This window comes from Nocardioides imazamoxiresistens (genome assembly GCF_032378595.1).
Classification (GTDB): domain Bacteria; phylum Actinomycetota; class Actinomycetes; order Propionibacteriales; family Nocardioidaceae; genus Nocardioides; species Nocardioides imazamoxiresistens.
Map to the genome: position 1 here is coordinate 110618 of NZ_JAVYII010000011.1, position 57115 is coordinate 167732.

General features: G+C 74.1%; 50 protein-coding genes and 6 tRNA genes. 32 read left to right on the forward strand and 24 right to left on the reverse strand.

What is annotated here, in order from left to right:
* Positions 1-634: DedA family protein (locus tag RDV89_RS19850; RefSeq protein ID WP_315735996.1), on the forward strand; the 634-nt coding region annotated here is incomplete at its 5' end.
* Positions 635-660: 26 nt separating this feature from the next.
* Positions 661-1308, forward strand: coding sequence for a TrmH family RNA methyltransferase (locus RDV89_RS19855; RefSeq protein WP_315736111.1), 648 nt, complete (start codon positions 661-663; stop codon positions 1306-1308).
* Between the two features lie 3 nt (positions 1309-1311).
* On the opposite strand, the gene RDV89_RS19860 is transcribed toward RDV89_RS19855, so the two are convergent.
* Positions 1312-1599 carry a heat shock protein transcriptional repressor HspR gene (locus tag RDV89_RS19860; protein WP_315735998.1) on the reverse strand — a complete coding sequence of 96 codons (288 nt, stop codon included), beginning with the start codon at positions 1597-1599 and terminating at the stop codon, positions 1312-1314.
* Between the two features lie 132 nt (positions 1600-1731).
* Between RDV89_RS19860 and RDV89_RS19865 the strand changes: the two genes are divergently transcribed.
* Entirely contained in the window at positions 1732-2169 is a 438-nt protein-coding gene (locus RDV89_RS19865; RefSeq protein ID WP_315736000.1) for an Hsp20/alpha crystallin family protein, read from the forward strand.
* A 54-nt stretch (positions 2170-2223) separates the two neighbouring features.
* Here the strand turns inward: RDV89_RS19865 and RDV89_RS19870 are convergent, their stop codons facing one another.
* Positions 2224-3042 carry a nitrilase-related carbon-nitrogen hydrolase gene (locus tag RDV89_RS19870; protein WP_315736002.1) on the reverse strand — a complete coding sequence of 273 codons (819 nt, stop codon included), beginning with the start codon at positions 3040-3042 and terminating at the stop codon, positions 2224-2226.
* 4 nt (positions 3043-3046) lie between these two features.
* Positions 3047-4690, reverse strand: a complete 1644-nt coding sequence (locus RDV89_RS19875; RefSeq protein WP_315736004.1) for a flavin monoamine oxidase family protein — start codon at positions 4688-4690, stop codon at positions 3047-3049.
* 202 nt (positions 4691-4892) lie between these two features.
* Here RDV89_RS19875 and fbaA point away from each other — a divergent pair, with 202 nt between their 5' ends.
* Positions 4893-5927, forward strand: coding sequence for a class II fructose-bisphosphate aldolase (gene fbaA, locus RDV89_RS19880; RefSeq protein WP_315736007.1), 1035 nt, complete (start codon positions 4893-4895; stop codon positions 5925-5927).
* An 82-nt stretch (positions 5928-6009) separates the two neighbouring features.
* Here the strand turns inward: fbaA and RDV89_RS19885 are convergent, their stop codons facing one another.
* The 3 genes from RDV89_RS19885 to RDV89_RS19895 form a co-directional block, all read right to left on the reverse strand.
* Entirely contained in the window at positions 6010-7137 is a 1128-nt protein-coding gene (locus tag RDV89_RS19885; protein ID WP_315736009.1) for a hypothetical protein, read from the reverse strand.
* A 162-nt stretch (positions 7138-7299) separates the two neighbouring features.
* Positions 7300-7373, reverse strand: a tRNA-Pro gene (locus RDV89_RS19890).
* Between the two features lie 77 nt (positions 7374-7450).
* Positions 7451-8431, reverse strand: a complete 981-nt coding sequence (locus RDV89_RS19895; protein WP_315736011.1) for a metallophosphoesterase — start codon at positions 8429-8431, stop codon at positions 7451-7453.
* Positions 8432-8457: 26 nt separating this feature from the next.
* Between RDV89_RS19895 and RDV89_RS19900 the strand changes: the two genes are divergently transcribed.
* Both RDV89_RS19900 and RDV89_RS19905 read left to right on the forward strand, forming a co-directional pair.
* On the forward strand, positions 8458-8916 hold the full coding sequence (locus RDV89_RS19900) for a GatB/YqeY domain-containing protein (RefSeq protein WP_315736013.1): 459 nt from the start codon (positions 8458-8460) through the stop codon (positions 8914-8916).
* 172 nt (positions 8917-9088) lie between these two features.
* Positions 9089-9271, forward strand: a complete 183-nt coding sequence (locus RDV89_RS19905; RefSeq protein WP_315736014.1) for a DUF3073 domain-containing protein — start codon at positions 9089-9091, stop codon at positions 9269-9271.
* A 62-nt stretch (positions 9272-9333) separates the two neighbouring features.
* On the opposite strand, the gene RDV89_RS19910 is transcribed toward RDV89_RS19905, so the two are convergent.
* Positions 9334-10428, reverse strand: coding sequence for a Glu/Leu/Phe/Val family dehydrogenase (locus tag RDV89_RS19910; RefSeq protein ID WP_315736016.1), 1095 nt, complete (start codon positions 10426-10428; stop codon positions 9334-9336).
* A 149-nt stretch (positions 10429-10577) separates the two neighbouring features.
* Positions 10578-13076: an SCO7613 C-terminal domain-containing membrane protein gene (locus RDV89_RS19915; RefSeq protein ID WP_315736018.1), complete on the reverse strand. Its 2499-nt coding sequence runs from the start codon at positions 13074-13076 to the stop codon at positions 10578-10580.
* Positions 13077-13234: 158 nt separating this feature from the next.
* Here RDV89_RS19915 and RDV89_RS19920 point away from each other — a divergent pair, with 158 nt between their 5' ends.
* The 3 genes from RDV89_RS19920 (at position 13235) to RDV89_RS19930 (ending at position 16572) form a co-directional block, all read left to right on the forward strand.
* Positions 13235-13960: a dihydrofolate reductase family protein gene (locus tag RDV89_RS19920; protein ID WP_315736020.1), complete on the forward strand. Its 726-nt coding sequence runs from the start codon at positions 13235-13237 to the stop codon at positions 13958-13960.
* A 79-nt stretch (positions 13961-14039) separates the two neighbouring features.
* Entirely contained in the window at positions 14040-14879 is an 840-nt protein-coding gene (locus tag RDV89_RS19925) for a prephenate dehydratase (RefSeq protein ID WP_315736022.1), read from the forward strand.
* 82 nt (positions 14880-14961) lie between these two features.
* A complete protein-coding gene (locus tag RDV89_RS19930; protein ID WP_315736024.1) occupies positions 14962-16572 on the forward strand; it encodes an SLC13 family permease in 1611 nt (536 codons plus the stop codon).
* A gap of 5 nt (positions 16573-16577) precedes the next feature.
* On the opposite strand, the gene RDV89_RS19935 is transcribed toward RDV89_RS19930, so the two are convergent.
* The 5 genes from RDV89_RS19935 to RDV89_RS19955 all read right to left on the reverse strand — a co-directional run bounded on the left by RDV89_RS19935 (position 16578) and on the right by RDV89_RS19955 (position 21904).
* A complete protein-coding gene (locus RDV89_RS19935) occupies positions 16578-17036 on the reverse strand; it encodes an MOSC domain-containing protein (protein WP_315736026.1) in 459 nt (152 codons plus the stop codon).
* Between the two features lie 50 nt (positions 17037-17086).
* Positions 17087-17923 (reverse strand): Fpg/Nei family DNA glycosylase, encoded by an 837-nt coding sequence (locus RDV89_RS19940; RefSeq protein ID WP_315736028.1) that lies wholly within the window; start codon positions 17921-17923, stop codon positions 17087-17089.
* Positions 17924-17926: 3 nt separating this feature from the next.
* Positions 17927-18430, reverse strand: a complete 504-nt coding sequence (locus tag RDV89_RS19945; protein ID WP_315736030.1) for a mycothiol transferase — start codon at positions 18428-18430, stop codon at positions 17927-17929.
* A 110-nt stretch (positions 18431-18540) separates the two neighbouring features.
* Positions 18541-21612, reverse strand: a complete 3072-nt coding sequence (locus RDV89_RS19950) for an efflux RND transporter permease subunit (RefSeq protein WP_315736032.1) — start codon at positions 21610-21612, stop codon at positions 18541-18543.
* A gap of 218 nt (positions 21613-21830) precedes the next feature.
* Positions 21831-21904: transfer RNA gene (locus RDV89_RS19955), tRNA-Phe, on the reverse strand.
* A gap of 106 nt (positions 21905-22010) precedes the next feature.
* Here RDV89_RS19955 and RDV89_RS19960 point away from each other — a divergent pair.
* From RDV89_RS19960 to RDV89_RS19970, 3 genes are all read left to right on the forward strand, one after another.
* Positions 22011-22083: transfer RNA gene (locus RDV89_RS19960), tRNA-Glu, on the forward strand.
* Positions 22084-22180: 97 nt separating this feature from the next.
* A tRNA-Asp gene (locus RDV89_RS19965) sits at positions 22181-22254 on the forward strand.
* Positions 22255-22328: 74 nt separating this feature from the next.
* Positions 22329-22685 (forward strand): metallopeptidase family protein, encoded by a 357-nt coding sequence (locus RDV89_RS19970; protein ID WP_315736034.1) that lies wholly within the window; start codon positions 22329-22331, stop codon positions 22683-22685.
* Between the two features lie 10 nt (positions 22686-22695).
* On the opposite strand, the gene RDV89_RS19975 is transcribed toward RDV89_RS19970, so the two are convergent.
* Positions 22696-23595, reverse strand: coding sequence for an ATP-binding protein (locus tag RDV89_RS19975; protein WP_315736035.1), 900 nt, complete (start codon positions 23593-23595; stop codon positions 22696-22698).
* Positions 23596-23825: 230 nt separating this feature from the next.
* Between RDV89_RS19975 and RDV89_RS19980 the strand changes: the two genes are divergently transcribed.
* Together RDV89_RS19980 and RDV89_RS19985 are read left to right on the forward strand one after the other, a co-directional pair.
* Positions 23826-25283, forward strand: a complete 1458-nt coding sequence (locus RDV89_RS19980) for an NAD(P)/FAD-dependent oxidoreductase (protein ID WP_315736037.1) — start codon at positions 23826-23828, stop codon at positions 25281-25283.
* Positions 25280-26545, forward strand: coding sequence for a YibE/F family protein (locus RDV89_RS19985; protein WP_315736039.1), 1266 nt, complete (start codon positions 25280-25282; stop codon positions 26543-26545). Before RDV89_RS19980 ends, RDV89_RS19985 begins: the two co-directional genes overlap by 4 nt.
* Before the next feature lie 5 nt (positions 26546-26550).
* Here RDV89_RS19985 and RDV89_RS19990 read toward each other — a convergent pair whose 3' ends face one another.
* A complete protein-coding gene (locus RDV89_RS19990; RefSeq protein WP_315736041.1) occupies positions 26551-27633 on the reverse strand; it encodes a hypothetical protein in 1083 nt (360 codons plus the stop codon).
* A gap of 289 nt (positions 27634-27922) precedes the next feature.
* On the opposite strand from RDV89_RS19990, the gene RDV89_RS19995 reads away from it, so the two are divergent.
* Positions 27923-27995: transfer RNA gene (locus tag RDV89_RS19995), tRNA-Lys, on the forward strand.
* A gap of 55 nt (positions 27996-28050) precedes the next feature.
* Here RDV89_RS19995 and RDV89_RS20000 read toward each other — a convergent pair.
* Entirely contained in the window at positions 28051-29031 is a 981-nt protein-coding gene (locus RDV89_RS20000) for an endonuclease/exonuclease/phosphatase family protein (RefSeq protein WP_315736043.1), read from the reverse strand.
* A 528-nt stretch (positions 29032-29559) separates the two neighbouring features.
* Here RDV89_RS20000 and RDV89_RS20005 point away from each other — a divergent pair.
* Positions 29560-29826 (forward strand): hypothetical protein, encoded by a 267-nt coding sequence (locus tag RDV89_RS20005; protein WP_315736045.1) that lies wholly within the window; start codon positions 29560-29562, stop codon positions 29824-29826.
* Between the two features lie 38 nt (positions 29827-29864).
* Here the strand turns inward: RDV89_RS20005 and RDV89_RS20010 are convergent, their stop codons facing one another.
* Positions 29865-30560 carry a DUF4262 domain-containing protein gene (locus tag RDV89_RS20010; RefSeq protein ID WP_315736047.1) on the reverse strand — a complete coding sequence of 232 codons (696 nt, stop codon included), beginning with the start codon at positions 30558-30560 and terminating at the stop codon, positions 29865-29867.
* Positions 30557-31291 (reverse strand): DUF4262 domain-containing protein, encoded by a 735-nt coding sequence (locus RDV89_RS20015; protein ID WP_315736049.1) that lies wholly within the window; start codon positions 31289-31291, stop codon positions 30557-30559. Before RDV89_RS20015 ends, RDV89_RS20010 begins: the two co-directional genes overlap by 4 nt.
* 104 nt (positions 31292-31395) lie before the next feature.
* On the opposite strand from RDV89_RS20015, the gene RDV89_RS20020 reads away from it, so the two are divergent.
* From RDV89_RS20020 to RDV89_RS20030, 3 genes are all read left to right on the forward strand, one after another.
* A complete protein-coding gene (locus tag RDV89_RS20020; protein WP_315736050.1) occupies positions 31396-32466 on the forward strand; it encodes an adenosine deaminase in 1071 nt (356 codons plus the stop codon).
* 100 nt (positions 32467-32566) lie between these two features.
* Positions 32567-33565, forward strand: a complete 999-nt coding sequence (locus RDV89_RS20025; protein ID WP_315736052.1) for a hypothetical protein — start codon at positions 32567-32569, stop codon at positions 33563-33565.
* A 61-nt stretch (positions 33566-33626) separates the two neighbouring features.
* Positions 33627-34859, forward strand: a complete 1233-nt coding sequence (locus RDV89_RS20030) for an MFS transporter (RefSeq protein WP_315736054.1) — start codon at positions 33627-33629, stop codon at positions 34857-34859.
* Here RDV89_RS20030 and RDV89_RS20035 read toward each other — a convergent pair.
* Positions 34819-36378, reverse strand: a complete 1560-nt coding sequence (locus tag RDV89_RS20035; protein WP_315736056.1) for an MFS transporter — start codon at positions 36376-36378, stop codon at positions 34819-34821. The genes RDV89_RS20030 and RDV89_RS20035 overlap by 41 nt on opposite strands.
* On the reverse strand, positions 36375-36932 hold the full coding sequence (locus RDV89_RS20040) for a TetR/AcrR family transcriptional regulator (RefSeq protein WP_315736058.1): 558 nt from the start codon (positions 36930-36932) through the stop codon (positions 36375-36377). Before RDV89_RS20040 ends, RDV89_RS20035 begins: the two co-directional genes overlap by 4 nt.
* Before the next feature lie 380 nt (positions 36933-37312).
* Here RDV89_RS20040 and RDV89_RS20045 point away from each other — a divergent pair, with 380 nt between their 5' ends.
* Positions 37313-37516 (forward strand): cold-shock protein, encoded by a 204-nt coding sequence (locus tag RDV89_RS20045; protein ID WP_163770910.1) that lies wholly within the window; start codon positions 37313-37315, stop codon positions 37514-37516.
* Between the two features lie 113 nt (positions 37517-37629).
* Positions 37630-39144 (forward strand): DUF7059 domain-containing protein, encoded by a 1515-nt coding sequence (locus tag RDV89_RS20050; RefSeq protein ID WP_315736063.1) that lies wholly within the window; start codon positions 37630-37632, stop codon positions 39142-39144.
* 24 nt (positions 39145-39168) lie between these two features.
* On the opposite strand, the gene RDV89_RS20055 is transcribed toward RDV89_RS20050, so the two are convergent.
* On the reverse strand, positions 39169-41742 hold the full coding sequence (locus RDV89_RS20055; protein ID WP_315736065.1) for an Ig-like domain repeat protein: 2574 nt from the start codon (positions 41740-41742) through the stop codon (positions 39169-39171).
* Positions 41743-41974: 232 nt separating this feature from the next.
* Here RDV89_RS20055 and topA point away from each other — a divergent pair, with 232 nt between their 5' ends.
* The 4 genes from topA to RDV89_RS20075 are packed head-to-tail and all read left to right on the forward strand — an operon-like array spanning position 41975 to position 48190.
* Positions 41975-44722, forward strand: coding sequence for a type I DNA topoisomerase (gene topA, locus RDV89_RS20060; protein WP_315736067.1), 2748 nt, complete (start codon positions 41975-41977; stop codon positions 44720-44722).
* 43 nt (positions 44723-44765) lie between these two features.
* Positions 44766-45449: a dTMP kinase gene (gene tmk / locus RDV89_RS20065; RefSeq protein ID WP_315736069.1), complete on the forward strand. Its 684-nt coding sequence runs from the start codon at positions 44766-44768 to the stop codon at positions 45447-45449.
* On the forward strand, positions 45446-46615 hold the full coding sequence (locus RDV89_RS20070) for a DNA polymerase III subunit delta' (protein ID WP_315736071.1): 1170 nt from the start codon (positions 45446-45448) through the stop codon (positions 46613-46615). Before tmk ends, RDV89_RS20070 begins: the two co-directional genes overlap by 4 nt.
* 12 nt (positions 46616-46627) lie before the next feature.
* On the forward strand, positions 46628-48190 hold the full coding sequence (locus RDV89_RS20075) for an alpha/beta hydrolase (RefSeq protein WP_315736072.1): 1563 nt from the start codon (positions 46628-46630) through the stop codon (positions 48188-48190).
* Between the two features lie 25 nt (positions 48191-48215).
* Here RDV89_RS20075 and RDV89_RS20080 read toward each other — a convergent pair whose 3' ends face one another.
* Complete coding sequence (locus tag RDV89_RS20080) at positions 48216-49142, reverse strand: LysR family transcriptional regulator (protein ID WP_315736074.1); 927 nt, start codon at positions 49140-49142, stop codon at positions 48216-48218.
* Between the two features lie 124 nt (positions 49143-49266).
* Here RDV89_RS20080 and RDV89_RS20085 point away from each other — a divergent pair, with 124 nt between their 5' ends.
* From RDV89_RS20085 to RDV89_RS20110, 6 genes are all read left to right on the forward strand, one after another.
* A complete protein-coding gene (locus RDV89_RS20085) occupies positions 49267-49443 on the forward strand; it encodes a hypothetical protein (RefSeq protein ID WP_315736076.1) in 177 nt (58 codons plus the stop codon).
* 79 nt (positions 49444-49522) lie between these two features.
* Positions 49523-49595 (forward strand) — tRNA-Thr (locus RDV89_RS20090).
* A 140-nt stretch (positions 49596-49735) separates the two neighbouring features.
* Entirely contained in the window at positions 49736-51130 is a 1395-nt protein-coding gene (locus tag RDV89_RS20095) for a serine/threonine-protein kinase (protein WP_315736078.1), read from the forward strand.
* A 28-nt stretch (positions 51131-51158) separates the two neighbouring features.
* Positions 51159-51677, forward strand: coding sequence for an ASCH domain-containing protein (locus tag RDV89_RS20100; RefSeq protein ID WP_315736080.1), 519 nt, complete (start codon positions 51159-51161; stop codon positions 51675-51677).
* Between the two features lie 166 nt (positions 51678-51843).
* Entirely contained in the window at positions 51844-52347 is a 504-nt protein-coding gene (locus RDV89_RS20105) for a pyridoxamine 5'-phosphate oxidase family protein (protein ID WP_315736082.1), read from the forward strand.
* Between the two features lie 86 nt (positions 52348-52433).
* Complete coding sequence (locus RDV89_RS20110; RefSeq protein WP_315736085.1) at positions 52434-53036, forward strand: dihydrofolate reductase family protein; 603 nt, start codon at positions 52434-52436, stop codon at positions 53034-53036.
* Positions 53037-53145: 109 nt separating this feature from the next.
* Here RDV89_RS20110 and RDV89_RS20115 read toward each other — a convergent pair whose 3' ends face one another.
* Positions 53146-55128 carry a heavy metal translocating P-type ATPase gene (locus RDV89_RS20115; RefSeq protein WP_315736087.1) on the reverse strand — a complete coding sequence of 661 codons (1983 nt, stop codon included), beginning with the start codon at positions 55126-55128 and terminating at the stop codon, positions 53146-53148.
* Between the two features lie 55 nt (positions 55129-55183).
* Here RDV89_RS20115 and RDV89_RS20120 point away from each other — a divergent pair, with 55 nt between their 5' ends.
* Positions 55184-55528 carry an ArsR/SmtB family transcription factor gene (locus RDV89_RS20120; protein WP_315736089.1) on the forward strand — a complete coding sequence of 115 codons (345 nt, stop codon included), beginning with the start codon at positions 55184-55186 and terminating at the stop codon, positions 55526-55528.
* A 21-nt stretch (positions 55529-55549) separates the two neighbouring features.
* Here the strand turns inward: RDV89_RS20120 and RDV89_RS20125 are convergent, their stop codons facing one another.
* The gene (locus RDV89_RS20125; protein ID WP_315736091.1) at positions 55550-57049 is read right to left on the reverse strand and encodes a phytoene desaturase family protein; all 1500 of its coding nucleotides are present in this window, start codon (positions 57047-57049) and stop codon (positions 55550-55552) included.
* Between the last annotated feature and the right edge of the window lie 66 nt (positions 57050-57115).

Sequence of the window (57115 nt, forward strand, 5' to 3'; positions counted from 1 at the left end):
GTGGGCGGTCGACCTGATGGAGAAGATCGGCCCGATCGGTGCCGGCATCGCCATCGCGGTGGAGAACCTGTTCCCGCCGCTGCCGAGCGAGGTCATCCTGCCGCTGGCGGGGTTCACGGCCGCGCACGGGGAGTTCACGCTCGCCGAGGCGATCGGCTGGACGACGGCGGGCTCCGTGATCGGTGCGCTCGCGCTGTACTACCTCGGCGTCGTGTTCGGCCGCGACCGGATGTACTGGATCTGGGAGCGCATGCCGCTCGTCAAGACCGAGGACCTCGAGCGCACGGAGGCGTGGTTCGCCCAGCACGGTCGCAAGGCGGTCTTCTTCGGCCGGATGGTGCCGATCTTCCGGAGCCTGATCTCCGTGCCCGCCGGCATCGAACGGATGCCCGTCGGGATCTTCCTGCTGCTGACCACCCTGGGCAGCCTGATCTGGAACTCGATCTGGGTGATGGCCGGCTACTTCGCCGGTGACCAGTGGTACCGCGTCGAGCCCTACATGGGCGTCGTGCAGAAGGTCGTGATCGCGGTCGTCGTGGTCGCCGTGGCCTGGTTCGTGCTGGCGCGCGTGCGCTCCATCCGACGCGCCCGGCACCTGCGCAACCCGAGCGACCAGGAGCCCGGCGAGGCGTGAGCGAGGAGCGCGCGCCCTACGACCCGATGCCGCACGGGCCGGCGGAGGTCGGCGTCGGACCGTGGGAGGGTCCGTGGCCGAGCGGACCGGCCAGCGAGCGCTACGACCCGGAGCTGCTCGCCGACGGTGACCGCCGCAACGTGGTCGATCGCTACCGCTACTGGAGCCTCGAGGCGATCGTCGCCGACCTCGACACGCGGCGGCACGCCTTCCACGTCGCGATCGAGAACTGGCAGCACGACTTCAACATCGGCACGATCGTGCGCAGCGCCAACGCGTTCCTGGCCGCCGAGGTGCACATCGTGGGCAACCGGCGCTGGAACCGGCGCGGGGCCATGGTCACCGACCGCTACCAGCACGTGCGCCACCACGCCGACGTCCCGGAGCTGGCGGCGTACCTCCACGAGCGCGGTGTGACGCTGCTCGGCATCGACAACCTGCCCGGCTCCGCGCAGCTGGAGACGATGGCCGTCCCGCGCGAGGTCTGCTTCCTGTTCGGCCAGGAGGGCCCGGGGCTCTCGGAGCAGGCCCGCGCCTCCTGCGACGGCACCTTCTCCATCGCGCAGTTCGGCTCCACGCGCTCCATCAACGCCAGCGCCGCCGCGGCGATCGCCATGCACGCCTGGGTGCGCGACCACGCCGACCTCTCCGCCGCCCAGGTCTGGCGCGGCTGAGCCTCAGCCGTCCGCCGCGCGCAGCCGGGCGTTCTCGGCCCGCAGCCGCGCGACCTCGTCCTCGAGCTGCAGCACGCGGGCCACGCCCGCCAGGTTGAGGCCCTCGTCGAGCAGGCCACGGACCCGCTCGAGCCGTTCGATGTCCGCGGGGCTGTAGCGGCGCGTGCCGCCCTCCGTCCGGCCAGGCGTCACCAGGCCGTGTCGCTCGTAGACCCGCAGGCTCTGCGCCTGCATCTCCACCATCTCCGCCGCGACGGAGATCGCGAACACGCCCACCGTGTGCCGACCCATGCGCGTCATCATCGCATCCCCGACGCAGGACTTGAATTGTCGGATGCCATGGAATATGAATTGCTGATGTCAGGTTCTCTGATGCGTCAGACATCAGATCCGTGAGGATCGATCATCGAAGGAGGAAGCACGATGCTGCTGCGCACCACCGACCCGTTCCGTGAGTTCGACCGCCTCGCCGCCCAGGTCCTCGGTGGCGTCGGCACGACGAACCGGCCCGCCGCCATGCCGATGGACGCCTGGCGCGAGGGCGACCGGTTCGTCATCGAGTTCGACCTGCCCGGCGTGAGCCCGGACAGCATCGACCTCGACGTCGAGCGCAACGTCCTGACGGTCAAGGCCGAGCGGGTCGCCCGCAACGGCGACTGGGAGATGCTCGCGACCGAGCGCACCCGGGGCTCGTTCACCCGCCAGCTGGTCCTCGGCGACAACCTCGACCTCGACCGGATCGAGGCGGGCTACACCGACGGCGTGCTGCGGCTCGTCGTGCCCGTGGCCGAGCGGGCCAAGCCGCGTCGCATCGCGGTGACCCACGCCGGCTCCGAGAGCGAGCGCGCGATCGAGGCCTGAGGTCGAGCGCTCGCGGAGGCCGGGGTCCCTCGTCGGGACCCCGGCCTCCGTGCGTCAGTCGCGGTACAGGTCCTCGCGCCGGTCGCGCAGGTACGCCTCCCCGACCGCCGCGCGCAGCGGGACGTCGGCGACGAGGAGCTCCTCGTCGTGCGTCGTCGCCTCCGCGAGCACGGCGCCGTCGGGCCCGACGACCATCGACCGGCCGTCGTAGACAAGGTGCTCGTCGCGCCCGCAGTAGTTGGCGTAGACGATCGCGCACCCGCTCTCCAGGGCCCGTGCGCGCAGCAGCACGTCCTGCACGTCCTCGCAGCCGACGGGGTTGGCGGTCGGCACGAGCAGCAGCCGGGCGCCGTGTGCGGCGAGCCGCCGCGTCGCCTCCGGGAACTCGACGTCGTAGCAGACGAGCATCCCGACGCCGACGCCGTCGAGCGCCTCACCCGCCGCTGCGTCGAGCCGGTACGCCCGCGGCGCGGCGTCCCCGGCCGCGAACTGGGCCCGGTCCACCTCCCCCCACAGGTGCACCTTGCGGTGGACCGCGAGGAGCCGTCCGTCGGGTCCGACGAGACCGGCGGCGTTGTGCACGACACCGCCCGCTCCCCGCTCGGCGAAGCCCCGGACGACGGCGATCCGGTGCGCGGCGGCGATCTCGGCGACCGCGCCCGCCGTGGGTCCGTCGGCGGGCTCGGCGAGGTCGGCCACGGCGGCCGCGCCGATCGCGTACCCCGTCGTGAAGAGCTCGGGGACCACCAGCACGGCGGCGCCCTCGGCGGCCGCGCGCCGGGCGACGTCGTCGAGGCGCGCGAGGTTGCCGGCGACGTCGAGGGGGCGCGGCACGCACTGCCAGGCGGCGACGCGGACGCTCGAGGGACCCACGGCGTCAGTCTCCCAGGTCGACGGGCCCGAGCTCGGCGAACGCGTCGCCGGGGCCCGGGTTGGCCGCCGAGGTGGTGCCGCCGAGGTGCCGCAGCACGCCCCACACCGCGTTGAGCGCGGTCTGCACGGCGCCCTCGGCCCAGGCCGGCGTGAACGAGACGTCGTCGCCGGCGAGGAAGATCCCGCGCTCGGCGGGCGGGAGGTCGTCCTGCACGAAGTGCCGGTACATCCGGTGGTTGTAGCGGTAGTGCCCCGGCAGCGCGCCCTTGAAGGCGCCGAGGAAGTCGGGCTCGTCCTCCCAGGACACGGTCACGGGCTCGCCGATCACGTGGCGACGCACGTCGACGTCGGGGTAGATCTTCGCCAGCGCGCCGAGGCACAGCTCGACGCGGCGGTCGACGTCGTAGGGCAGCATCTTCAGCGCGTCCGACATCCAGCTGTAGCTGAGGCAGATCACGCCGGGGGCGTCGGGCCCGTTGTCGAAGAGGTACGTCCCCCGCGTCAGGCGGTCGGTGAGCGTCATGGACAGCACGTCGCGGCCCGTGGTCGGGTCGACGTCCTTCCAGAACGGGCGGTCAACCATGACGAAGGTCTTGGACGACTGCATGTAGCGGGTGCGGTCGAGCGCCATCCACAGGTCCTGGGAGAACAGGGCCTCCTCGGTGTCGATCTTGGTGCTGAGCAGCCACGTCTGGCAGGTCGCGACGACCGCGTCGTGGTGGCGCACCGTGCCCCAGCGGTCCGTGACCGCGAAGCGTCGACCGTCCTCGGCGCGCGCCAGCGCCGAGACCCCCGGCCGGGGCGCGCCGGCGTGCAGCGTCGCCAGCGTGGTGCCGGTCGGCCAGGGGCTGTGCGGTGAGACGGGCAGGGTCCACAGCCGCCGGGGCACCTGGTCCACGCCGCCGACGACGAGACGCTGGTCGGTGTCGCAGTCGGTGAGGACCACCCGCAGGATCTCGAGCATCGAGTTGGGGAAGTCGCTGTCCCAGCCGCCGGTGCCGAAGCCCACCAGCCCGAAGATCTCCCGCGAGCGGAAGGGCAGGCGGCGGAAGGCCTCGGAGGAGGCGAGGAAGTCGTAGAAGGTGCGCCCGTCCCAGACCGGCACCAGCTCGTCCCACAGCTTCTTGAGCCGCGACGCGTCCCGTTCACGGATGGCGTCCTGCAGCTCGGTGAACCCGATCTCCTCCAGTGCCGCGTCCCAGGCGCGGGAGATCTCGGCGAACTCCGGGGGCAGGTCCGCGAGCGTGCGGCCGTAGAACGTCTCGCCGCCGATGTCGACGACCGTGCTGCCGGCGGCGGGCGTCAGCGGGTTGGGGAACGGGCGGTTGGCCAGGCCGAGACGCTCGGCGTAGTGGAAGAACGTGGTGCTCGAGCTGGGGAACCGCATGCCGCCCATCTCGGCCACCGGCCCGTCGCCACCGAACCGGTGGGTCCGCAGGCGACCGCCGATCTGGCCGGGCTCGTAGACCACCGGACGCAGCCCGAGGTCCATCAGCTCGTACGCCGCGACCATGCCCGCCAGGCCGGCCCCCACGACGCCCACCTCGAGGCCGTGGGCCTCCTCGGGCAGCGTGCCGAGGCCGTCGGGGTGGCGGACCCAGTCGTCGAAGGCGAACGGGAAGTCGGGGCCGAACATGGAGACACTCACGAGACGAACCATGCGTGAAAGAGTCGCTCGGCCGCAAGATCTTCTGACACGGCGGCCATCGACGATGGCATCGTCCCGTGTCGATCATGCCCGGTGAGCGCGCCCGCAGCCTTCGCGGACCCGCTGCCCGACCGGGCACTAGGGTGAGCGCGGAGTGCTCCGCCACCGGACCCGTCGACCCGCTCAACGAGGAGAACCGCGCATGCCCATCGCCACCCCCGAGGTGTACGCACAGATGCTGGACGCGGCGAAGGAGAAGTCCTTCGCCTACCCGGCGATCAACGTCTCGTCGTCGCAGACGCTGAACGCCGCCCTCAAGGGCTTCGCCGACGCGGGCTCCGACGGCATCATCCAGATCTCCACGGGCGGTGCGGAGTACCTCTCCGGCCCGTCGGTGAAGAACATGGTCACCGGGTCGGCCGCCTTCGCGGCGTACGCGGCGGAGGTCGCGAAGTCGTACCCCGTCAACATCGCGCTGCACACCGACCACTGCCCCAAGGACAAGCTCGACGGCTTCGTCCGACCGCTGATCGCCCTGTCGGCCGAGCGCGTCGCCCGCGGCGAGAACCCGCTGTTCCAGTCGCACATGTGGGACGGCTCGGCCGTGCCGCTCGACGAGAACCTGGTCATCGCCGAGGAGCTGCTGGCGGCCTCCGCCGCCGCGAAGATCGTGCTCGAGGTCGAGATCGGCATCGTCGGCGGCGAGGAGGACGGCGTCGAGGGCGGCATGGGCGAGCACCTCTACACGACCCCCGAGGACGCGCTCGCGACCGTCGCCGCGCTCGGCACGGGCGAGAAGGGCCGCTACCTGACGGCCCTGACCTTCGGCAACGTGCACGGCGTCTACAAGCCCGGCAACGTCAAGCTGCGCCCGGAGATCCTCAAGGCCGCGCAGGAGGCCGTCGTCGAGAAGCTCGGCCTGCCGGCCGGCTCGAAGCCGTTCGACCTCGTCTTCCACGGCGGCTCGGGCTCGACCGAGGCGGAGATCGCCGCTGCGGTCGAGTACGGCGTCATCAAGATGAACGTCGACACCGACACGCAGTACGCCTACAGCCGCCCGGTCGCCGACCACTTCTTCCGCAACTACGACGGCGTCCTCAAGATCGACGGCGAGGTCGGCAACAAGAAGGCGTACGACCCCCGCGCCTGGGGCAAGGCCGCCGAGGCGGGCATGGCCGAGCGCATCGTCGAGGCCTGCCGCAACCTCAGCTCGGCGGGCACCTCGCTCGGCGCCTGACGCCCTCCCGCACCGCACCCGGCCGTGGTGCCTCCGCTCGTCGGAGGCGCCGCGGCCGGTGTGGTTCCGGTCGCCGGGCGTCTCAGCGCTTGTCGGGCTCCGCGCCCTCGACACCCTCGGAGAGCACGTTCGTCAGGTAGTGCGAGAGCCAGAAGCCCGCGACCGAGAGCGCCGGCACGACGAGCGCCATCGGCCAGGTGAACAGGCTGTCGAGCAGGAACGCGAGCAGGACCAGGGCGACGAGTCCGACCGCCAGGAAGCTGGTCGTCGTCGGGTCTGGCACGGCCCAGGCGCGCAGGAGCCGCGTGCCCGCCACGAAGGCGACGGCCGTGACCGCGATCAGCATGAGCAGGGTGGCGCCGCCCGGTGCGCTGCCGCTGCCGAACAGGCCGAGCACGCCGCGACCCACGAGGCCCAGCACAGCCGCGAGCAGGCCCGTCGCCGCGCCGGACGCCAGTACGGCCGGCGTCTCGGCGAGTCGGGGGAGCGGCGGCAGCTCGAGGCCGCGGGCGCGCGCGATCAGGGCGGCGACGGGCGCCGGGAGGGTACGCCGCTTCTCCCGCGCCGCCGCCGGCTCGGCGTCGGGCTCGGGCTCGGGGATGACGGTGGGTTCCGGCTCCGGCTCCGGCTCGGGCTCGGGCTCGAGGATGACGGTGGGCTCGGGCTCGGGCTCGGGCTCCGGCTCCACGACGGGCTGGACGACGGGCTCCGGCGCGGGCTCCGGCTCCGGTTCGATGACCGGCTCCGGCTCCGGCTCCGGCTCCGGCTCCGGCGCTGCGGCCGCGGGCTCGGGGCGCCGGGTCGGTCGACGGCGGGCCGCCAGCCGCTCGGACAGCGTGCCGCCGATGCGCTCGCGCGCGGCAGCGAGGCCGGGACGGGGGCGGGCGGGTGCAGGCTCCGCCGGTGTCTCGACCGGTGTCTCGACCGGCGTCTCGACCGGCGTCTCGACCGTTGGCTCTGCGATCGGCTCCGGCTCGGGCTCCGGCTCCGGCTCCGGCTCCGGCTCGGGCTTCGGCGCCGGCTCCGGTTCGGCGGCCGCCTCGACGACGGGCTCCGGCTCCGGTTCGGCGGCCGGCTCGACGACGGGCTCCGGCTCCGGCTTCGCCGCCACCTCGTCCCCGCGCCGCTTGCGCCGTCGGCGCAGGGACGGCAGCTGCAGCGACAGCTCGAGATCCTCCTCGGACCGCGCCGCGTCGTCCTTCTTCGCCATGGGCGCGAGTCTGCCACGCCGGCGGGGCGTGCACGGGGGAACGAGCCCGGCTCGTGTGACACCGCGTTACACGGGCAGGCGTCTCGCCCGGACCACCGACGGACGTGAGCGAAATGAGAAGCGGTCCGGATCCACCGAAGTGGATCCGGACCGCCGGAGGTGTCGGGCTGACAGGATTTGAACCTGCGGCCTCCTCGTCCCGAACGAGGCGCGCTACCAAGCTGCGCCACAGCCCGATCGTGGCCTTGCGGCGCACGAGCGTCCGCGAGCATACCCGAGCGGACGGTGGCGCCCCAATCGGGCCCGACGGCGGTCAGTCGGCGCGCGGGACGAGCGTCAGCAGGGTCGCCTCGGGGCGGCAGAACGTGCGCAGCCGCACCGACGGCGCGGTGCCCAGACCGGCCGAGACGTGCAACCACGAGGACCCCTCGTCGCCGGGCCGCGAGTCGGCCGGGTGGCGGTGCAGTCCCTTGGCCCGGGCGGGCTCGAGGTCGCAGTTGGTGGTGATCGCGCCGAGGAACGGCAGGCACACCTGGCCGCCGTGGGTGTGGCCGGCGATGACGGCGTCGTACCCGTCGGAGGCGAACTGGTCGAGCACCCGCAGGTAGGGCGCGTGGGCCACCGCGAGCGCGAGGTCCGCCCCGTCGCCCGCGCCGGACCGGGCGGGACCGGCGACGGCGTCGAGGTCGTCGTAGCCCAGGTGCGGGTCGTCCACCCCCGTGAACGCGACGTCGAGGTCGCCGACGCGCAGGGAGGCACGCCGGTTGGTGAGGTCGACCCACCCGGCGTCGTCGAAGGCGGCCGTCATGTCGCGCCACGGCAGCTGGGGGGTGTGGGTGTGGCGGCGACCGTCGTCCGGCAGGAGGTAGCGCAGGGGGTTGCGGCGCGAGGGCGCGAAGTAGTCGTTCGAGCCGCGCACGTGGACCCCCGGCCGATCCAGCAGCCCGCCGAGCGCGTCGAGCAGCGCGGGCACGGCGTCGGGGTGCGCCAGGTTGTCGCCGGTGTCGACGACCAGGTCGGGCTCGAGCTCGGCCAGCGACCGCAGCCACGCCAGCTTCCTGGCCTGCGTGGGCACGAGGTGGATGTCGGACAGGTGGAGCGCCGTGAGGGGCCGGCTCCCCGCGGGCAGGACGGGCAGCGCGACGCGCCGCAGGGTGTACTGCCGCGCCTCCCACAGGCCGTACGCGGTCGCGGCCGCGCCGCAGGCGACCCCCAGGCCCACGGTGGTCGCGGCGACGCGCAGCGCCCCCGCGGGGGACGGGGTGCGCGCGGCGCGGATCTCGGTGGGCGGCACCCGCCCAGGCTGCCACAATGGGCCGCATGAGCGCCCTCAAGGACCGTCTGCGTGCCGACCTCACCACCGCCATGAAGGCGCGCGACAGCCTGCGCTCCTCGACGCTGCGGATGGTGCTGACCGCGGTGACGACCGCGGAGGTCTCCGGCAAGGAGGCCCGCGAGCTGAGCGACGAGGACGTGCTCGCCATCCTCGGCAAGGAGGCGAAGAAGCGCCGCGAGGCCGCCGACGCCTTCGCCGAGGGCGGGCGCACGGAGAGCGCGGAGAAGGAGCGGGCCGAGGCCGACGTGATCTCCGACTACCTCCCGGCGCAGCTCGACGGCGCCGAGCTGGAGCGGATCGTGGCGGACGCGGTCGCGTCCACCGGCTCCGCGGGCGAGGGCATGAAGGCGATGGGCAAGGTCATGGGTGTCGTCCAGCCGCAGGTCAAGGGGCGTGCGGACGGTGGAGCGGTGGCGGCGGAGGTGCGGCGCCAGCTCGCCTGAGCGCCCGGTCCCGGCCCCGCGAGCGCGGAAACGGTGGTTTCGCCCAGGGCGTACGCGGGATTCTGCACCGAGTGTGCGGGAACGACCACCGAACAGGTAGCGTTGCCCCCACGACACACACAGGACAGCCCGGGAGCCATGTGCCCCGGCCAAGCGCGAGGGGGTCGACCCTATGGGGCGCGGCCGAGCTAAGGCCAAGCAGGCGAAGGTCGCACGCGACCTGAAGTACCGGACCCACGACACCGATCTCGGTGCGCTGGCGAAGGAGCTGCATGGCGACTCGAACAATGACTCGTCGGACTCGTTCGAGGAGTACGACAAGTGGTCCGACTACTCGGAGCCACAGCGCGACTGACCCGGTGAGCGGCGCCTGAGAGCTCCGGGTGTCCCGCAGCTCCCAGGCGTCGTCCACCTCGGTCAGGCGCCGAGCCAGATCCCTCGCAGACGTCCCACGTCCCGCATCCGTCGCTCGGCCATCCGGTCGGCGGCCACCGCGGGCGTCACGCCCTCCGCCTCGGCGACGGCGAAGACCTGTCGGATCGTGTCGAAGATCTTGTCCGCGCGCTGCTGCGCGCGCTCGAAGGAGAATCCCTCGAGCTCGTCGGCGACCTGGATGAGCCCGCCCGCGTTCACGCAGTAGTCGGGGGCGTACAGGATGCCGGCGTCCGCGACGCGGTCCGCCGACCCCTCGTGGGGCAGCTGGTTGTTGGCCGCGCCGCACACGATCTTCGCCTTCAGCGTCGTGACGGTCTCGTCGTCCAGCGCGCCACCGAGGGCGCACGGTGCGTAGACGTCGATGTCCTCGCGCACGAGGGCGTCGGTCGACTCGACCGCCCGCACCCCGCTCGGGTGCGCGGCGAGCACCGCGGCGACCGCCGGGGCGTACACGTCGGTGACCACCACGGCGGCGCCGTCGGTGCGCAGCAGGTCGACGAGGTGCTTGCCGACCTTGCCCACGCCGGCGATGCCGACCGTGCGGCCGGCGAGGGTGGGCTCGCCCCAGACCCGTTCGGCGGCGGCCTGCATGCCGCGGAAGACGCCGAACGCGGTGAGCACGGAGCTGTCGCCGGCGCCGCCGTGCGCGACCGTGCGGCCGGTGACGTAGTCGCACTCGCGGGCGACGTGGTCCATGTCCTCGGAGTAGGTGCCCACGTCGCAGGCCGTGCGGTAGCGGCCGCCGAGCGACTGGACGAAGCGTCCGTACGCCCGCAGCAGCGCCTCCGACTTGTCGGCCCGCGGGTCGCCGATGATCACGGCCTTGCCGCCGCCGAGGTCGAGCCCGGCCAGCGCCGCCTTGTAGGACATCCCGCGCGAGAGGTCGAGCACGTCGCGCAGTGCGTCGGCGGTGGAGGCGTACGGGTGGAAGCGGGTGCCGCCCAGGCCGGGGCCCAGCGCGGTGGAGTGCACGGCGACGATGGCGCGCAGGCCGGTCGCGGGATCGTTCGCGAAGACGACCTGCTCGTGCTCGGCGGCGAGCTCGAAGACGTCGGTCTCGCCCGTGGGGACGGTCATGGTTCTCCTGGGGTCGGGCGTCGCGCGGGTGGGCGACGCGGTCGGTGCGCGGCAGCAGGGGTGGCGCGGCCGCTCCGACCAGCGTAGGCCCGCGCGTGGCCCACGTCACCACGCAGGGTGTGGGGCCGGGACGTCACGGGTCGTCGCGCTCAGCGCAGGCGGGCGAGGTACGCCCGACCGCGCGTCAGCGAGCGCAGCCGGCTCTCCCAGGTGACGCCCACCGCGACGAGGAGGGCGCCGGCGCCGAGGATGACGACGTAGGGCGGCAGCAGCGCGCTGTAGGGCGCGAGCGTCCGCACCAGCAGCAGCGCGCCGACCACGGCGCCCGCCACCAGCGGTGCGTTCCAGCGCAGTCCGGCGCCGGCGAGGACCAGCAGCAGGGCGTCGAGGGCGACGAGCAGCCCGCGCAGCGTGGCGGGGTCGTCCAGGGCGAGCAGGGTCGTCGGGGCCAGGGCGAGCAGGAGACCGCCGGCGAGGGCCGGGGCCGTCGCCCGCGCCGGGTCGCGCAGCAGTGCCGTCACGCCGACCGCGAGCAGGACCAGCGCCGCGGGCAGGGTGTACGCCTCGGGCGTGCTGACGCCGACGTCGGCCAGGCGCACCCAGGAGGCGGCCAGCAGCAGTCCGGCGCTCGCAGCGCCGTGGGGGCGTCGGTCCTCGGCCCGCAGCAGCGCCGTGACGCCGGCCGCGACGCCGACGACCGTGAGGTGCACCGCGAGCCAGGTTGCGGCGTCCGGGGAGTCGACGACGAGGCCGGTGAGCAGCGCGGCGGCCGCGACGGCGGCGACCCGCAGCGCCGGGCGGGCCAGCGCGACGTACAGGCCGCCGAGCACGACGAGCGCCACCAGGCGCGCGGGCTCCGCGGGCACGTCGAGGAGGACGCCCAGGCGCAGCACGAGCACGGTCACGCCCAGCGGCGCCAGCGCCTCGGCGACGCCCCCCGCCACCCGGTCGCCGAGGACCGCGACGACCACGAGCGCGAGCAGGGAGGGCGCCAGCACGAGGACGAGGAGGAGGTCGCTCGACCAGGAGACGGCGGTGCCGACGAGCAGGAGCGCGGTGCCGACCAGCCAGGCGCTCCCGGCGCCCGCACCGCGGCGCGACCGGACGACGGCGAGGCCCAGCGCGGCCGCGCCGGCCACGACCAGCTCGGCGGCCACGAGCGCCAGCGGGACCGGGTAGCAGGCGGTGACCGCGACGACCGTCACGGCGAGGAGAAGCACGCCCCCGCGGTCCCCGCGTGCGGCGGGGACGTGCTTCCCGAGGGCCACCGCACCGGCGGTGGCCACGCCGAGGGCGGCGAGGAGCGCCACCCACGGCAGGTCGAGGAGGCCGGAGCCCGCATCGAGGCGGACGTCGGCGCCGGCCGGGTGGCGCACCGACGCGACCTGCGACAGCGCGAGACCGGCCGTCGCCAGGAGGGCCGTCAGGGGCACCGCCAGCGCCACGACCGCGGGCCCCACCAGCGCGCCGCGCCAGGCGGTGGGCGCCACGTGGGCGGCGGCCGCCACGGCGACGAGGAGCAGGGTCCAGCCGACGGTGGCGACGTCCGTGCCGATGCCGTGCAGGCCGCCGAGGACGGCGACCGCGAGGGCACCGCCGGCGAGGGCGGCCGCCGTGAGCCGCAGCGCTGCGGACCGGCCCGCGAGCAGGGCGGTGGCGACGGCCAGGCCGGTGGCCGCCAGCAGCGGCCACACGTCGCCGCGGGCCCACAGCGCGGCGTACGTCGGGTCCGCGAGGACCCGCACCAGGCCCACGACGGCGAGCAGCGCCCAGGCGCCGGCGCCGAGCGCCCCCGCGGCGGCGAGGAGGGCCGGCCGGGCCGCGAGGTGGCCGTGGAGGGCGAGCAGGCCGAGCAGCGCCGACGCGACGGTGAGGGAGAGCGCGACGGAGTCGGTCGCGACGACGACCCCGACGCCCACCAGGACCGCGCCGAGGACGGCGGCGAGCTGGGCGGCGACGAGGCGGCCGAGGGCGGTGGCGCGGGCCGCGGCGTCCGTACCGACGCCCGCCGCGAGGAGCAGCGTGCCCATCACGAGGGGGGTGATGCCGTCCGCGTCGGCCAGCCAGCCCGCGGCGGAGGCGCCCCCGACCACGAGCAGCAGCAGACCGGCCGTCAGCGCGGCGAACGACTCGGCCGCGGCCGGCAGCGGACGCCGGGCGCCGGCGTACGTCGCCGCGGCGGAGGCCGCCGTCATGCCGACGAGCACGAGCGTGCGCCCGCCCACGCCCAGCAGCACCCACGCGATCGCGAGGAAGACCAGCGAGCCGACGAGCAGGCAGGCGGCACCGAGGGTGAGCAGGACGGCCGGGACCCCGGAGACCAGCATCCCGCGGCGCGGGGGCGAGGCGGGCGGGGCGCTCGGCGCCGGGCCGGCCGGCCGCGGGTACGCCCCGACCGTGGCCGCCGTGACCGGGCCCCGCGCAGCCGTGGTCCCGCCTGCGGCGACACCCGCCGCGACGGCCGCGGCGGCGACCGCGGGCCGGGTGGCCCGCAGCCGTGCGAGCAGCTCGTCGGCGGTCTGCAGCGTGCGGAACAGCTCCCAGGCGGCCGGCCCGGTCAGCGGGAGGCGGCACGACGAGCAGGAGGTGGACCCGGAGGTCACGAGTCCGCGGCAGTCGGGGCAGCGGGCGGGGTCGGCGAAGCGCATGCCCCGATTCAGCCACGGGCGAGGGCCCGCGGGACCGTCGGCGCTGCTCAGGTGGCCTGAGTGCCCGTACTCAACCGTGCGCCGACCAGCCGCACCCGGTCGGGTGACACCCCCGCGCCTACCCTGGGCGGCCCGACCCCCGAACGAGAGGCACCGACGTGCGCGTGCTCCTGGACCGCCACCACCCCGACGGCCCGGGCGGCCGTGGCGTCCCGGGCGGCCCGGGCGCCGACGGGCTGTCCGACGACGAGCTCCTGGCCGCCTACGCGGCGCCCGAGGCGGGCCCGTGGCTGCGGGTGAACATGGTCAGCACGCTTGACGGCGCCGCGACCGGGGACTCCGAGCGCTCCGACTCCATCCACGACGAGGCCGACGGCCGGGTCTTCGCGGCGCTGCGCTCGCTCGCGGACGTCATCGTGGTCGGGGCCGGGACGGCGGAGGCGGAGGGCTACGGACCCGCCCAGGTGCCGATCGTCCTGGTCAGCCGCCGCGGCCAGGTGCCGGCCCGCCTGCGGGGCGCGGCCCCGGGAGCGGTCGTGCTCGCCACCTGCGGCGCAGCCGAGGGGCTCGACGAGGCCCGTGAGCTGCTCGGGGAGGACAACGTGTGGGTGCTGGGCTCCCACAGCGTCGACCTCGTCGCGCTGCGCGAGCAGCTGGTGGCGCAGGGGTTCGTGCGGCTGCACGCCGAGGGCGGCCCGCACCTGCTGCGCGACCTGCTCGCGAGCGGCGTGGCCGACGAGCTCTGCGCGACCCTGGTGCCGCGGGTGGTGGCCGGCGACCGGCCGCGGATCACCGCGGGCCCGCCGGTCGACGTGCCCCTCGACCTGCACCTGCTGCTCGAGGAGGACGGCACCCTGCTGGGCCGCTGGCTCGTGCGGCGGTGAGGCGCCGCGGCGGGCGAGCGGCGGCGTACGCGGAAACCCGCGCGCGCCGCGGCGGGCGACGGTGCGAGGATGACGCCTCGTGACTGCTCGACGGATCGCGTACCAGGGTGAGCCCGGCGCCAACTCGCACATCGTCTGCGAGCGGCACTACCCCGACCTCGACAGCGTGCCGTGCGCGTCGTTCGAGGAGGTCTTCGCCGTCGTCGAGCGCGGCGACGCCGACCTCGCGATGATCCCGATCGACAACACGCTGGCCGGGCGGGTGGCGGACATCCACCACTTCCTGCCGGGCACGAGCCTGCACATCGTCGCCGAGCACTTCCTGCGCATCCAGTTCCACCTCATGGCGGTGCCGGGCGCGAGCGTGGAGACGATCCGCACGGTGCACAGCCACGTCCACGCCCTCGGCCAGTGCCGCCGGATCATCACCGGGAACGGGTGGACGCCGATGATCTCCGGCGACACCGCCGGCGCGGCCCGCGAGGTGGCCGAGGCGGCCGACCCGTCCCAGGCCGCGATCGCGCCGCCGCTGGCCGCCGACATCTACGGCCTCGAGGTGCTGGCCGCCGACGTCGAGGACGAGGACCACAACACGACCCGGTTCGTGGTGCTCTCGCGCGAGCCCCGGCCGGCGCCCGCCGGGAACGGCCCGGTCGTCACCACGTTCATCTTCAGCGTGCGCAACATCCCCGCCGCGCTCTACAAGGCCCTCGGCGGGTTCGCGACCAACGGCGTGAACATGACCAAGCTGGAGTCCTACATGGTCGGCGGCGAGTTCATCGCCACCCAGTTCCTCGCCGAGGTCGACGCGCACCCGGACGAGCCGGCGCTGGCCCGCGCGCTCGAGGAGCTGCGCTTCTTCACCACCGACGTGCGCGTGCTCGGTGTCTACCCGGCGGACCCCCACCGCGCCGGCTGAGGTTGGACCCTGCCCCTAGTGTGATCTGCACCACATCCGGGGGTCTGCGAGGGACCTGCGGACCGACGGGGGAGCGCGGCGGATGACCTCGACGCAGGACCGACCGGCAGGGCGTACGGACGTCGACAAGGCGTTCCGGGACACCTCGACCTACCGCAGCCTCGGGGAGCAGCAGCTCTCCCCGGGCGAGGAGCGCTTCGAGCGGCGACGACGCACCGCCGGCCTCGTGCTGGCCCCGCTCCTCGCGATCGGCTACTGGCTGCTGCCGACCGGCCTGGACGGCGACCAGCACACGCTCTCGGCGATCCTGCTGGGCGTCATCGTGCTGTGGGTGACCGAACCCGTCCCGATCCCCGTGGGCGGCTTCATCGGGATCGCGGCGATCGTGGTGCTGGGCGTGGCGCCGGCCGACGAGGCGCTCGCACCCTTCGGGTCCTCGACGGTCTTCACGTTCATCGGGGCCTTCATCCTGGCGCAGGCGATGCTCAAGCACGGGGTCGCGCGCCGCTTCGCCATCTTCGTGCTCAGCCTGCCGGGCGTCGGGCGGTCCACCCTGCGGGTGATCGTGGCGTTCGGCGCGATCACCGCCCTGCTCTCGGCGTTCGTGTCCAACACCGCGACCGTCGCCATGCTGCTGCCGACCGCCATCGGCATCCTGACCGTCATCGCCAAGCTGCTGCAGGAGCGCGGCGAGGTGGCCGCGGACTTCGACCCGCTGCGCCTGCGGGTCGGGGCCGCCCTGATGCTGATGCTGGCGTACGGCGCGAGCGTCGGCGGCCTGCTGACCCCCGTGGGTTCGCCGCCCAACCTGATCGGTCGCGGGCTGATCGAGGAGGCGACCGGGGAGCGGATCTCGTTCCTCGACTGGATGATCATGGCCGCGCCGATCTGCGCAGCCATGTTCGTCGCGCTGGCGGTCGTCATCCTGCTGCTCAACCGTCCGGAGACGAAGCGGCTGGAGGGCGTGGAGGAGTACGTCCGCGAGGAGCGGGCCCGCCTCGGACGCTTCTCGGTCGCGGAGCGGAACACGCTGGTCGCCTTCGGCGTCACCGTGACCCTGTGGATCACCCCCGGCGTCGTCGCCCTCGTCGCCGGCACCGAGTCGTCGACCTACGAGACCGTGAGCGGGCGCCTCGACGAGGGCGTCGTCGCCATCCTCGGCGCCTCGCTGCTGTTCCTCCTGCCGACCCGGTGGTCCGAGCGCGAGTTCACCCTGCGGTGGAGCGACGCGGCGAAGATCGACTGGGGCACGGTCGTGCTCTTCGGCACCGGCATCATCTTCGGCAGCCTCCTGGAGTCGTCCGGGCTCGCGGAGACCCTGGGCAACGGGGCGTCGGACGCGATGGGGCTGAGCAGCGTCTTCGCGATCACGGTGTTCGCCGTCGTGCTGGCGATCGTCGTCTCGGAGACGACGAGCAACACCGCAGCGGCGGCGGTCGTGGTGCCCATCGTCATCCCGATCGCGGTGGCGGCGGGCGTCAACCCGTTCGTGCCCGCGCTGGCGGCCACGTTCGGAGCGTCCTTCGGCTTCATGCTGCCGGTCTCCACGCCGCAGAACGCGGTGGTCTACGGCTCCGGCGTCGTGCCGATCACCCGGATGATCCGCACCGGGGTGTCCTTCGACGTCCTCGGTGCCGTCCTCATCGTCGCGATCCTCCCGGCGATGGTGGCGCTCCTCGGACTGGGCGGCTGAGGCCGTCAGAACAGACGGTCGTCGCGGGGCGGGTCGAGGTCGCAGACGTCGCCCAGGCGGATCGTGCCGCCGCCGAGCAGGCGGCACACGACCCCGCCACGGCGGCGGAGCGCAGCCTGGGCGCCCTCGCCCAGCTCGTGCTCCATGATCCGGCAGGGGGCCGCGACCCGCACCACCTCGAGCTCGACCTCGCCCACCCGCAGCAGCGAGCCCGGCGTGGTCGGCAGCGGCCCGGCGCTGAGGGTGACGTTGCGGCGCGTGCGGGTCGGGGTCACCGTGCGCCCCAGCGTCAGCGTCGCGCGGTCCAGGTCGTCCGCGGCCTGCACGGTCACGTGGCGGTGCCGGGTGCCGAAGAACCGGTCGCCGACGAGACCGCGACCGGCGACCGCCTCGACCTCGTCGAGACGCCGCATCGGCGCGCGGTGCGCCGGCGCGACGTGGAGGGCGACGACGGTGACGGGCACCGGGCGAGCGTAGCCAGCCACGCCGTGGCGACGGGCGTACGCGCCGGGGCTCAGCGCTGCTCGCGCGGGCACCACCACGTCGTGCGGCCGCCGACCTCGCCGCGCACCATCGCCTCGCCGCAGCGGGGGCAGTGCTCGCCCGCCCGGCGGTGGGCGATCACCTCGCCGGTGTGCACTCCGCCCTTGGCGATCGCCGAGCGGATCGCGGCGCGCAGCGTGCGGCGCAGGTGGTCGAGGTCGTCGTCGTCGAGCTCGCCGGCCGGGCGCTGCGGGCTGATCCGGGCCTGCCAGAGCGTCTCGTCGACCAGGAGGTTGCCGATGCCGGCGACCACGGACTGGTCGAGCAGCCGGGCCTTCAGCGGGGCGGTGCCCCGACCGACCCGGTGGCGGAACTCCTCGCGGCCCACCTCGCCGGCGTCCGGGCCGACGCCGCTCAGGTCGGGGTCGAGACGCACGCGCCCGAGCCGGCGCGGGTCGAGCAGGCGCAGGCTCCCGCCGTCGGCGAAGCGCAGCGTGAAGCGGAACCACTTCTCGTCGCGGCGCCGACCGCCGCGGCCGGCGTAGTCGCCGCCCTCGTCCTCGTCAGTGTCGTCGGGACCGGTCACGAGGATCCGGCCGCTCATCCCGAGGTGCAGGCCGAGGACGGGCCCCTCGGCCCCCCCGGAGTCCCCGGTCTCGCCGGCGTCGCCCGACGTCGTGCACCACATCGACTTCCCGCGCCGGTGCGCCCCGGTCAGGGTGCGGCCCAGGAGCGCGTCACGGATCTCGCCCGGCGCGTGCGGGCGGCACTCCCAGGTGTCGGTGTCGTCGACCTCCGCGATCGTGCGTCCCAGCGCGGCGCGCTCGACGACCGCGCGGGCGGTCTCGACCTCGGGCAGCTCCGGCACGCGTCAGCGCCCGAGCAAGCCGCGGACGTACGCCGCCTGGCCGGCGTGCTGCGCACCGTCGTCGGCGACGCTCACCAGGCGCACGCCGAGGGTCACCGGGGGGTCCCAGCGGGTGTCGACCACGTGGTCGAGGTCGTCGGGCCCGAGCGTCGCGAGGTAGCGCGCGCTCGCGGCGTGCACCGCCTCGAGGTATGCGGCGAGGTCCTCCGCGCTCGCGCGCACCTGGCCGACCTGCTCGGGGTTGTGGCCGTAGCCGGTGTCCTCGTCGTCGAGCGGCAGCCGCAGACGGCGGGCGTACCCCTCCTCGGTCCAGACCTGCGGGGTGCCGGCGACGTCGGCCACGTGGTCGTCCTGCACGCGGCTCAGGTGCCACACGAGCCAGGCGATCGAGTTCGCCTCGGGCGTGGGCCGGTAGGCGAGGTCGTCGGCGGTGAGGCCGTCGACGGCGGCCAGGGCGTTCTCGCGGACGCGTCCGTACGCGTCGTCCAGCAGCTGTGCGGGGGTCATCTCGCTCCTCCTGGGCCGGTCGGGGGCCGGTCGGGCGGCCCCGACCATCGTGGCGCGACGGCCAAGGACCGTCGCGCCACGATGCCGGTACCCCGGCGAGGTCCCGGGGATCAGGCCGTGGGCGCCACGTGCGCGCGGGCCTCCCGCTTGTGCGCCCGCTTCTCGGCCCGCCGCTCCTTGCGACGCTCGACCAGCAGGTAGAGCGCCGGCACGAGCAGGAGCGTGAGGAACGTCGAGGACAGGAGCCCGCCGATCACCACGATCGCCAGCGGCTGCGAGATGAAGGCGCTGCCGCCAGTGATCCCGAAGGCCATCGGTGTCAGGGCGAGGATCGTCGCGAGCGCGGTCATCACGATGGGGCGCACGCGCTTGCCGCCGCCGTCCGCGAGCGCCTCGACGATCCCCGCCCCGCCCTCGCGGCGCTGGTTGACGAGGTCGATGAGGACGATCGCGTTCGTGACCACGATGCCGATCAGCATCAGCGCGCCGATGAGCGACGGGACGCCGAGCGGGATGCCCGTCACGGCCAGCAGCAGCATCGCGCCCGTGGCCGCGAAGGGCACCGAGACGAGCAGGATCAACGGCTGCACCAGCGAGCGGAACGTGCCGACCATGACCACGTAGACGATGGCGATCGCCACCAGCAGCGCGAGGCCCAGCTGCGCGAACGCCTCCTCCTGGTCCTCCGAGACGCCGCCGAGCGAGACGTCGGTGCCCTCGGGAAGGTCGAGACCGTCGAGCAGCGACTGCACGTCGCCCGTCACGGACCCGAGGTCGTCGGCGGCCGGCTCGGCCGTGATGGTGATGGTGCGCTCGCCGTCGGCGCGCGTGATCGCGGTCGCGACCTGCTCCTCGGTGATCTCGGCGACCTGGCCCAGCGTGGTGCCGGGGGCGACCGGCAGCTGCTCGAGCTCGGCCACGGAGGCGGGCTTCTCGCCCGTCACCAGAGCCACGTCGAGCTGCTGGCCGTCGATGCTGACCTGGCCCACCGGCGGCTGCGCGAGCGCCTGGCCGAGCGCCTGGCCGAGCGCGGACGCGGTCAGCCCGGCGGCCTCGGCCTCCGGGCGCGGTTGCACCGAGAGCACGGGCTGGGCGGCCGCGGCGTCGGAGGTGACCTGGCCGATCCCGTCCACGCCCTCGAGCTCGGCGGTGACCTGCTCGGCCGCCTCCTCGAGGCGCGACGGGTCGGTGGCGGTGACGACGACCTCGAGCGCGGAGGCGAAGCCGGCGTCGCCGGCCGTCACGCTCACGTCGCCCTCGACGTCCTCGAGGTCGGCGGTCAGCCGGTCGACGACCACGTCGGCGTCGGCGTCCTCGTCGAGGGTGAGCGCGAACGTGTTGCCGCCCCCGCCGCCGAACGCGGCCGCCGCCGGGTCGGTGGAGCCGACCGAGGTCTGCACGGTCTCGACGGCGTCGGCGCCGACGAGCACGTCCTCCACCTGGCGGGCGGCCTCGTCGCGACGGGCCAGCGAGGCGCCCGGCTCCAGGTCCTGGGTGACGGTCAGCGTGTTCTGCCCGCTGCTGCCGAGGAAGTTCGTCTTGATGAAGGGGGAGAGGCCCAGGGTCGCGACGAGCACGACCACCGCGGCCAGCACGGTCGTCCAGGGGCGCCGCACGACCCAGCGGACCGCGGGGTCGTACGCCCGGCGCAGCCAGGTCCGCTCTTCCGCGCGCTCGGCCTCGGCCTGCACGGCGGCGACGTCGACCGGGCCGACGGGCGTGCGCAGGAACCAGTACGCGAGCACCGGGATGATCGTCAGCGACACCAGCAGCGAGGCCAGCAGCGCCAGGGCCACCGTGACGGCGAACGGGCGGAACAGCTCGCCCACCTGCCCGCCGACGATGCCGATCGGCAGGAACACCGCGGCCGTCGCGATGGTGGACGAGGTGATGGCCCCGCCGACCTCGCGCACGGACGTCGTGATCGCGGCGACCTTCTCCTCGCCGTAGGACAGGTGCCGCTTGATGTTCTCGATGACGACGATGGAGTCGTCCACGACGCGGCCGATCGCGACGGTCAGCGCGCCGAGCGTGAGGATGTTGAGGGTGTAGTCGCCGAGGCGCAGACCGATGAGCGTGACCAGCAGGGACAGCGGGATCGAGATCGCGGTGACGAGCGTCGAGCGCAGCGAGAACAGGAAGAACAGGATCACGACGACCGCGAAGAGCAGGCCGAGTCCGCCCTCGGTGGTGAGGTCCTCCACCGACTTCTCGATGAACGGCGCCTGGTCGAAGGACACGGTGAAGCTCGCGTCGTCGCCGAGGTCCTCCTCGAGCTCGGGGATCAGGTCGGCGACCGCGTGCGAGATGTCGACGGTGTTGCCGTCGGGCGTCTTGGTGATCGCGACGGCGAGGCTCGGCTCGCCGTCGGTGCGGGCGTACGCCGTGGGCTCGGCCTGGGCGACCGCGACCGTCGCGACCTGGCCCAGCGGGGCCGTGCCGCCGGCCGGCAGCGTGACGGGGACGGCCTGCAGCTCCTCGAGCGTCGTGGGCGTGCGGCCCACCTGCACCGACAGGCTGGTGTCGCCCTCGTCGACCGTGCCGGCGGGCACCAGCGAGGCGTCGGACTGCAGGGCCGTCGCCACCTGCGCGCCCGTCACGCCCTGGGCGGCGCCCTCGGGGGTGACGGTGACCTCGACGCGGTCGGTCGGGGCGCCGCTGACCTGCACCTGTCGAACGCCCTCGACGTCCTCGAGGGCCGGCTGGGCGATCCGCTCCAGGCGCTCGGCGAGCACGGCGGGGTCGGCGTCGGAGGTGACCGCGAGCTGCACGACGGGGAACTGGTCGAAGTCGCCGGCGAAGACGACCGGGTCGACCGTCCCCGGCAGCTGGTCCAGCCCGGCGACCGCGCTCTCCACCTGCTGCTGGGCGCGGTCGAGGTCGGTGCCGTACTCCAGCAGGACCAGCACGAGCGAGGAGCCGCTCGAGGAGGTGGAGTCGACGCTCTCGAGGCCGTCCACGCCCGACAGCGCCTGCTCGACCGGGATCGTCACCTCCTGCTCGACCGCCTCGGGCGAGGCGCCGGTGTAGGGCACCACGACGCCCACGGCCGGGAACTGCAGGTTGGGGATGAGCTCCTGCTTGAGGGAGCCCATCGAGATGACGCCGAAGATGGCCACCATGACGGTGGTCAGCGCCACGAGGGCGCGGTTGCGCAGGGAGAACGAGGCAAGACGGCCCACGGGGCTGCTCCTGGAGTCGGTCGCTGGTCCGGGCGGCCCGCGGGTCGCGATGCCGGCCGCAGCAGGCTAGCCACGGCGAGGGTCGCGGCGGACGAGACTTCGGTCTCGAGGCGCCTGACCAAAGGCGACGGACCGCGAGCGACGGTCGCGCCGGGAGGAGCCCGGTCCCCGGGAACGGCGAAGGCCCCGACCGGTGCCGGTCGGGGCCTTCGTGCTCGTGGGCAGGGGCGGGGTCGAACCGCCGACCTATCACTTTTCAGGCGATCGCTCGTACCAACTGAGCTACCTGCCCGAGCGCGGTTCACCATACAGGAGCCCGAGCGGGCGTCACCAATCGGTTGTCACGGACGGCCGTTGGTCGGCGCGCACCCCGCGCCCTATGCTGTGCACGCGTCAAGGCCCCCATCGTCTAGCGGCCCAGGACCCCGCCCTTTCACGGCGGTAGCGCCGGTTCGAATCCGGTTGGGGGTGCGGTCCGGACACGTCGCCGGCGCCCGATTGGGAATCGGGTCGCGGTGTGCGTTATGGTTCACCGGCTCCTGCAGAGGGAGCGCAGCAGCACCATCCAGGCCCCGTAGCGCAGTTGGTTAGCGCGCCGCCCTGTCACGGCGGAGGCCGCGGGTTCGAGTCCCGTCGGGGTCGCAGACGAACGCCCCGGACCACACAGGTCCGGGGCGTTCTGCATTTCCCTTGTCGTGCCCGCCAGAATGGCGGCCATGCCCGTCGACCTGGACCGTGAGGCGTTCGAGCGCCTCGTCGACCACGCCATCGACACGATCCCCGACGAGATCGCCGCGATCGCCGACAACGTGGTGGTGCTCGTCGAGGACGACCCGCCCGAGGGGGAGCCGCAGGACCTCCTGGGTCTCTACGACGGCGTGGCGCTGACGGACCGTGGCACGGAGTACGGCGGCGTGCTGCCCGACCGGATCTTCGTCTTCCGGCGGCCGCTGCTGGCCATGTGCGACGACCTCGACGAGCTGGCCGACGAGGTGCGGATCACCGTGGTGCACGAGGTCGCGCACCACTTCGGGATCGACGACGCCGCCCTGCACGACCTCGGGTACGCCTGACCCCGCCCGTTCAGGACGCGTGGGCCCCGTTGCTGTCGCCGCCCGGCTCGCGCCACGGCGCGGCGGTCGACCCGGACGCCTGCGAGGAGATCTCGCCCAGCAGCCAGCGCTGGAACTCGCGCTGCTCGTCGGAGCGGGCCAGCGAGAGCAGACGCTGGCTGCGGCAGAACGCGTCCGCGAGGTCGAGCAGGTCCTGCATCTGGTGCGAGAGGTCGGCCGCCGGCTTGCCGACGGTGACCTGGTGGTCGCCGAACTGCCGGCCGGCCGCCAGCTGGCTGGCGACCGTGTCGACGAGGGAGGCGTTGTCGACGTGCTCGTCGAACAGGTCGAAGCGCCGCGAGAGGTCGCGGGCCAGCGGGTAGTGGTCCTCGTGCGCCAGCGACAGCAGGCGTACCTCGCGGCGCAGGTCGCTGTAGTGGCGGCGGAAGTCGCGGTACTGCGCCAGGGGCATGTGGTGCAGGCGCACCTGGAAGGTGGGGACCCGCTCGATCTCCCCGGTGGTCATGGTGACGTCGAAGACCTGGCCCTCGAGGTCCCCGTCGAGACGCGGCTCGGGCACGGGCTCGAACCACACGACCTTGCCCTCGGCGGTGATGTCGGCGCCCCAGCTCGACGAGTTCATCGCGACGAGGCCGAGCCCGCGGCCGACCGTCATCAGGAAGCCGAGCTCGTCGTCCTCGTCCGGCTCCGGCGCGTCGGGCATCGTCAGCACCGGCGGGGTGCGGGACCCGTCGAACACCTCGATGCGAGGGTGGGCGCGCGTGCCCCGCACGGCCAGGGCGATCGGCGGCTCCGCGTGCAGCAACGCGTTCGTCACCAGCTCGGAGACCCCCAGCTCGCAGGCGTCGACGAGGTCCTCCCGGTCGAGCTCACGGCACACGCTGGCGGCCCAGCGGCGCGCCTGCTGCACGCAGGTGGGCCCTGGCTCGATTCGGACTGCGTCACGGCTCTGCGGCATCGATCGTGTTCCTGGGTCGTTCACGGGCGTGCGTCGGCCGAGTTCGACGCGGGAGGGGCGGACATCTCGCGCTTGCTTCCCCACCGGGATGTGGTCGAAACCACCAGCGGGGATGTGCTTTGTGTCGCAGGGAGGAGAATGATGGGTACCGCCCCGTCATGGTCGGTCAGGAAGGGTGGCACATGAGTGAGCTGGAGGGCGCGGAGGCGCGCCACAAGGTCGTCGTCGTCGGATCGGGCTTCGGCGGCCTGTTCGGCACCAAGGCGCTCCGGAAGTCGCCGGTCGACGTCACGATGGTGGCCAAGACCACCCACCACCTGTTCCAGCCCCTGCTCTACCAGGTCGCGACGGGCATCCTGTCGCAGGGCGAGATCGCCGCACCGACGCGCGAGGTGCTGGCCAAGCAGAAGAACGCCTCGGTCCTCCTGGGCGAGGTCGTCGACATCGACCTCGAGGCCCGCACGGTCACCTCGCAGGTCCTGGGCGTCGAGAAGGTCGTCCCCTACGACTCGCTGATCGTGGCGGCCGGCGCCAGCCAGAGCTACTTCGGCAACGACCACTTCGCCGAGTTCGCGCCCGGCATGAAGAGCATCGACGACGCCCTCGAGCTGCGTGGTCGCATCTTCGGCGCGTTCGAGCTCGCCGAGCTCGCGGCCTCGCGCGGCGAGAAGGTGCAGGACCTCCTGACGTTCGTCGTCGTGGGTGCCGGGCCGACCGGGGTCGAGATGGCCGGCCAGATCGCCGAGCTGGCGCACCGCACCCTCAACACCGACTTCCGCCACATCAACACCGAGAAGGCCCGGGTCGTCCTCGTCGACGCCGCCCCCCAGGTGCTGCCGCCCTTCGGCGAGTCGCTGGGCATGAAGGCGCAGCGCAGCCTGGAGAAGATCGGCGTCGAGGTCATGCTCGGCGCGATGGTCACCGACGTGGACGAGTACGGCCTCGAGGTGAAGTTCAAGGACGGCCGCACCGAGCGGATCAACTCCTCAGCGAAGATCTGGGCCGCGGGCGTGCAGGCCAACCCGCTCGGCAAGCTCCTCGCGGAGCAGAGCGGCGCGCCGCTCGACCGCGCCGGCCGGATCGGCGTGAACGCCGACCTGACGCTGCCGGGCTACCCCGAGGTCTTCGTGGTCGGCGACATGATCAGCCTCGACAACCTCCCCGGCGTCGCGCAGGTCGCGATCCAGGGCGCGAAGTACGCGGCGAAGGAGATCGACGGCCGGCTCAAGGGCCAGGCGCCGCAGAAGCCGTTCAAGTACTTCGACAAGGGCTCGATGGCCGTGATCGGCCGATTCCGTGCCGTGATGATGGTCGGCCGGTTCCGCGTCAGCGGCGTCATCGCCTGGCTGTCGTGGCTCGCGGTGCACCTGATGTACCTGACGGGCTTCAAGAACCGCGTGACGGCCCTGTTGCGCTGGTTCGTCTCCTTCGTGGGGCGCGACCGCTCCGAGCGCACCATGACGGAGCAGCAGGTCTTCGCCCGGCGCGCGCTCGGCCGGCTCGAGGGCGGCGCCAAGGACCTCGTCTCGCTGCGTCGGCCCGAGGACGCGGTCGAGGACCGCCGGCACGAGCTGGAGGCCCAGGCGGCCGAGGAGGCCCGCCTCACCGACGCCCACGAGCGGGGCGTCCGGGTCGGGTGAGCCACGGCCACGGGCACGGCTCCCACGCCGCGCACTCCGCCGCGCCCTCCGACCGGCGGGCTCGTGCGGTGCTCATGCTGTTCCTCGCGCTCGTCGCGGTCGGCACCCTGTCGGGCCTCGCGGCCCTGTGGCCGTCGGCCGACGACCTGCCCGACCGGGTGGCGTACGCGGCGGAGGGCGTGACCTTCGTCGACGCCGAGGTGACGGTCGTCGAGGAGGCGTGCCCGGTCATCGTGGTCGGTCCCGACATGCCGCAGACCGGTGAGGCCGACCAGGAGTTCCCCGAGAACTGCAACTCGCTCGTCGCGGCCGTCGCCAGCGGCCCCGAGGAGGGCCAGGAGCTGCGGGTCCAGGCCGAGGCGGGCGTCGTGCGCTCCGGTCTCGAGCCGGGCGACGACATCTCGCTGATGCGCTTCCCGCCCGCCGCGGAGGCCGAGGCGCCGGTGTACGCGTTCTCGCACGTCCACCGGGGCACGCCGCTGGTCGCGATGACGGTGCTGTTCGTGGTCGTCGTCGCGGTCGTCGCGCGCCTGCGGGGCATCCTCGCCCTCGTCGGCCTGGGCTTCGCCGCGGCGATCGTGTGGTGGTTCGTGCTGCCCGGCCTGCTGGCGGGGGAGAACGGCATCGCGGTGGCGGTGGTCGGGTCGGTGCTGATCATGTACGTGGTGCTCTACCTGGCCCACGGGCCGTCGGTACGCACGTCCACCGCGCTCGCGGGCACCCTGCTCGCCCTGGCGGTCACGGCCGCGCTGGGCGCGTGGGCGGTCGGTGCCGTGCGCCTGTCGGGGCTGAGCAACGAGGACGGGGAGTTCCTGCAGCTCTACGCCGACAACCTTGACTTCCGCGCCCTGCTGACGGCCGGCATCATCATCGCCGGCCTCGGCGTGCTCAACGACGTCACGATCACGCAGGCCTCGGCCGTCTTCGAGCTGCGGGCCGCGGCGCCCACCATGACCCGCCGCGAGCTCTTCGGCAGCGGCATGCGGATCGGTCGCGACCACATCGCCTCGACGATCTACACGATCGTGTTCGCCTACGCCGGCACGGCGCTGGGCCTGCTCCTGCTGCTCTCGCTGTACGACCGCCCGCTCGGCGACGTGCTGTCCTCGGACATCCTCAGCGAGGAGATCGTGCGTACGCTCGCCTCCGCCATCGGCCTCGTGGCCAGCGTCCCGATCACCACCGCGATCGCCGCAGCCACCGTGACGGCGCCCGAGCCCGTCGTGCGCGAGCCCGCCGCCGCGGGCGAGCCCTCGGCGTAGGTCCCTCAGACGTCGCGGCGGTAGCGGCGCACGGTCTCCATGAACCGCTCGGGCTCCACCATCGAGCGGTCGACGGCGACCGGGCCCAGGCTGCGGCGGTGCACGACGAAGCTCCAGTCGCGGCGACCGGGCGTGCCGTTCTCCTCGACGTCGAGCTGCAGGTTGGTGAGGTCGAAGCGCGACTGGCTCTGCCCGCGGCTGATCACCAGCGTGCCGCGGTCGATCACGACGCGCGTGGGCGGCGAGCTGGCGCGTACCGCCCAGACCACCAGGGTCACGGCGGCCGCCACGCCCGCGAAGGCGAGGTCCGCGGTGTCGCGGGAGCGGTACGCCAGGTAGCCGAGACCGACGGTCAGCCCCAGGCCAAGCAGGATGAGCATGGTGGTGGTCACCTGGCCCACCCGCGAGGTCCCGAACTCGACCCGCAGCTCGACGGGGGCCGTCGACGTCGGCGTCTGCGTCCGTACGGGCGCGGGCGCCGGGCCGGGCCCGTCGACCTCCGCGGCGGAGACGTCCTCGGCCGCAGGGTCGTCGTCGACGAGCACGTCGGTGTCCGGGTCGTCGACGGCCGGCCCGGCCGGCTCGTCGGCCACCGGCGTCGCGCCGAGGGCGGCGAGGACCTCCAGCTCCGCGCGGCGGCCGTCGCCCACGACCGTCGTCCGGCGCTCCTCCTCGGCCTGGCGCTCCTCCTCGATGCGCTGGGCCGCGGCGAGCAGCGGGGAGGCGGGCGCGTCCGAGGGCTCGGGGTCCGGCTCGGTGTCGAGGTCGGTCTCGGGTTCGGTCTCGGGTTCGGGCTCGGGTTCGGGCTCGGGGGTGGGCTCGGGGTCGTCGGCGCGCAGCGCGGCGAAGACGGAGTGCGCCACCGCGTGCTGCCCCGTGGGCCCCGGCCGCTCGGGCGCCGGGGCGGGCGCCGTCGCTTCGGGCTCCGGCGCGCGCAGCCCGGAGTCGGTCGCGGTGGGCGCCGGGCGCGCCTCGGGCGCGGCGTCGTCGCGGTGGGAGGGGTCGCTGTCGTTCGTGGTCGTCCGGTTGTCGAGCCACCGCCCGAGGAGGTCGGTGGGCGTACCCCCGTCGCCCTGCCTGCTGCTCATGGGCACAAGTTACGTCGCACGCGTCCCCCATATGAGGTATCTCGGAGAGTCACCGGCCGCCGGGGCCGCCGCGTTCTGCTGGACTTGCGCCCCACTTGTGTCGATCTGGGGGCGGTCCACGGGTGGCGGTGGCAGACTCCGGCGTACGCCTGGTGGGGCGACCCGAGACGCACCACCAGGTCAGGCCCCGCGTCGTTGTCCCCCGTCGGCGCGGGGCCGCCCCCATTCCGCGCCACCGGCGCGCGAGCGCGCCGGCGCCGCTCCGATACGCTGCCGTCAGCCCCATCCCGGGCCACTAGCTCAATGGGCAGAGCAACGGACTTTTAATCCGCTGGTTCAGGGTTCGAGTCCCTGGTGGCCTACTGAGAGTGCCCCTGGCCTGGATCGACGGGTCGGGGGCCAGGTCAGCGCAAGGGATCAGGGCAGGACCACCTCGGCGAGCACGGCGCGGTGGTCGGTGCCGGGGACGCCGAGGGACTCGACGTACGACGCCTGCGCACCGCGCACCAGCACGTGGTCGATCCCGATCAGCGGGACGTACCGGTCCTGCGGCCACGTCCGCACCCAGCCCGAGCCGGACTGCTCGGCCGCGTCGCGGTATCCCTCGTCGAGCAGCTGGCGGAGCTCCGGGTGGTCCCAGGTCGCGTTGAAGTCGCCGCCGACCACGACGGGCAGGTCGTCGGGGACCGCGTGCAGCGCCTCTCGGACCTGCCCGAGCTCGGCCTCCCAGGCGCGGCGCTGCACGGGCCAGGGCGCGACCGGGTGGGCGGAGCCGACGCGTACGGCGCCGTGCCCGGGCACCTGCGCCGTCGCCAGCACCGTCGTGAGGAAGGTGTCGGGCAGCGCCTCGGCGTCCTCGAGCGGGAAGCGCGCGTAGATACCGCTGCCGACCGCGGTCTCCGCCGGCACGAGCTGGTGGTGGGGGAGGACGTCGGCGAGGAGCGGGGTGAGCGCGTCCTCCGCGGCCGGGGTCAGCTCCTGCACGAACAGGACGTCGACGTCGCGCGCCTCGACGAGCTCGACGAGCGCATCGGGGTCGGCGCCGCCGTACTCGAGGTTGCTGGTCAGGACGACCAGTCGCGGACCGTCGTTGGTGACGTCGTCCCCGAACAGCAGCGGCCCCTGCGTCCACACCGCCGGCGCGAGCAGTACGACGGCCACCCCGGCCGTCGCGAGCGCCGTGCGGCGACGTCGCGTCAGCAGCAGGCCCGCGACCCCGACGGGCAGGGCGAGGACGGCCGCGGCGAGCAGCCACGGCACCCCGCTCGTCGCGGCGGCCCAGCGGGTCGAGGTGAGGGAGACGTGGTGCAGCAGCACGACCGCGAGCGCAGCGACGACACCGCCGCCGACGGCCCCGACGACGACCATGGTGCCGACGACGCGCAGGGCTCGGTCCACGTCCGTGGAGTCTAGGGTCGCCGCCACGGGCGAAGGGGCATTGGCTATGGAGGTCGTCAGGCATTCAGGGCGCGACGGTTAGCGTGACGTCGTCAAGATGGCGGCAGCTCGAGGGGGCGGATGATGAGCGTGGGGGAGTTCCTGTTCTACGCGGCCTTCGGTGGGGTAGTCGCAGTTGTGGTCGGGCAGCTCAGGCGTCGTGGGTGGTCGATGCCTCGGGTGCTGGCGGCTGTCGTGGCTCTCGGTCTCGTTCTTGGAGTCGTCACGGGCGTTACCTCGGGGCTGCTCGACCGAGCCTCCTAACGTCCGGGCGCGTCGACCTCCCCTGCGACTTCCTTGCGACCTCCCGCGGGATGCGTTGGCAACCGGATCGAGGTCGCGCGTCGGTGCGTTGCCGCTGCGCCAGCGGAGCATCCGGTGTCGCCGCTGACAGTCAGGGAGACGGCTGCGATGCAGGACGGCCGCGAAGTCGGCTGGGACCACGCGAAGGCCGGACGCAGCCAGCGCCCGCGTCGTAGCGTCACGCGCATGTCGCACCTCGAGACCGACGCAGCCGGACGACGTGGGCTGCCGCCCGAGCAACGACCGGCGTCGGCGGCGGACCTCGCGCGACTTGCCCAGTGGCAGGTCAACGTGTGGGGCCGTGCGCTGGCTCTCGGCCTGCTCCTCGGAGCTATCGGTTCGATCGGGCTGTTCCTCGTCGACCAGCCCGGCCGTCTCCTGCCGTTCGTCGCCGCGCTGCCGGTGCTGACGACGGTGGCGGTGCTCGCGTTCGCGCGCGCCCCACGGCTCTAGACGACGGCGTACGCACCGCGGCCTTCCCAGGGCGGTCGTCAGCGGAGCGTGAGCACCGGGAGGCCCCCGAGGTCCGGCGCGGCGTGGTCGCCGACCGCCACGACCCGGTACGCGCGGACGGGCGCGGCGCCCACGCCGCTGCCGTGCAGCCGCTCGGCGACGGGCACCCACCGCTGGGCGTCGTCCAGCTCGAGCAGGGCGAGGCGTCGGCCGGACGCGGCGTGCTCGGCCACCACGCTCCTCCGCACGGCCAGCGCGCCGCGCGCCACGCGGTCCACCAGGTCGGCCAGCACGTCCGCAGCCGCCCGCGGGTCAGGGCCGGTGACGACGAGCTCCGGGTGCGGGCGCGCGGCCAGGCCGACGGTGTGGGTGTACGCCTCCCGCTCGCCGTCGGCGGGCACGTGCGTCAGGTGGATCCCCTCTCGCTCGAGGAGACGCCACGCGCGGCGGGAGACGTCGCCCCGGCCCACGTTGCCCGCGGGGGAGCGACGGTACGCGACGCGGCGCCGCCGCCGCGCGCGGAGATCGATCGAGGCGGCGGCCAGGGAGAGTGCGAGGAGGCACGTCAGGAGCAGGAGCATCCCCACGTCGATCCACACGGCGGCGGGAGAGGGGGAGCCCGACAGCCGGACGACCGCAAGCACGATCTGGAGCGCGCAGAAGGGTGCCGCCACGGCGTACTGGCACGGTTGCCCGACAGTCTGCTGCACCAGGCGCCGCCAGGAGGAGGTCATCGCAGCGTCAGCACCGGAAGACCCGTGAGGTCCGGCGCGGCATGGGCGCCGGGCGTACCGGGGTGGACGTCCCACGGCCACCGACCCTGCTCGTCGACCGGCACGAGCTGGAAGGCGCGGACCGGAGGCCCGCCGACGCCGCGGCCGTGCAGGCGGTCCGCCACGGGCACCCACCGCTCGGGCTCCGCCAGCTCGAGCACGGCGAGCGGTCGCCCGGTCCACGCCTTGACGGCCACGGCGCTCTGCCGCACGGCGAGCTTCCGGCGGGCCACACGGTCCACCATGTCGCCGAGCATCGCACCGGCCGTGCGGAGGTCCGCCCCGGTGACGACGAGCTCGGGGTGGTGGCGGGCCGACAGGCCGACGGTGTAGGTGTACGGCGGCCTGCTCGCGTCCCCGGGGACGTGGGTGAGGTGGACGTCGCGGTGCACCAGCACGTGCCGGTCCCGCCACGGGACGGCCCTGAGGTCGACGTTGCCGGCCGGGGAACGGCGGTAGGCGACCTGCCAGCGGATGCTGAGCCACAGGCCCAGCAGGCAGCACACCAGGATCGCGGGCGAGAGCGTGGCGACGCTCCGTCCGATCCACGGGGCCCAGTCGGGCATGTCGGTGCCGCCGTTCGCCCGCGCGGCGAGCGCGAACTGAGCCAGGAGGCCGAGGAAGGCCATTGGGAACCACGGGCCGGCCTGGGCCACGCGTTGCAGCGCGCGGGGCAGGGACCGGTCCGTCACCGCTCGAACCTATCGGGCCGCGGACCCACGGGTCCGTGGTTCCGGCGAACGCGGCCCGCCGACCTACGATGCGCGACGCCCCGTTCCGCGTCCCGGAGGACCCCATGCCCGACCGCACCGACCTCACCGACTTCATCGCCGGCCTGCCGAAGGCCGAGCTGCACGTCCACCACGTCGGCTCGGCGTCGCCGCGGATCGTCGCCGAGCTCGCCGCGCGCCACCCCGGCACCGTGCCCAGCGACGTCGACGCGCTCGCGGAGTTCTTCGAGTTCCGGGACTTCGCCCACTTCATCGAGGTCTACCTGGCGGTCGTCGAGCTGGTGCGCACGCCCGAGGACATCCGCTACCTGACCTACGAGGTGGCGCGCGAGATGGCCGCCGGCCAGAACCTGCGCTACGCCGAGCTGACCTGCACGCCCTACACCTCGGTACGCCCGCACGACGAGGGCGTCGGGATGGCGATCGAGGCGTACACCGAAGCGCTCGAGGACGCCCGCGTCGCCGCCGAGCGCGACTTCGGGCTGGTCATGCGCTGGATCTACGACATCCCCGGCGAGTCCGGCCTGCCCGCCGCCGACGCGACCCTCGGCTTCGCGCTCGACCACGCCCCCGACGGGCTCGTCGGGTTCGGCCTGGGCGGGCCGGAGATCGGCGTGCCGCGCCCGCAGTTCGCGCCGCACTTCGACGCTGCGCGCGCCGCGGGGCTGCGCAGCGTGCCGCACGCGGGCGAGACCACCGGCCCCGAGACGGTCTGGGACGCGCTGCGGCTGCTCGGCGCCGAGCGGATCGGGCACGGCACCTCCTCCGCACAGGACCCCGAGCTGCTCGCCCACCTGGCGGCCACGGGCGTACCCCTCGAGGTCTGCCCCTCCTCCAACATCGCCACCCGCGCCGTCGCCACGCTCGCCGAGCACCCGCTGCGGGCTTTCCGCGACGCCGGCGTCACGGTCACGATCAACTCCGACGACCCGCCGATGTTCGGCACGACGCTGAACCGGGAGTACGCCGTCGCGGCCGACCTGCTCGACCTCGACCGGGCCGGCGTCGCCGACCTGGCGCGCACCGCGGTGCGGTCGTCGTTCGCGGGCGACGACGTCAAGGCGCGGGTGCTGGGAGAGATCGAGGCCTACGTCGCCGACGCGTCCGACGCCGAGGACGATTCGCGAGGCGCCTGACCAGGCGATCTGCGGCGTTCCGCACCCGCAGGCGTCCCCACGCTGCTACGTTCCGGTCGCCGAGGCGGCAGAGGGCCGTTCGCGACGAGAGACGAGACCCGTGCGCCGACTGCTCCTCCTGCCCGTGCTGGCCCTCGCCGCGCCGTTGCTGACGGCCGCGCCCGCGAGCGCCGCGACCGTCGACTCCTTCACCCTGGAAGGATTCGCGGACGACCTGGCCGCCTACGCGGGCACCACGATCGAGGTCGCGTGGGACGTCGTCCCGCTCGACGCGACCGCCACCGTCGCCGTCGCCCCGGCCGGCACGGCGGTCGACGTTCTCGCCGGCTGGGACGCGGCCACCGTCGCGGGCGCCGTCGACTCGGTCGTCGACGTGACGATCCCGGAGGACGCGGAGCCCGGCGCGGAGTACACCTTCCAGCTGCTGGTCTCCGAGGACGGGGCTGCCGCTGTCTCCGACGTCCTCACCGTGCTCGTGCTCGAGACCCCGGTGAGCGTCACGCCCCCGCCGGTGGTGTTCGACGGCTGCGACGTCGTGATCCCCGACGTCGAGGGCGTGGGCTGGACGGTGGAGGAGCGCTACTTCGACGAGGGGTACAGCTCGACGCTCGAGATCGAGCCGGGGCGCTACCCGCTCGCGGCGTTCGGCGACGGCAACGACACGACCTTCTTCGCCTTCCCGAGGTACGGCTTCGAGCTCGACCCCGGCGCTCCCGACAGCTTCCCGGTCGCAGAGGAGGACCAGGCCTGCTTCGACGCCGACGTCGTCGAGATCAAGCCGGGATGCGGCACGGTGATCGTCTCGAACCCCTCCGAGGTGACGGTGGACCTCTACGTCGAGCCGTCGGACAACGACAACGTCGGCACCGGGATCGAAGCCCAGATCTTCTCCCTCGAGCCCGGGATGGCCGTGACCGTGGAGGTGGACGCCGGCAGCGTCTACGTCGACGCCGGCGTGACGATCCCGACCGGTTGGGGAGAGGCCGAGTACGTCTCGGTCCAGTCCGTGACGGACCTCGAGCTCGACCCGGCGTGTGCGGGGACGGCCCCGGTCGCCCGCCCCACGCACCCGACCGCCGCCCCGGCCGCCGGCGCCTGAGCCGGTCTCAGCGCCGCGACCCCGCGGCGTACCGCCCGTCGGCCGGGCGTAGCGTGCGCAGGTGACCTCGGCCGACTCTCGAGGACGGGCCGCGGTGCCGTGGCTGTTCGTGCTCGCCCTCCTGCTCGCTGCCCTCAACTTCCGGGCCCCGTTCGTCGGGGTGTCGGTCGTGGCCGACGAGGTGCGCAGCGCGCTCGACGTCACCAGCGGCGAGGTCGGCCTGCTGACCAGCCTGCCGGCCCTGTGCTTCGGCGTGGCCGCTCCGCTCGCCCTGCTGGTGATGCGTCGCTGCGGCGCCGAGATGGCGCTCGCCATCGGCCTGGGAGGGGTGATCGCGGGCGTCCTGCTGCGCTCCGCGGGCGGTTTCCCGGCCGCGCTGGCCGGCACGCTGCTGATCGGCGTCGCGATCACGGTGGGCAACATCGTGGTGCCGGTGCTCATCCGGCGCCGTACCCCGACCAGCGAGGTCGGGATGGTGACGGGGGCGTACACCGTCTCGCTCAACGTCGGCTCCATGGGCGTGCTGGTCAGCACGGGTCCCCTGGTCGCGGCGACCGGCTGGCAGGTCGGTCTGCTCGCGCCGGCGCTCGTGTGCGTCGTGGCGTTCGCGGTGTGGTGGCGCGTCGGCGTACGCCCGCTGGCCGCGGCCGCCGTGGTGCCGACCGCGGAGCCGGCGCCGGAGACCGGCCCCGTCGAGCCGCCGAAGCCGCTGTGGCGCGAGCCCGTGGTCGTGCTGCTGACGCTCGCGTTCGCGGGCCAGGCGGCGTCGTACTACTCCCTGACCGCCTGGCTGCCCTCCGTCCTCGCCGACGACGCGGGCACGGGCGCCGGCGCGACCGCCGTGCTGTCCGGGTTCTTCCAGATCTCCGCCGTGCTCGGCGCGATCGGGGTGCCCCTGCTGAGCCGGTGGGCTCCGGAGTGGATCGCGATCGCCCTCGTCGGCGCGCTGTGGATGACCTTCCCGATCATCCTGCTCGTCGCCCCCGAGGCGCACCTGGTCGGCATCGTGCTCGGCGGCGCCGCGCAGGGCGGTGGCTTCGCGGCCATCTTCACGATCGTCGCGCGCGTCGCCCGCTCCGACCGCGAGAGCGCGGGCATGTCGACGATCGTGCAGGGCGGCGGCTACACCGTGGCGGCGATCGGGCCGGCGCTGATGGGCGCGATCCACGACGTCACCGGGACGTGGACCGCGCCCCTGCTCGTCACCGTCGCCTCGACGGCGACGATGGCCGTCGCCGGCACCGCGGCGGCGGTCAGTGCTCGGCGTCGGACAGATCGAGGTCCTTCGGCGTGAGCCGGGCGACGACGCAGGCCGTGACCAGCAGCAGCACGCCGCCCGCCAGGCCCGTCCAGGCCAGCGAGTCGGTGAACGCCGCCGCCGCGTCCGCGGCCAGCGTCGCGCCCGGGCCGCCGAGGCCGTCGGCGACCTCGAGCGCGCCGCCGAGCGACTCCCGGGCGGCGTCCACGTCGCCCGCCCCGACGCCGGCTGCGGTCAGGTCCGACGCCGGCAGGTCGCTGCGGTAGATCGCGGACGCGACGCTGCCCAGCACCGCGACGCCGAGGACGGCGCCGATCTCGTAGCTGCTCTCCTCGATCGCGGCCGCGCTGCCGGCCTTGTCGGTCGGGGCGCCCGCCATGATCACGGCGGAGGCGACCGCCAGCGACGCCATCCCGATCCCGACCAGCAGCAGCGCCACCGCCAGGGCGGCGTACGACAGCGGGTGCGGCGCGACGAACAGCACGAGGAAGCCGAGCCCGCCGACCGCCAGCCCGCCCGCCAGCACCGCGCGCGCGCCGATGCGCTGCGCGACGCCGGGCGCCAGCGGCGAGCCGATCAGCCCGCCGACCGCGAGCGGCAGCAGGGCCAGGCCGGTCTGCAGCGGCGACCAGCCGTGCACCAGCTGCAGCCACTGCGCGCCGAGCAGCAGCAGCGCGGCCATCGCGATGCTCGTGGCCAGCGCCGTCAGGACGCCGGCGCGGAAGGCGCGGCCGACGAACAGGCGTACCTCCAGCATCGGCGCCTCGACCCGCAGGCACCGGCGCACGAACAGCGTGAGCAGCACGACCGCGGTGATCGCGGCGGCGACGCCCTCGAGGTCGACCCCGGACTTGGCGAGGTGCTTGACGGCGTAGACGAACGCGGTCATGCCGACCACCGACAGCGCCACCCCGGGCAGGTCGATGCGCGGCGGGGTCGCCGAGCGGCTCTCGGGCAGCAGGACGAGCGCCGCGACGGAGGCCACGACCATGATCGGCACGTTGACCAGGAACGCGGCGTGCCAGTCGAACCGCTCGAGCAGCAGCCCGCCGACGACCGGACCCAGGGCCCCGCCGAGCGCGGCCATCGCGGCCCACACGCCGAGGGCCTTCGCCCGCTCGACGGGATCGGTGAACAGCGACCGGATCAGCGACAACGTGGTCGGCATGATCAGCGCGCCGCCCACGCCGAGCAGGGCGCGCACGGCGATCACGTGCTCGGAGGTGTCGGCGACCAGGATCGTCAGCGACGCGATCGCGAAAAGCGCGAATCCGGTCAGCAGCGCGCGGCGGCGGCCGAACCGCTCCGCGAGCGCGCTGGCGGGCACGAGCAGGCCCGCGAGCACGAGGGAGTAGACGTCGACGATCCACAGCTGCTGCGTCGACGACGGCTGGAGGTCGGCGGTCAGCGAGGGCAGCGCGACGTTGAGGATCGTCATGTCCATGACGACGACGAGCAGGCTCGCGGACAGGACGGCCAGGCCGGCCCAGCGGCGGGGGTGGCCGCCGGGGTGGCCGGCGGCGGTGGTGTCGGTGCGGGGGTGGTGCGTGGTCATGCGGAGGCTCCGTCGAGGAAGGTCGAGAGGACGAGGGGGGCGAGGTCGCGCGGGGCGACGTCGCCGGATCTGATGGCGTCGCGGGAGGCGACCAGCAGGCCGTACGCCGCGTGGCCGATCCAGCGGGCGGGCACGTCGCGGCGCAGCACGCCGGCGTCCTGGGCCGCGGCCCAGAAGGCCACCTCGCGGTCGAAGAGCCGGTCGGTGCGCTCGAGCAGCGCCGGCTCGGTGCACAGGAACTCGTCGACGAGCGTGAAGCCGAACTCGTCGGCGTCGGCGACCAGCTGGGTGAGCATCGCGGTCGCGCAGTCGCGGATGCGCTCGGCGTCGCCGGAGGCGCCGGCCGCGTCGATCCCGGCCTCGTCCTGGGTGCGCTCCCACCGGTCGAGCGACCGCTCGCCGAGCTCGCGCACCAGCGCCTCGCGCTTGGCGAAGTGGCGGTGCAGCGTGGCGCGGCTGATGCCGGCGGCCTCGGCGATCGCCGCCATCGACGCGGTGGCGTCGGTGTTGAGGTGACGCAGGGCGGCGCCGAGGACGTCGTCGCGCGTGGCCATGCGGTGCCTCCGGGGTGGTGGGGGGATGCCGAGTGAGACATCAATGTCTCATATGGGACACCAGAGTTGCACGCCGAGGCAAGTCGAGGGGTCCGCCGCGACCCTTCGTTGCGCCCCCGTCATCGGGGCGTTGCAGAGACTTCATCGCCGAAGTTCGAAATCACCTGCCCGGAGAATGTCGACGGCGCCCATCTGGTTGGTACTGTCCTTCTCGCAGCAGGTGCAGGTTCCAGCAGGTAAAGCCGGCGGAGTTCGTGATCCAACGGCGCTTTTTTCTCGTGGGCAACCACTCACGTGAGTCGGAGCGACGTGTCACCGCATCTGGTGTAGGGCCGTCGAGGTGACGGCTCTCGCCCCGACACAAGGAGAAGTGAGTCGACATGACTCTGGGCACCGTGAAGTGGTTCAACGCTGAGAAGGGCTTCGGCTTCATCGCGCAGGAGGACGGCGGCGACGACGTCTTCGTGCACTACTCGGCCATCCAGACGCAGGGCTACAAGTCCCTGGACGAGAACCAGAAGGTCGAGTTCGACGTCACGCAGGGCCCCAAGGGCCCGCAGGCGGAGAACGTCCGCCCCGTCTGAGGTCGGACCCGGGCGCACCTGCCCGAGACCAACGCGAAGGCCCTTCCCGCTCCGGCGGGAGGGGCCTTCGTCGTTCCCGGCGGTGGTCGCCCGGCGCGCTAGGGTCGGGCCCCGTGACCGTCCCCTCCGCCGACCTGCCGCACCGGCTGCGCGACGCGCTCGTCGCCGCCGACTTCACCGTCGACACCGTGGCCGGGTTGCTCGGCCCCGTCGCGCACGGGGCGCTCGCCCGCAACCAGACGGCGCCGGGGCTTGCGCGCACCACCGACGGCTCGCCGCTCGCGACCCTCACCCGGCTGTTCCTGCTGCAGGCCGCCGTGCCGCGCTCGGCCGCGGACGCAGCGCTGCCGGACCTGGTCGACCGGCTCGCAGTCGAGGGGGTCCTGGAGGCCGGCGTGGGCGAGGTGCGCGCCCGGCTGGACTGCCGGCCGTACTCGGCCCCCGACGCGCTCGGCGACCACGACTTCTGGGTGGTCAGCGACCTCACGCCCGGTCTCGACGGCGCCCCCAACCACGTCACCTCCGACCACGTGCTCGGGATCAGCTCGGCCTCGACGTCGCTGGCCCAGCTGACGATCCGCGAGGACGTCGCCTCCGCCCTCGATCTCGGCACCGGCTGCGGCGTGCAGGCGCTGCACCTGGCCACCCACGCGGGCCGCGTGGTCGCGACCGACGTCAACCCCCGAGCGCTGCGGGTCGCGCGCCTCAACGCCGCCCTCAACGGCCTCGACCAGGTCGAGGTGCGCGACGGCTCGTACTTCGAGCCGGTCCGCGGCGAGCAGTTCGACCTGATCGCCACCAACCCGCCGTTCGTCATCTCGCCCGGCAACCGGGAGCGGCTCGTCTACCGCGACTCCGGCCTGCCCGGCGACCGCGTCGTGGAGGACATCGTCCGCACGGCGCCGCGCCACCTCGTGGAGGGCGGCTGGTGCCAGGTGCTCGCCAACTGGGTGATCGCGAAGGGCCAGCCGTGGGACGAGCGTCTCGCCGGCTGGCTCGGGGCCGGGCCCGACGGCCCGGAGTGCGACGCGCTCGTGGTGCAGCGCGAGGTGCTGGACCCCGCGGCGTACGTCGAGCTGTGGCTCGCCGACGAGGGCGCGGTCGGTACGCCCGACTACCTGCGGCGCTACGACACCTGGCTCTCGTGGTTCGAGGAGCAGGGCATCGAGGGCGTCGGGTTCGGCTGGATCAACCTGCGACGCCGCGTCGCGGGCGAGGCGGGCCCCGTGCGGCACCGGCTCGAGGAGTGGCCCTACGACATCGAGCAGCCGATCGCCTCGGCGATCGCCGCCTGGGGCGACGCGGTCGACGAGCTGCGCCGCACCGACGACGACGCCCTGCTGGGCCGTCGCCTGCTGCTCGCCGAGGGCGTGGTGCAGGAGACCGTCGGAGCGCCGGGGGCCGAGGACCCGGAGGCCATCGTGCTGCGCCAGCAGCGGGGCTTCCGGCGCGGCCACGCCGCCGACACGGTCACGGCCGCGATCGTCGGCGCCTGCGACGGCGAGCTCGCGCTGGGGGTCATCGTCGACGCGGTCGCGCAGCTGCTCGAACAGGACGCCGCCGACCTGCGCGCGACCTACCTCCCGGTCGTGCGCCAGCTCGTCGAGGACGGGTTCCTCACGCTCTGAGGTCCCCGCCCCGTCGGGCCTCGGTCAGCGGTCCACCCGCAGGGTGACGCGGCTCGAGGTGGAGCTCTCGATGTTCCCCGAGGTCGGCAGGTAGGTCGCGGTCAGCGTGTACGTCCCCGCCGCCAGCCGCGGCAGCGTGACCGAGCCGAGCCACCCCCGGTGCGCGGCCGTCAGGTCCACCGTCGCGAGCACGCGAGTGCCGTGCTTGATCTGCACGCGACCCGTCGGGCCGACCTTGCTCTCGGCGGACACCGCGACCTTGACCCGCGCGTTCTGGGTCGCGCGCACCGTCGTCGCGTGCAGGGCGAGCGCCGTGCTCGAGCGCAGCCGCGCGACCTTCGACACCACGCTGGTCGCGGTGCCGGTGTCGTAGCCGCGGCGCGTCGCGGTGACGCGCAGGGACAGGTTCTGGTTCGCGTCGGTCGCCGCGACGCGGTACGCCGTGCCCGTGGCGCCCGGGATGGGCGAGCCGTTGCGCAGCCACTGGTAGGAGAAGGTCAGGCCGGAGACGTTCCAGGTCCCCGGCGTGGCCGTCAGCGTCTCGTCGTACGCCCGCGGGCCGTGGATGCGGGGGAGCACCGAGGCGGTGGGGGCCGCGTATGCCACCGGGACCGTCGGGCTGACGGCCGACCCGGAGCGGTACCCCGTGCGGTTCACGGTGTAGCGCACGGAGACGTTCATGCCGTTGTGCGCCGGCTGCGGGGTGAACGTGGACTGGTTGGCGCCCGGGATCGCGATGGTGTCGGCGAGCCACTGGTAGGTGACCGTCGTGCCGGAGACGCTCCAGGCCGGGTCCGGCGCGGCGCGCAGCTCCGAGCCGGGGCGGCGGGTCCCCGTCGGGGCGCCGGGGGTGCTGCGCGCGGTGATCTGGGTGGAGCCGTCGCCGGTGGTGCCGAGGTCGACGGTCCCCGACTTCGGCGCGATCACCGAGTTCGCGACCTTGGGGGCGTGGGGCAGCTCGGTGCCGCCGCCGTAGAGGAGCGTCCCGGTCTCGGTCTCCAGCGCGAAGGCGTAGCGCTGGCCCCGCTCGAGCGCGGCCTCGAACCGACCGTCCGCGTCGGTGGACGCGAACCAGTCCACGGCCCACGCCTTCTCGTCGGGGAGCCAGACGTAGACCCACACGAAGCCGTCGACGACCGGCGCGCCGCTCGCGTCGACGAAGCGGCCGGTGGCCACGGGCGCGTCGGTGAGCGTCGTGGTGCCGACGTCGATGCTCGCCGAGGTCATCGTCAGCGCGGTGGCGTCCGTGGGCGCGGAGCCCGGGGCCCCCGGCACCCAGGCGAGGTTGTGGTGCACCGAGGCGATCTGGAGGGTGATCCGCGTGCCGGGCGTGGCGTAGACCGTGTAGCGCCCGTCGGCGTCGGTGGACACGTCGTCGACGTCCTCGACGTACCAGCCGTCGGCGTCCTGCGACCACTGCAGCACGGTGACGGTCGCGTCGACGACCGGCGTGCCGGAGCCGGTCACGACGCGGCCGCTGACGGACGGCAGCGGGGACAGGGTGACGCCGGGGAGCGTGAGGGTCCCGGAGGCCGGGACCGTCCGCGAGTTCGTGGCGGTCGGCCGGCCGGGCTCCTCCGTGGAGCCGCCGAGGTAGAGCGTCTGGTGCCCGCGGGCGACGTACGCCGTCGTGACCACCGCGCCGGCCGGGGCGTACAGGGTGTAGCGGCCCGAGGCGTCGGTCTCGACGTCGTCGAGGTAGTCCCAGTAGGACGTGCCGTCGGGCTCGGTGCGCCAGATCGCGGCCTCGACGACCGCGCCGGCCAGGGGGCCGGACGCCGTGCTGACCACACCGCTGACCGGGCGCTCGGTCGTCGCGGCGAGCCTGGTCGCGCCGAGGGCGAGGCTCCCGGAGGCCGGGACCACGCGGGACGTTCCCGTCGTCGGGCTGGCCGGCAGGTCGGTGCCGCCGCCGAGGTAGGTGGTCGCGTGGCCGCGGGCGGAGAGCTCGACGGTGACGGACTCGCCCGCCGTGAAGTAGTCGCGCCGCGTCGCGTACGCCCCACCCTGGCCGGACGTGGTGCTCTCGGCGTAGTCCCACGCCCGGGCGGTCGGGTCCCACACCAGGAAGCTGACCACGACGCCGGACAGGCCGGCTCCGGCCGCGTCGAGGACCGTGCCGCCCACGGTGTCGGCGCGGGGCAGCACCATCTCCGGACGCACCACCGGCCCGCTCGTCTCGGTGACCGCGAACGTGCCGGCGCCGGTGGCGCTGGTCGGCAGCGTCGGGGTGCCGTTGGAGGTGACCAGGTCGGTGTCCTCCGCGAGGTCGCCGGCCTCGAGGGCGTACGTGCCGACGGCCGTCACCTGCAGGCTGTACGTCCCGTCCGCGGCGACCTGCGCGGAGGTCCCGGTGGCCGCGAACGTCGACCCGTTCCAGCGGTACACGTCGACCCACGCGTCCACCAGCGGTGCGCGGTCGGCGCGTCGGACCGTGCCGGAGACCTCGACGTAGCCGTCGGTGCGGAGGTCGTCGACGCGGGGTCCGGCGCCGGCGGGCGCGGCGCCGGCGGCCGGCGCGAGCAGCGTGAGAGCGGACACGAGGACGGCGAGGGCGGCGACGAGCGCGCCCAGCACGCGGCGCAGGGGATGGGCCATGACGGTGGTGGTTCCTCCGAGTGGGGGACCGTCGCGGCGCGACGGTGCTGGGGGGATCATCCCCACCCAGGACCCCTCGCGTCCGGCGTTCGCCGCGATCGACGCCGACGTCACTCTCCACCGGGCCCCCGCCGCGGGTGGGCCCCGGGACGACGGTCCGCGCTACTGTGACCCGCCGTGGGGAAGCGGCGCCGGAGCCGACCCCACGACCGACGGGTGAAGAGAGGGTGTCGTGTCGCACAAGCTGGTGATCGTCGAGTCCCCTGCGAAGGCTCGGACGATCGCGGGTTATCTGGGGTCGGGCTACGTCGTGGAGTCGTCCATCGGCCACATCCGCGACCTGCCGAACAACGCCGCCGACACCCCCGCCAAGATCAAGGACAAGCCGTGGGGCCGCCTCGCGGTCGACGTCGACAACGGCTTCCAGCCGTACTACGTGGTGCCGCGCGACAAGAAGTCGCACATCTCGAAGCTGAAGAGCCTGCTCAAGGACGCCGACGAGCTCTTCCTCGCCACCGATGGTGACCGCGAGGGCGAGGCCATCGCGTGGCACCTGCTCGACGAGCTGAAGCCGAAGAACATCCCCGTGAAGCGGATGGTCTTCCACGAGATCACCAAGCAGGCGATCGTCGACGCCGCCGAGCACCCGCGCGAGCTGGCGATGGACCTCGTCGAGGCGCAGGAGACGCGCCGCATCCTCGACCGCCTCTACGGCTACGAGGTCTCGCCCGTGCTGTGGCGCAAGGTGATGAGCGGTCTGTCCGCCGGCCGCGTGCAGTCGGTGGCCACGCGTCTGGTCGTCGACCGGGAGTCGGAGCGGATGCGCTTCCGCGTCGCGTCGTACTGGGACCTCGAGGGCACCTTCGACGCCGGCAGCGCGCACGAGCAGCGGATGTTCCCGGCCAAGATCCACTCCGTCGACGGAGCCCGCGTGGCCCGCGGCTCCGACTTCGGCCCCGACGGACAGCTCAAGAGCGCCTCGGCCGGCAAGGTCGTCCACCTCGAGCGCGCCCGGGCCGAGGGCCTGGTCGCGGCGCTCGCCGACACGACCTACGACGTACGCTCGGTCGAGTCGAAGCCCTACAAGCGCTCGCCCTACGCGCCGTTCCGCACGACCACGCTGCAGCAGGAGGCGTCGCGCAAGCTCGGGATGAGCGCCAGCACCACGATGTCGGTGGCGCAGCGGCTGTACGAGAACGGCTTCATCACCTACATGCGTACCGACTCGACGACGCTCTCCGACGGCGCCGTCGCCGCGGCGCGCGACCAGGTGCGCGAGCTCTATGGCGCGGAGTACGTGCCGGACCGCCCGCGGGTGTACGCCAGCAAGGTCAAGAACGCGCAGGAGGCGCACGAGGCGATCCGTCCGGCGGGCGACAGCTTCCGCACGCCGGCCCAGACCCGCCTCACGGGCGAGCAGTTCCGCCTCTACGAGCTGATCTGGATGCGCACCGTCGCCTCGCAGATGAAGGACGCCACCGGGCAGTCGGTGACGATCCGCCTCGGGGGTGCCGCCTCGAGCGGCGAGGACGTCGTCTTCTCGGCGTCGGGCCGCGTGATCACCTTCCACGGCTTCCTCAAGGCGTACGTCGAGGGCACCGACCACGGTGCGGCCACCGACGACGCCGAGACCCGCCTGCCCGCGGTGACCGAGGGCGACGCGGTCTCCGCGGCCTCGGTGTCCGCGAGCGGTCACGAGACGAAGCCGCCGGCTCGCTACACCGAGGCGACCCTGATCAAGGAGCTCGAGGAGCGCGAGATCGGGCGCCCGTCGACGTACGCCTCGATCATCGGCACCATCCTCAACCGCGGCTACGTCTACAAGAAGGGCACCGCCCTCGTCCCGGCGTGGCTCGCGTTCTCCGTCGTGCGGCTGCTGACCGAGCACTTCCCCCGCCAGATCGACTACGAGTTCACGGCCCAGATGGAGGACGTGCTCGACGAGATCGCCGCGGGCCGCAGCGATCGCAACACCGAGCTGGCCGAGTTCTACTTCGGCTCCGGCGACGTCGACGGCCTCAAGACGCTGGTCAACGAGCTGGGCGACATCGACGCCAAGGAGCTCGCGACCTTCCCCGTGCCCTACGCGGGCGACGAGGAGACCGGGATCAACCTGCGGGTCGGGCGCTACGGCCCGTACCTCGAGGGCCCGGGCGACGACGGCGCCGGCGCGGCCAAGCGGGCCAACGTGCCCGACGACCTGCCTCCCGACGAGCTGACGGTCGCGAAGGCCAAGGAGCTGCTGGCCAACCCCGCCGGCGAGGAGCGCGAGCTCGGCCGGCACCCGGAGACGGGTCTGGTCGTGGTGGCGAAGAACGGCCGCTTCGGGCCGTACGTCACCGAGCTGCTGCCCGAGGACGCCCCCAAGAGCGCCAAGCCGCGCACCGGCTCGCTGTTCGGCTCGATGTCGCTCGACACCGTCGGGATCGACGAGGCGGTCAAGCTGCTCAGCCTGCCGCGCGTGGTGGGCACGGACGCCGAGGGCGTCGAGATCACGGCGCAGAACGGGCGCTACGGGCCGTACCTCAAGAAGGGCACGGACTCGCGCTCGCTGACGAGCGAGGACCAGATCTTCGACATCACCGTCGACGAGGCCCTGGCCATCTACGCCCAGCCGAAGCAGCGCGGGCGCGGCGCGGCCAAGCCGCCGCTCAAGGAGCTCGGGGCCGACCCCGTGACCGGCGAGCCGATGGTGGTCAAGGACGGCCGGTTCGGTCCGTACGTCACCGACGGCACGACGAACGCCTCGCTGCGCAAGGACGACACGGTCGAGGACCTGACGGTCGAGCGCGCCGCCGAGCTGCTGGTGGAGCGTCGCGAGAAGGACGCGGCGAACCCGAAGAAGAAGGCGGCCAAGAAGGGCGCGAAGAAGGCCCCGGCCAAGAAGACGGCGGCGAAGAAGACCACCGCGAAGAAGGCGGCGGCGAAGAAGACCACCGCCAAGAAGTCGACCGCCAAGAAGACGACCACCGCGACGTGACGCGCCCCGACCCGCTGTCGGTGCGACCCCGTAGGTTGCTGCCGTGACCTCGCCCGAGACCGGCGGAGCCGGCCTCCGCACCGAGACCGGTGTCTTCGTCTGCTTCGAGGGCGGCGACGGCGGCGGCAAGTCGACGCAGTCCGCGCTGCTGGTCGACCGGCTCCGGCGCGAGGGCTACGTGGCGGTGCCGACCTTCGAGCCGGGCGACACGGCGGTGGGACGCGAGCTGCGCCGCATCGTCCTCGACCCGGCGACCGGGTCGCTCGCGTCGCGCACGGAGGCGCTGCTCTACGTCGCGGACAAGGCGGAGCACGTCGAGTCGCTGGTGCTGCCGGCCCTGCGGCGCGGCGAGGTCGTGGTGACCGACCGCTACGTGGACTCGACGCTGGCCTACCAGGGGGCCGGTCGCACCCTCGGCGACGCCGTGGCGGGCCTCGAGCAGCTGGCCCGCTGGGCGACCCGCGACCTGCGGCCGCACCTGACCGTCGTGCTCGACGTGCAGCCGGCTGCGGGCCTGGGTCGCTTCGAGGGCCGCGACCGCATCGAGGCCGAATCGCTCGACTTCCACCTGCGGGTGCGCGAGGAGTTCCTGCGGCTCGCCGCGGCGGACCCCGAGCACTACCTGGTCGTGGACGCCACCCGCACGCGCGAGGACATCGCGGCCGAGGTGTGGACGCGGGTGCTGCCCGCGCTCGACCGCGCCCGCGTCGCAGGGGGGACACCGTGACCGTCTGGGACCAGCTGGTCGGCCAGCGCCCCGTCATCGGCGGGCTCGCCGCCGCGGCCTCGACCGGTCACGGCATGACCCACGCGTGGCTCTTCACCGGCCCGCCCGGCTCGGGGCGCTCCAACGCCGCCGTCGCCTTCGCCGCGGCCCTGCAGTGCGAGCGCGGCGGGTGCGGCGAGTGCCACGACTGCCGCACCGTGCTGGCCGGCTCGCACGCCGACGTCGGCATCGTCCGCACCCAGCGGCTCTCGATCGGCGTCGACCAGGTGCGTGACCTGGTGCGTCGCTCGGCGCTCGCCCCGGCGGGCCGGCGCTGGCAGATCCTGGTGGTGGAGGACGCCGACCGGCTCACCGACCAGGCGTTCAACGCGCTGCTCAAGGCGATCGAGGAGCCCACCGAGCGCACGGTGTGGATGCTGTGCGCGCCGACGGTGGAGGACGTGCTGCCGACGATCCGCTCGCGCTGTCGGCTGGTCACGCTGACCACGCCCGCGCCCGCCGACGTCGCGGCCTTCCTCGAGCGGGCCGTCGGCGCGGCGCCCACGTTGGCGGCGTACGCGGCCCGCGCGAGCCAGGGCCACATCGGCCGGGCGCGCGCCCTCGCGGCCGACGAGGCGACGCGCAACCGCCGCCGCGACGTGGTCGCGCTGCCGGCGCGGCTGCGCTCGCTCGGCGCCGCGATGACGGCCGCCGGCCTGCTCAACGAGACGACGAAGACCGAGGCCGAGGCGATCACCACCGAGCTCGACGCGCGCGAGCGCGCCGACCTGGACGCGGCGTACGGCGTCGTGGAGCGGGGTCGCAAGCCGCGGGAGTACGCGCCGGCGCGCGCGGCCCTGGAGCGCGAGCAGAAGGCCCGCGCCAAGCGCCGGCACCTCGACGTGGTGGACCGGGCGCTGACCGACCTGGTGTCGGTCTACCGCGACGCCGTGGCCGTCGCGCTGGGCAGCGGGGCCGAGCTGGTGAACACCGAGCTGGCGGAGGACGTGGAGACGCTGGCCGAGGAGCTGGGCGCCGAGGGTTGCCTGCGGCGCATCGACGTCGTGTTCGCGGCGCGCGAGCAGATGCTGGAGTTCAACGTTCCTGTCATGCTCGCCCTGGAGTCGATGATGGTGGGGCTGCTGCCGGACGCCGAGCGCGCCGGCGCGGCCCCACGACGGTGGTAGGAGGAGCGTGACGTGTCGCGGGGAAAGCTGATCGCCCTGGTGGTCGGGTTCGGGCTGCTCGTCGGAGCGGTCCTCGGCGGGGTGACGGCTGCGCTGGTGCTGCGCGACGGCGGCTCCGACGAGGCCGGCGGTGACGGCGGCAGCGGGGGCGGCGGCGCGGCGGGCGAGGCTCCCGACGCCGCGCTGCAGGGCTTCTACGACCAGGACATCGACTGGTCCGACTGCGAGGACGACGACGCCTACGAGTGCGGTTGGCTCGAGGTGCCCCTCGACTACCAGGAGCCGGACGGCGAGACCATCGAGCTGCGACTGCGGCGCGAGCCCGCCGCCGAGCCCGACGAGCGCATCGCCTCGCTGGTCACCAACCCCGGCGGCCCCGGGGCCTCGGGCGCGGACTTCGTGACGTACGCCCCGTTCAGCTCCGCGCTCAAGGACCGGTTCGACATCGTCGGCTTCGACCCCCGCGGCACGGGGGAGAGCTCGCCGATCGACTGCCTGAGCGACGAGGAGCTGGACGAGTACATGGCGTACTCGGCCGACCCCGAGACGCCCGAGGGCCAGGCGGGCACCATCGAGTGGCAGGAGCGCTTCGGCGCCGGCTGCGAGGAGCTGTCGGGCGACCTGGTCAACCACGTGTCGACGGTCGAGACCGCGCGCGACATGGACGTGCTGCGCGCGGCCCTGGGCGATGAGGACCTGCACTACGTGGGCTTCTCCTACGGCACGACCCTCGGTGCGGTCTACGCGACCTACTTCCCGGAGCGCTCGCAGCGGCTCGTGCTCGACGGCGCGACGGACCCGTCCCTCGACCGCGTCGACGGCTCCATCAGCCAGATCGCCGGCTTCGAGGTGGCCTGGGACAACTTCGCGGCCGACTGCCAGTCGCTGCCGGGCTGTCCGCTGGGCTCGACGCCGGACGAGGCGAGCCAGATCATCGACGGGTTCTTCGACGAGCTGCTGGCCCAGCCGATCGCCACGAGCGACCCGGACCGCCCGCTGACGGCGGCCCTGGCCCAGACGGGCGTGCAGGCGGCGCTCTACAGCGAGGACTACTGGCCGATCCTGACCCAGGCGATCGACGACGGGCTCAGCGGCGACGGGACGTACCTGCTGCTCCTCGCGGACAGCTACGCCGACCGCGCCGAGGACGGCACGTACAACTCGAACCTGATGGAGGCGTTCTACGCCATCTCCTGCCTCGACGACCCGACGAGCCTGGGGCCGGACGAGGCGGAGCAGTACGCCGACGACTTCGCCGAGGCCTCGCCGACGTTCGGCCAGGGCGGCGAGATCGGCCTGGGCTGGTGCAGCGGCTACACGGGCCGCCAGGCCGAGGAGCCGCGGGAGGTGACCGGCGAGGGCGCCGCGCCGATCGTCGTCATCGGCACGACCGGCGACCCGGCCACGCCCTACGAGGAGGCCGTCGCGATGGCCGACGAGCTCGAGTCGGGCGTGCTGCTCACGCGCGAGGGCGAGGGCCACACGGCCTACGGCTCGGGCAACAGCTGCATCGACGACACCGTCGACGCGTTCCTGCTCGAGGGCGAGGTGCCGGAGGACGGCACGACCTGCTGAGGCCGCCGCGGGTACGCCGGCCGCCTCACCGCGGTCGGTAGGGCTCGGCGATCTGCTGGATCCGGGCGGTCGCCAGCTCGATCATGAGCTCGGCGGCGGGCGACAGGGTCGCCTCCGCACGGTGCACGACGGCGATGACGTCGTACTGCCGCGGTCGCAGCGGGACGGACCCGGCGTGCGGCGCCAGCCGGGGCAGCAGCGAGTCGGCGGCGCCGCGGGGGATGACCGAGTCGGCCAGGCCCATCCCGACGAGCTCGACCGCCGTCTCGACGTCCTCGACCTCGATCCGCGTCGTCGGGTTCCGGCCGGTCTCGTGCAGCATCTGGCGCAGGACGATCCGTGTCGAGTCGACCGCGCGCCACGTCGTCTCCGGCATCACCAGGGTGGCCTGGGCGAGCCGGCTCGCGGTGACGGGCGCGGTGAGGCGCTCCGGATCGGCGCTGATGTAGACGAGCTCGTCCTTGGCGACGGGGGTGACGGTCATGCCCTCGCTGGTCACGGCGGGCACCGCGATCATGGCCGCCTCGAGGCGACCGCGCCGCAGCTCCTCGTGGACGTCGGTCGAGTTCTGCCCGATCAGCTCGACCCGGACGCCGGGGTAGCGGGCAAGGACGTCCGCCACGAGGCCGGCGCCGGCGTAGAGCCGCGCGGTGCCGAACATCCCGAACCGGATCGTCCCCGTGTCGAAGCTGCGCGCGCTCGCCACGGCCCGCCGGGCGTCGTCGGCCGCTGCGAGGGTGCGCTCCGCGTGCGGTCGCAGCTCGTCGGCGATGGTGGTCGGCACGACACCGCGCCCCACGCGCCGGAAGAGCTGCACGTCGAGGGACTTCTCCAGCGCCCGGATCTGCTCGGAGACGCTCGGCTGTGCGTACCCGAGCTCGGCGGCCGCGGACGTCAGCGAGCCGTGCTCGTAGGTGGCGAGGAAGCAGCGCAGCTGGTGCAGCGAGAGCATGGGTGCAGCGTACGCCGAGCCATAGGTGATGCCTTGGGATAGCGCTGGAAAGTGAGGCTACCCCTTGAATCTCGACGTCGACACAATGGAGGGGTCCCCGATCTGACCCCGAGGAGGTCCCCCCATGTTCGTCCACCACTGCACGGTCTGCGACACGGCCCAGCTCACGTTCGACACCCAGATCACGGGGGTCCGACCGGTCCCCGGCGGCTACGAGGCGACGTTCACCTGCTGGTGCGGCGGGGAGCAGACGTTCCTCAGCGAGGGCGCGGCGGCCGCGGCCCTCGAGCTGGCCGCCTGACCCGGCCCGGACCCTGATTTCGTCCCGCCGGACGGGCGCCCCTATACTCCTTCGGGTCGCTCGCCTCGGCGGGCGACAGGCCGCCTTAGCTCAGTCGGTAGAGCGAGTCACTCGTAATGACTAGGTCGTCAGTTCGATTCTGACAGGCGGCTCCGACCCGAAGCCCCCGGCCCGCAGCGATGCGGGACGGGGGCTTCTTCGTCGTGGGGACGGGTTGCGTCAGGTGTGCGTGGGTACCGTCGAGCGGGGTTCGGGCTCCGGTCAGACGCGACGAGCGACGGGGACGGCAACGGTGCACGCTGGTGAGCAGGGACAGGTCTTCGCGGAGCGGTACGCGCTCCGGGAGGTCCTGGGCGTCGGCGGCATGGCCGAGGTGCGCCGCGCGGTCGACGTCGACACGGGCCGCGACGTGGCGCTCAAGCTGCTGCAGGACCGCAGCGCCGACGATCCCGACGGTGTGCGTCTGCGAGGCGAGGCCCGGTTGCTCTCGGCGCTCGACCACCCCGGGGTCGTCCGGGTGCTGGACGCCGGCGTCGCCGACGGCCGCCCCTACCTGGCGATGGAGCTGGTGGCGCGCACGACCCTCAAGGACGTCTGCGCGACCGACGGCGCGCTGGCGCCGGCCCGGGTGGCCCGCATCGGGGCCCAGGTGGCGGAGGCGCTGGCGCACGTGCACCGTGCCGGTGTCGTGCACCGCGACGTGAAGCCGAGCAACGTCCTCGTCGACGAGGCGGACCGCACCTGGCTGACCGACTTCGGCATCGCGCGCTCCGTCGACGACGTCGCGCACCACACGCGTACCGGCACCACCGTCGGGTCGCCCGCCTACCTCGCGCCCGAGCAGGTGCGCGCCGAGCGGCGCATCACGGCCGCCGCCGACGTGTACGCGCTGGGGCTGCTGCTCGTCGAGTGCCTGAGCGGCCGGCGCTGCTACCCGGGCCCGGCGATCGAGGCCGCGCTGGCCCGGCTCACGCGACCTCCGGAGATCCCCGGCCACCTCGGCCCCAGCTGGGTGGACCTGCTGCGGACGATGACGGCGATCCATCCCGGTACGCGGCCCTCGGCCACCGAGGTGGCGGCGCGGCTGCGACGCCTCGACGCCCACGAGAGCCGGTGCGACCTCCCGGGCGAGCTGTCCGCGACGACGGACTGGGACCTGCTGGTCTCCGACGCGACGACGGACGGGTTGGTGCTCGGCGGTCCGGGCCGTCGTCGGCGGCGACGCCGTGCCGGCGCGGCCGTGGCGCTGGTGGCGGCCGCCGCGGTCGCCACGGCCGTGGCCACCACCTCCGGCGCCACGTCGGACCCCGAGTCCCCGCCGGGCGCGGACCAGCCGGCGGCGCCCGCCGTGTCGTCGACGCCGCCGGTCGAGCCGGCCGCCGAGCGCACCGACCCGGCGCCGGTGAACCCGTCCACGACCGAGGTGCCCGTGGCGCCCGTGGCCACCGCCGACGACCCGGTCTCGGCCCCGGTGGCCGATGCCGCGACGGCGAGCAACGGCCAGGGGAACGGCCAGGGCAACGGCCAGGGGAACGGCCAGGGCAACGGCCAGGGCAACGGGACCGGTGGGGACAGCGGGAGCGCTGCCGGCGAGAACAGCGGCAACGGCAACAACGGAGGCGGCAACAACGGAGGCGGCAACAACGGAGGCGGCAACAACGGCAACGGGAACGGCCGGGGTCGCTGAGCCGGCCGCCCTCTGCGAGCATCCCGGCGTGACCGACCGAGCCCCACGTCCCGCCGCCGCCGTCGACCGGGTGGCTGCGGCCGCGATGTGGGAGGCGTACTCCGCCGCCCGACCCGACGCCGTCCGGGCCTGCCCCGAGCACACGGTCGAGCACTTCGGTGACACCGAGCGGCTCGCCGACGAGCTGCTGGGCCTCGTGCTCGCGGGCGGCAAGCGGGCCACGGCCGAGCTGGTCGACGACTTCCGCGCCCGGGGCGACGACCTGCCCCGCGTGGGCTCGCACTGGATCGCGTGCGACGGTCGCGGGGTGCCCCGGATCGTGATCCGCAGCCTGGAGCTGCGCCTCGGGTCCTTCGCGTCGGCCGACGCCGCCTTCGCGGCCGCGGAGGGGGAGGACGACGGATCGTTGGAGAGCTGGCAGCGCGAGCACCGTCGTTACTGGACCCGCGTCGCGGAGGCGCGCGGCGCCCGGTGGTCCGAGCAGGACGAGATCGTCTTCGAGCGGTTCGCGGTCGTGTGGCCGCCGGAGCACGCGGACCCCGTCTGATCCTGGTCCGCGACAGGTTGGCGACCGGGGCGCATGGGGTGCGGACCAGGGGGTACCGGCCGTTCGGCGCCCGACCCACCCTCACGCAGCGGTGGTCGGGCGCCTGTCCGTGGGCGCGACGGGTACCGGTGGGCCGCACCGCACACCCGACGCACAGGAGGACGCCATGAGCCACCACCAGGACGAGGGAGTCGCGAAGGTCGCCGAGCTGGTCGACGACGCCCGCATCGCGATGCTCACGACCATGACCGCCGACGGTCGTCACGTCAGCCGGCCGATGGCGCTGCAGGAGGTCGAGTTCGACGGTGACCTGTGGTTCTTCTGCCACGACGACTCCGACAAGGTCGCCCAGCTGCGGACGAACCCGCAGGTCAACGTCTCGTTCTCCGACCAGAAGAACTCGGCGTGGACGTCGGTCTCCGGCGCCGCCACCCTGGTCGAGGACCGCGCCAAGGCCGAGGAGCTGTGGAGCCCCGCCCTGGAGATCTGGTTCCCGGACGGCCTCGAGACCCCGACGCTCGGTCTGGTCAAGGTGCACGTGGAGACGGCCGAGTACTGGTCGGCCTCGGACTCCCGCGTCAAGCGCCTCATCGGCGGGCTGCGCGCCGCGGTGACGGGCGACCCCGACAAGTTCCCCGCCGAGAACGAGACGGTCCGTCTCGACGGCTGAGCACCCGCCGGCGCGGGACCGATGAGTTCGTCGCCCGGGTCGGGTCGGAGCCACGACCTGACCGCACGACGAAGGACGACGAACTCATGGGCAAGCTGGTGCTGGTGGAGAACCTGAGCCTCGACGGCGTGATGCAGGCGCCGGGGCGGCCGGACGAGGACACGCGGGGCGGTTTCGGCCAGGGCGGCTGGGCGTTCGCCTGGCTGGGTGAGGACCCGGAGGCGATGGAGGCCTCCATGGCGGGCGATGCGCCCGGCGCCCTGCTGCTCGGTCGCCGCACCTATGAGGACCTCGTCGGCTTCTGGCTCTCCCCGGCCGCGGGCGACAACCCCTTCGCCGACCTGCTGCGGCACACGCCGAAGCACGTCGTGTCGGGCGTCTCGCCCGCGCTCGAGCACCCCGCGTCCCACCTCCTGCACGCGCCGGACGAGGCCGCGCTGGTCGAGGGGGTACGCACGCTGGTCGCGGCCACCGAGGGCGAGGTGGTCGTGCTCGGCAGCGGCATGCTCGCCCGGGCCCTGCTCGCCGCGGACCTCGTCGACGAGCTCGTGCTGACGATCATCCCCGTCGTGCTCGGGTCGGGTGCCCGCCTCTTCGACGGCGACGGCACCCGCGTACGCCTCGCGGCGACCTCGACCTACACCTCGCCGAGGGGCGCCGTCGTCGGGCACTACGTCGTGCAGCGCTGAGCGCCGCCCCTCCGTCAGGGGGCCGGCGCCACCTCGACGGAGTGCTCGACGACCGGGAACGGCTCGTCGTGGTGGTGCAGCAGGGCGTGCCGCCGCGCGTACTCACGACTCACCGCCACGCCGAGGCGCGGAGCAGGCGCAGCCCGTTCAGCCCCACGACCACGGTGGACCCCTCGTGGCCCGCGACGCCGAGCGGCAGGGGCAGCGTGGCGACGAGGTCCCAGGTCACGAGCACGACGATGACGGCGGCAGCGAACACGAGGTTCGCGACCACCACCCGGTGCGCCCGGCGGGCGAGCCGCACCAGCGGGGGGAGCGTGCCGAGGTCGTCGCGCACCAGGATCACGTCCGCGGTCTCCACGGCCAGGTCGCTGCCGCGACGGCCCATCGCGACGCCGACGTGGGCCGTGGCCATGGCTGGCGCGTCGTTGACGCCGTCCCCGACGAAGGCGGTGCGGCGTCCCGTGTCGTGCAGCGCGACGAGGTGGGCGGCCTTGTCCTCGGGCAGCAGCCCGGCCCGCACCTCGTCGATCCCCGCGCGCGACGCGACGGCGCGGGCCGCGACCTCGTGGTCGCCGGTCAGCAGGACGCCCTCGGCGCCCAGGTCGCGCAGCTCGCGCACCGCGGCCGGCGTCTCGGGCCGCAACGTGTCGCGCACGACGAGCACGCCGACGGCGACCTCGTCGATCAGCACCACCACGGCGGTGTCGCCGCTCGCCTCCGCGGCGGCCAGGGCCTGCGCGGCGGCCGGGTCGGGGCGTACCGCCAGCAGGGCCGGCGCACCCACCGCGACGCGTCGCCCCTCGACGACCGCGCGCACCCCGCGCCCGGCCGTGGCGGTGAACTCCGAGGCTCCCGGCAGCGTCAGACCGCGGTCGCGGGCCCCCGCGACCACCGCCCGCGCGACGGGGTGCTCGCTGGGCTGCTCGGCGCCCGCGGCGAGGCGCAGCAGGGCGTCGGCGGGGTACGCCCGGGGCGCGAGCGCCACGACGTCCACCAACGCGGGCTCACCGAGGGTCAGGGTGCCGGTCTTGTCGAGCGCCACCACGTCGACCTCGCGCAGCTGCTCGAGCGCGACGGCCGACCGGACCAGCACGCCGTGGCGCCCGGCGTTGGCGATGACGGCCAGCAGGGGCGGCATCGTCGCCAGCACGATCGCGCACGGCGAGGCGACGATCATGAAGGTCATCGCGCGCAGCAGGGTGGGCTCGAACTCTGCGCCGACGGCGAGCGGGACCCCCAGCAGCGCCAGCGTCGCCGCGACCATGGCGACCGAGTAGCGCTGCTCGACCCGCTCGATGAACAGCTGCGTGCGGGCCTTCGTCCCCGACGCCTCCTCGACCATCGCGACGATCCGGGCGACCACGGAGGCCGACGCCTCGCGGTCCACGCGCACGTGCAGGGCGCCCGGGCCGTTCGACGTCCCGGCGAAGACCTCGTCGCCGACCTCGCGCAGCACGGGAAGCGGCTCACCGGTGATCGAGGACTGGTCGACCTCGCTGGCGCCGTGCACCACCGTGCCGTCCGCCCCGATCCGCTCGCCCGGCCGCACGAGGACGAGGTCGCCGGGCACGAGGTCGGCGACGTCGACCTCGGTCTCCGTCCCGGCGCCGCCGGGGCCCCGGCCCAGCCGGGTGGCCCGCTCCGGGGCGAGCGTGAGCAGGGCGTCGACGGAGTCGGCCGTGCGGCGCGTCACGAACGCCTCCAGGGCCCCGGAGGTCGCGAAGATGACGATGAGCAGCGCGCCGTCGAAGACCTGGCCGATCGAGGCCGCCGCGAGCGCCGCCACGACCATCAGCAGGTCGACGTCGAGCGTGCGCTCGCGCAGCGCCCGCAGGCCGGCGAGCAGCGGCTCCCAGCCGCCGGTGGCGTAGCAGGCCAGGTAGAGCGTCCACCACACGACGGGCGGCGCGCCGAGCACGTGGGCCACCACGCCGAGGAGGAAGAGGCCGAGCGACCCCGCCGCCCACCGGACCTCCGGCAGCACGAGGGCACTGGCCAGCGCGCTGGGCCCGGCGAGAGCGCGGGGCCCTCCGCCGCCGTGGTCACGGGTGGCGGCGTCGGTGGCGGGGGCTCGACTGGGCGCGTTCACGCCAACAACTACACATATGCGCATGCGTTCATGTCAAGTCGTCTAGGATCGCGGCGTGGGACACAAGGTCGCGGACGACGTCGACTCGCGCCAGGCGCTGACGCGCGAGGCGGCGAAGTCGATCGCCGCGACCCTGCAGGCGCTCGCGACGCCGAGCCGCCTGCTGATCCTCGACCGCCTGCGGCACTCGCCCGCCACCGTCGGCGAGCTGGTGGACGCGGTCGGGATGGAGCAGCCCGCGGTCTCCCAGCAGCTGCGGCTGCTGCGCAACCTCGGCCTCGTCACCGGCGAGCGGGAGGGGCGCAGCATCGTGTACGCGCTGCACGACGACCACGTCGCGCAGCTGCTCGACGAGGCCATCTACCACGCCGAGCACCTCCAGGCGCCGCGTCAGCCGTAGGCCGACCGGGGGCGGTCCGGCTCAGTCGCCCGAGCCGCCGCGCCGCCGCGAGCGCGCCAGGTCGCGCAGCGCCGCGCCAGCGGCGTGGAACCCCGACATCCCGTGCACACCCGCGCCCGGTGGGGTCGAGGCCGAGCACAGGTAGAGGCCCGGCACGCCGAGGGAGTAGGGATCGAGGCCCGGACGCGGCCGGAAGACGATCTGGCGGGCGGTGGCCGCGCCGGCGGCGATGTCGCCGCCCACGTAGTTCGCGTCGTGCTCCTCCAGCGCGGCCGGGCCCCGCACGGCCGTCGCGACGACCCGCTCCCGCAGGCCGGGTGCGAACCGCTCGAGCTGGGCGAGGACCGCGGGGGTGGCGTCCCCGTCGTAGCCGTTCGGCACGTGGGCGTAGGCGTACAGCGGGTGCACGTCGCCCGCCGAGCGCGACGGGTCGGCGAGGTGCTGCTGACCGACCAGCACGAAGGGCCGCTCCGGCATGCGTCCACGCGCGGTCGCGGCCTCCGCGGCCGCGATCTCGCGGGTCGAGCCGCCGACGTGCAGCACGCCGGCTCGTCGACAGCCCTCGGCGGTCCAGGGCACGCCTCCCTCGACGGCGAGGTCGACCTTCCAGGCGGCCGGGCCGTAGCGGAAACGGGTGAAGGAGCGCCGCACGCCGGTCGGCAGCAGGTCGCCCACGATCTGCAGCGCGCCTGCAGGCGCGGTGTCGAGCAGCACCAGGTCCGGCGGCGCGTCCAGGTCCGCCTGCTCGGCGACGGCGTCGAGCGCGGTCACGCGTACGCCCGTCAGCACGCGGCCGCCGTGCTCCTCGAGGGTCGCCACCAGAGCGTCGACGATCGCCGCGCTGCCGCCGGCGGCCACCGGCCAGCCGACGACCTGGGCCGCGGCGCCCAGGAGCAGGCCCACCGCCGAGGTCAGCGGGCGGTCGAGGCGCCCGAAGCCGTGCGCGGCGATGCCGGTGAAGAGGGCGGAGCCGGCCTCGTCGGCGAGCAGCCGCGCGCTGGTCGTCGCGGGCAGGACGGCACGGGCGCCGAAGCGCGCCAGGGTCAGCGGGTGCCGGGGCACGTGCAGCACCGGACGCAGGGCCTCGGCCACGACGTCCGCGAAGTGCCCGGTCGCGGGAGCGAACAGGCGCCGCCAGCGCTCGCCGGCGCCCGTGCCGTGGTCGTCGTCCAGCGAGTCGGCGACCAGGCGGGGGTCGCGCCCCAGCAGTCCGGCGCGCCCGCCGTCCAGCGGGTGGGCGAGGTCCACGTCGGCCCAGCGCCAGCGCAGCCCGTGCCGTTCGAGCCCGAGCGAGGAGAGGAACGGCGAGGCGATGCCGAGCGGGTGGAAGCCGGCGCAGTCGTCGTGCAGGAGGCCGGGGGCGGTGTGGACCTCCGAGCGGCAGCCGCCGCCGGGCGTCGCGGCCGCCTCGAGCACGGTCACCCGCAGACCCGCGCGGGCGAGCCGGATCGCCGCTGCGAGCCCGTTCGGTCCGCTGCCCACGACGACCGCCGTGCCCTCGGTGGTCCGGTCGCGCCGCATGCCCCGAGCCTAGGGATCGGCCGGGCGAGGAGCGGCGGCGCCCCGGCACCCCGGCGCCGCTACGGT

Coding starts and splice junctions, on each gene's coding strand:
- RDV89_RS20010 (WP_315736047.1), bottom strand. CDS start 30,560: ATGACCTCCTCCTGGCGGCGCCTGGTGCAGCAGACTGTCGGGCAACCG.
- RDV89_RS19910 (WP_315736016.1), bottom strand. CDS start 10,428: ATGACCGTCCCCACGGGCGAGACCGACGTCTTCGAGCTCGCCGCCGAG.
- RDV89_RS19905 (WP_315736014.1), top strand. CDS start 9,089: ATGGGGCGCGGCCGAGCTAAGGCCAAGCAGGCGAAGGTCGCACGCGAC.
- RDV89_RS20085 (WP_315736076.1), top strand. CDS start 49,267: ATGTTCGTCCACCACTGCACGGTCTGCGACACGGCCCAGCTCACGTTC.
- RDV89_RS20005 (WP_315736045.1), top strand. CDS start 29,560: ATGTCGCACCTCGAGACCGACGCAGCCGGACGACGTGGGCTGCCGCCC.
- RDV89_RS20125 (WP_315736091.1), bottom strand. CDS start 57,049: ATGCGGCGCGACCGGACCACCGAGGGCACGGCGGTCGTCGTGGGCAGC.
- RDV89_RS20105 (WP_315736082.1), top strand. CDS start 51,844: ATGAGCCACCACCAGGACGAGGGAGTCGCGAAGGTCGCCGAGCTGGTC.
- RDV89_RS19885 (WP_315736009.1), bottom strand. CDS start 7,137: ATGGCGAAGAAGGACGACGCGGCGCGGTCCGAGGAGGATCTCGAGCTG.
- RDV89_RS19860 (WP_315735998.1), bottom strand. CDS start 1,599: ATGGGTCGGCACACGGTGGGCGTGTTCGCGATCTCCGTCGCGGCGGAG.
- RDV89_RS19855 (WP_315736111.1), top strand. CDS start 661: ATGCCGCACGGGCCGGCGGAGGTCGGCGTCGGACCGTGGGAGGGTCCG.
- RDV89_RS20045 (WP_163770910.1), top strand. CDS start 37,313: ATGACTCTGGGCACCGTGAAGTGGTTCAACGCTGAGAAGGGCTTCGGC.
- RDV89_RS19990 (WP_315736041.1), bottom strand. CDS start 27,633: ATGAGCAGCAGGCAGGGCGACGGGGGTACGCCCACCGACCTCCTCGGG.
- RDV89_RS19980 (WP_315736037.1), top strand. CDS start 23,826: ATGAGTGAGCTGGAGGGCGCGGAGGCGCGCCACAAGGTCGTCGTCGTC.
- RDV89_RS19945 (WP_315736030.1), bottom strand. CDS start 18,430: ATGACCCCCGCACAGCTGCTGGACGACGCGTACGGACGCGTCCGCGAG.
- RDV89_RS20110 (WP_315736085.1), top strand. CDS start 52,434: ATGGGCAAGCTGGTGCTGGTGGAGAACCTGAGCCTCGACGGCGTGATG.
- RDV89_RS19930 (WP_315736024.1), top strand. CDS start 14,962: ATGACCTCGACGCAGGACCGACCGGCAGGGCGTACGGACGTCGACAAG.
- RDV89_RS19865 (WP_315736000.1), top strand. CDS start 1,732: ATGCTGCTGCGCACCACCGACCCGTTCCGTGAGTTCGACCGCCTCGCC.
- RDV89_RS19970 (WP_315736034.1), top strand. CDS start 22,329: ATGCCCGTCGACCTGGACCGTGAGGCGTTCGAGCGCCTCGTCGACCAC.
- fbaA (WP_315736007.1), top strand. CDS start 4,893: ATGCCCATCGCCACCCCCGAGGTGTACGCACAGATGCTGGACGCGGCG.
- RDV89_RS20035 (WP_315736056.1), bottom strand. CDS start 36,378: ATGACCACGCACCACCCCCGCACCGACACCACCGCCGCCGGCCACCCC.
- RDV89_RS20080 (WP_315736074.1), bottom strand. CDS start 49,142: ATGCTCTCGCTGCACCAGCTGCGCTGCTTCCTCGCCACCTACGAGCAC.
- RDV89_RS19915 (WP_315736018.1), bottom strand. CDS start 13,076: ATGCGCTTCGCCGACCCCGCCCGCTGCCCCGACTGCCGCGGACTCGTG.
- RDV89_RS20020 (WP_315736050.1), top strand. CDS start 31,396: ATGCCCGACCGCACCGACCTCACCGACTTCATCGCCGGCCTGCCGAAG.
- RDV89_RS19900 (WP_315736013.1), top strand. CDS start 8,458: ATGAGCGCCCTCAAGGACCGTCTGCGTGCCGACCTCACCACCGCCATG.
- RDV89_RS20040 (WP_315736058.1), bottom strand. CDS start 36,932: ATGGCCACGCGCGACGACGTCCTCGGCGCCGCCCTGCGTCACCTCAAC.
- RDV89_RS20055 (WP_315736065.1), bottom strand. CDS start 41,742: ATGGCCCATCCCCTGCGCCGCGTGCTGGGCGCGCTCGTCGCCGCCCTC.